A 57,671-nucleotide genomic window follows, 5' to 3' on the forward strand; every position below is an offset into this window, starting at 1 on the left:
TGACTGACTAATTGTACAATCTCAAAGGTGTTTTGGTTTTTAACTCCGTTTAATGAATGCGAGAAAAACAGCACCGGATATTGGGATTCCTTATCGGATATTTCTGCGTTTTCAATAGCATGGGGTTTGACCAATCCCAGGTTTGTAAACAATATTTTAGGTAAATGAAGAGCTCTGCTGTATCCCTCTGCAAAAATATCCGGGTTAGACACATAGGGTGCTGTTTTTCCCTTTGCTGTTGAACTCGCCGGATACCAAATCTGCACCATCAATTCACGTTTATCGTCGGGGTCCGGTGTATAGCTCTCCTCTCGCTGCTCGTCTTTCCAGCTATAGGACACGGTCCCTATCTTGTATGGGTCTGTCGGCTTCTCAAAAGTGAATACCGGAAGCAGGAGCGGCAGTGTCACCGCTATAGAAGCATAAAGTACTGCCAGCGCATGCCTTCGACGAGCCCCTGTATGAGCACTACTATGGCGGAAATGCCAAACCCAATGAGTAGCCCTCGCCGCGACTTATTCCTAGCGAATATTAACCAACCAAGCAATAGGATATTAAAGACGGTAGATAACATTTCAAAAGACCTCATATGACTAAAAACCTCCTCATTTTATGTTCTTGCTGTTTTCTTGTCCAAAGCATACAACCTCCAGTGGCTGGAGATTCAATACCCAAAAAGCCTCATTGGCTTTTCCCGGACTTTAACATCCGGTAGCGCAACGAGGCTGATAAAATCTAAGATTCTTTTTGAACGCTTCATAATCAAACGGAACACTTACGGAATTAGGCAGAGGGTCCGGTGGGTGAACCCGTACGGATCATAAGCGGTAACAAAACAGAAATGACGACAGTAGCGAGTGCAATCCCTGTAGTGGGTCTAGTCCTGCCGCGGTCGGCCAACCGTCCAGCCACAGGCGCAGCTACTGCACCCGAGACTCCGGCAAGCGCGAACAACGCAATGGCTTCCTGAGAAAAATGAAAGATCGGGGTTGTTCGCAGCAAGTGCCAAAACAATAATAGCTATGGGCCAACGGATACGGTCTTCACGAATTCCGTTAACCTCAATCTTCCGCTGTGTGAAATTCCCTGCTTTATCCTGATATATAATTTCAACAGTTTGACCAATGTGCATTTGCATTTGATCCATTTGCATTTGATCCATTTGCATTTGATCGCCTCCAAAAAATAAATGGATACCGTATTTTCTTAATGGGACCAGACAACTATGAAATTGAACTGATTGCGGTTCTGGACATGCGTTTTATAAGGGAATATAGTTGATGCTAATCTCAAATTCCCCTTATAAGGAGTGTAAGCATGATTAGACAAGCAAAGACTGATGATTGGAAGGCGATTTCTGATTTAATGAACCAGTTAGACTATCCTAATACCGAGTCCTTTATTAAAGGAAATATAGAAAGGTTACTTGCTCATCCTGATGAAGAATTAATGGTTTATGTAGACGAAGGAAATGTTGTTGCTTGTATTTCGTTACACTATATTCCCCAACTAGCTCTCCCAGGGGACATTGCCTGTATAAGTTATCTTGTCGTTGATTCAACAATTAGAAATAAAGGAATTGGGCATAAAATTGAAGAGTATGCAAGCAAGGCTGCTAAAAAAAGAAACTGCGACAGAATTCAGGTTCATTGCCATTCTCGAAGAAATGACGCACATCGATTTTATAATCGACAAGGTTTTTCTGAGTCTCCGAAATATTTTACAAAGTTGCTATAACGATTGGCTACCCTACGGAATTGAACTTAGAAATGGTTAGGCTATAACTATGAGGAGTCAATATAAATACAGCAAGCAACGAACTCCCGTGTTTGAACAATTCGTTTTTTGATTATTATTAAGACATCCTTATATGGAGGTTGATCATATGTGCGGACGCTTTACAATTACGGTTACCCTGGACGAATTGATGACACGGTATCTAATATAAATTTGTCATTCTACAGACTCTTGGGAGGTGTTAAAGTTGAATGAACCCGGATTAGAAAAAGCTATGACTGCCTTGGAATATTTAAGTCAGGATGTGGAGGCACGACGCTTGTATGAGATGCGACAAAAACACTTGCATGACGAAGCCTCCATGATTGAAGGAGCCCAAGAAGAAACCAAGCTTGAGGTTGCTAAAAACCTCTTGCGGATGGGAATGGATCTTTCATCTATAGCCAAAGCAACTGGATTACCTGAAGATGACATAAAAAAGCTTAAACCCATGCATTGAGGGCACCGTCAATCCAATGAGAAAATCCCCGATAATTCTTAGAGTTATCAGGGATTTTCCAGTTTATAAATGCTTTTTAATCTGAGCAATCATTTCAATATATTCTTCGTCATTTAAATAAGTATCGCCCGGGTTCATTTGGAAGGTGGAGCCCCAATCCTTTTGATCTGCATATTTAGGAACAATGTGCATGTGAAGGTGATGCAGCTTGTCTCCGTAAGCCCCGTAGTTCAATTTATCTAGCCCTAAAGCCTGATCCATAGCTGCGGCCACTTTTTGCACATCCCTCATGAATGCCGATAATTCTTCTGCTGTAAGATGAAATAACTCTTTTACGTGATCTTTATAAACCACATTACATCTGCCTTTATACGTTTGCTCTTTGAACAGAAACACGGTCGAAACTTCCAACTGAGCCACCTCAATCATAAGGTTGTCCCTTCTTTCATCCTCCATACAATACATGCAGTCCTTATTTTTCTCCATGTCCTACATCCTTTCTCCCTGTGATTATGTACAGCTCTATCCTGCTCCAAAAATTTGCTGTCTACAATTAAAAGAGTTACACCCCTACACACTAAAATACGGCCCTTTCGGACCGTATCGGATAAGTGCATGATTCATTTTCCACTAATTTAGTTGACCGATTTATCATACTGTAAATAAACTACATGGGTCTGGAGATATTCGTTCAAACCATGTTTGCCGTCTGCACCGCCGATGCCGGATTTTCTCCAGCCTGCATGGAAGCCTTGCATTGCTTCAAAGTTCTCGCGGTTAATATAGGTTTCCCCGTATTTGAGACGTTTGATGACTTTCATCGCGACGTTCAGATTCCGGGTATACAGGGAAGAGGTCAGTCCAAACTCACTGTCATTGGCGAGCGCAATCGCTTCATCCAGGTTAGCAAAAGAAATGATCGGGATAACCGGTCCGAAGATTTCCTCTTGTACAATTTCCATATCATTGGTGGCACCGGTAATGACCGTCGGCTCAAAAAAGCTGCCTGCTCCCTCTACCTTTTTACCGCCGAAGGCGATTTTGGCGCCCTCTTGTACTGCACGGTTTACCTTCTGCTGCACGGATTCCTGCGCCGCCTTGTTAATCAGCGGGCCCATATGAATATCCTTGTCTTTCAGCGGATCGCCGTACTTCACCGCCTTCATCGCCTCAACCAGACGGGTGGTGAATTCGTCCTTGATCTTTTCATGCACATAGACCCGCTCCGCACAGTTGCAGACCTGCCCTGTATTGATCACCCGGGAATCCACGATTGCCTTGATAGCCAAATCCAGATCCGCATCATCCATAACAATGGCAGGCGCCTTGCCGCCAAGCTCCAGACTGACCTTGATGATATTTTCAGCAGCCGCCTTCATCACTTGTTGTCCTGCCGGCACACTGCCTGTTAGACTGACCATACCGACTTTAGGGTTACTGGCCAATTCATTGCCGACCTCTCCGCCTTTACCGGTAACCAGGTTGAACACGCCCTTAGGAAGGCCAGCTTTATCAACAATTTTGCTAAAAGCCACCGCGTTGTTTGGAGATTCGGCACTAGGCTTGACTACAATCGTATTTCCGGTGATCAGGGCCGGTGCCATTTTTCTGGCGATCAGAAAGAACGGGAAGTTCCATGGCAGAATGCCTGTGGTGACCCCAATCGCCCGTTTAAACACAAAAATATTCTCATTATCACGATCACTCTGAACGATTTCCCCTTCATAACGTCGTGCCCATTCTGCCATATAATCCATATAGTCTGCTGTAAAGTTAACCTCTACCGTGGACAATTCCAAGGTCTTACCTACTTCTTCGGAGATCAGTCTGGCAAGGATATCAACCTCTGCCCGAATCCCATCGGCAATGGCATGAAGGTACTTTCCTCTTTCAACCGCAGGTGTTTCCTCCCAGGCTGACTGGGCTTCTTCCGCTGCGTTAATGGCACGCACCACATCATTCCTTGTAGCTTTGGGAACCTGTGAAATGACTTCATCTGTTGATGGATTGGTTACATTCATCCACTCGTTGCCTTCTGATTCCGTAAACTGGCCGTTGATATACATCAAATGCTTTTCCACTGTCTCTCCCCCTCAAGGTAGATTATTCCATTCGATCCTTCCTTAGTGTAAACGTTATCATTATTTTTTGTCAACAACATTCACATTTTTTATTTGTTTTTGTGTTGTTTTTCATTGACTTTTTGAGTTAAGCTATTCTTATCAAGGTTGCATTGGGAGGGATCGAAATGAAAGTCAGTATTTTTTCGACTTGTTTAGTAGACCTAATGACCCCGAATGTCGGAATTGCTATGGTCCAAGTTCTCGAAAGGCTCGGCTGTGAACTCGACTTTCCGGCTTCGCAGGTGTGCTGCGGTCAACCTACTTATAACAGCGGTTATCTTGAAGATTCCAAGCTTGCGATGAAAAACATGATGCTTGCCTTTGAACGCTCCGATTATGTCGTGGGTCCGTCCGGCTCCTGTATCGCTATGTTTCATGAATATCCGAAAATTTTCAAAGGAGATCCACATTGGGAATTGAAAGCGATTGCATTAAAAGAGAAATCATATGAGTTCACACAATTCATCGTAAGGGTGCTTGGCATTCCCGATGTTGGCGCAAGGCTTGAAGGCACCGCCACCTACCACCGTTCCTGCCACATGACAAGACTGCTGGGAGAAAAGGAAACCCCCTTCCAATTGCTTGAACAGGTACAGGGACTCCAACTGGAGCCGCTCAAAAACAGTGATAATTGCTGCGGCTTTGGTGGAACCTTTTCCGTGAAAATGCCTGAAATCTCCGAGCAAATGGTCGATGAAAAATGCGGTTGTGTCGTTGAAACCGGAGCGGACATCCTGATCAGCGCAGATATGGGATGCCTGCTTAACATCGGCGGCCGCTTGTCCCGCAAGGGCGAACCTGTGAAAATAATGCATATTGCAGAAGTGCTAAACCATCACAATGCTGCTGTTGCCAAGGAGGGAGCCAGACATGAGCCTGCAAACGGATAAACGGGATTTCAGCGAACGGACTACAGATGGCCTCGGTAATCCCTTCATGAGAAGCGCCGTAAGCTCAGCCCAGGACAGCCTGAAGACCAGGCGCCTTTCCGCCGCGGCCTCTCTTGGGGATTGGGAGCAGTGGCGTACCATCGGCCAGCAAATCCGCCAGCATACGCTGAAACATCTGGATTATTACTTAGAGCAGCTGGCAGATAACATTGAGAAAAAGGGCGGGCACATCTATTTTGCAAAAACCAAAGAGGAAGCAAGCAGCTATATCCGGGACATCATCGTACAAAAAAAGGCTAAAAAAATCGTCAAATCCAAATCAATGGTCACCGAGGAAATTGAGCTGAATCATGTCCTGATGGAAGCAGGCTGCGAGCTGATCGAGACCGATCTTGGGGAATATATCCTTCAAATGGATGATTGGGACCCGCCTTCACATATTGTAGCCCCTGCGCTGCATAAAGACCGGACGCAAATCCATAAAGTGTTCACTGAGAAGCTTGGATATGCAGGCGATGAAAGTCCCGAGAACCTCGCCCGTTTTGCCCGGACGGTGCTGCGGCAAAAGTTTCTGGAAGCGGATGTCGGGATTACGGGCTGCAACTTTGCCATCGCTAACCTTGGAGCCATTAATCTGGTGACCAATGAAGGCAACGGTGATCTTACAGCCGCCATACCGAAAACGCATATCGCTGTGATGGGGATGGAACGAATCGTCCCGACGCTTGAGGAGATGGAGGTTTTGGATAATCTGCTCTGCCGAAGTGCTGTGGGGCAAAAATTGACCAGTTATATTACCGTAATGGGCCCCTCGGCAGCCGGGGAGACGGATGGTCCGGAAGAGTTCCATTTAGTCGTAGTGGACAACGGCCGTTCCGAGATTCTGGGCAGCGAATTCAACGAAGCCCTGCAGTGCATCCGCTGCGGTGCCTGTCTTAACGTCTGCCCGATCTACCGCCATATTGGCGGGCATGCTTACGGGTCCATTTATCCGGGTCCGATTGGAGCTGTAATCACCCCACTTCTGGGCGGATACGATGACTACAAAGAGCTTCCTTTTGCCTCCAGCCTGTGTGCAGCCTGTACGGATGTCTGTCCGGTTAAAATTCCGCTTCACGAGCAGCTTATCTTGCACCGGCAGAAAATCGTGGAACAAAACAGAACCGGTGTAGGGGATAGACTCCAGATGAAGGCGGCCAGCCGTCTCCTGTCTTCCCAAGCTTTGTTCGGCAAAGCACTGCGGTTTGCGAACCCGGCCAGCCAGCTGATCAGCAGACATGGACGAATTGTTAGAGGACCGGGCCTAGTCCGCGGCTGGATCAACGCTCGTGATCTTAGCCAGCCGGTCAAGCAGCAAGACAGCTTCCGGGCGTGGTTTGACAAACGTAAAGGAGGGGCAGGCCAATGACGGTATCGGGCAAGGAGTCTTTTCTAAACACAATCGCCTCCAAGCTGGGGCGAGAACGTGTATATGATGTTCAGCGACCCGACCTGAAAGAGTGGATCCCAGATAGCTATGGCGATTTAACAACCGACGAGCTGATAGAGATTCTTAAAGAGCAGTGCTTTTTTATCCAGACTCAGTTGATTGAGTCGAATCCCGAGATTGTGCAGAGAACATTGGATGATCTGATCCAAGCGAATGGCGGAGGCGCTGTAATCACTTCCGGAGATACCCGGTTTACCGATTATGTGATAAACTTCCCGGATTCGTACGTCTGGGAGGAAGCTGCAGGAAGAGAGCAGAATATTCTCCGCTCCGAATCGGCCAATACCGCGATTGTCTTCGCCGACTACGCACTAGCCGAGTCAGGAACAATTGTCGTAGAAAGCCGCCCGGATCAAGGCCGCTCGCTCCACTTTCTGCCTGCCCATTATATTGCGATTATTGAAAAAAAGAGGCTTGTGCTTCGCTCCACTCAGGCCGCAGCCGATCTAAACCGGCGAATTCAAGCAGGTGAACCCTTGGGCTCCTCCATCAACTTCATCTCCGGTCCTTCGAATTCGGCCGATATTGAAATGCAGCTCGTGGTCGGGGTTCATGGGCCCTTGAGAGCAACTTATGTACTAATTTAGTTTCTATGATTAACACAAAAAGAGGCCGTTCCATGCAGAGCGGCCAACGTATTACTTCCATATGATTCTCTATGTAACTGGTTGAAGTTTATTCGCCAAACCGGATATTTTTTACCGTTCTATTAATCAATGAAAAATTATGAAAAATCCGTTCCCCGCCTTGGCCTATCGGTGCCTGCGCTACAAGACCAACCTTAAGGGTCTGATCCACCGGTAAAGTGAAGAACCGCATCATGTCGAACTTGATCCCATCCAGCGAATAGTGGAAAGAGAATGCATTATCTACTCTAGCAACCTGCAGCCATACAATATTTCCGTTAATATTGCAGCCGTTGGCGTCGTCTGAAGTATGATTGGTTACAACGCTAACTACAGCATGGGTATCAAAGTCTGTCTTTTCAAAGCAGGCTTTGGCCCATACTTGAAAATCCTGCATCACCATAATCGTCGCCGAATCATAAGTATCCTTGAAATCATGCGAAACCTGAACCCGCATCACAAAATCTCCGGTTACCTCTTTGTAGTAAAAGGGGGCATTTAAGAGGCTTTCCGGGGTAATTCCAGTTTCCGAAATGGCACCATTATTACAGAAGAAATCCGTTTCAGCCGGTGCTTCAATAATCAGTTTGTCGTCTACATAGCTCGCCTTGCTTTGGTTGATCCACTCAAAATCATCAAAGATTGATTGTTCCATTCGAAATTCTCCTTTGATTGTTTTTCATACCATTGTAAGCAGTATCTTTTGGGGGGACGCTGGTACTCTAAGAAAGCATAAGTTATCCTATTTCAACGGTCAAGCACCCTTATTTGGGGACTTATTAATATAAACTATTGATTTTTTGGATATGAGCGCCTTCTGCGGCAAGACCGCCCTCCTTAACTCGTCTCTTCTCGCAGATCATGCTCCATGAAGAGGATATCGCGTTTCATTTCTTTCATGCCCTGTCTGGAGAGACGCCCTGTCTCGAACATGGATTGGATATGATCTCTCTCCAGCTGAATTCCGACCCGGGCCAGCTCCTGCATCGACATGTCGAACTCTTTTCGGGTGCCAGTGTCCGATTCGCTTCTTGTCAGGCGCAGCAGCATCCGTTCATATTGCAGAACTATCGAGTTGACTGTCTCCATATCCGGCGTTCCTTCTGTAAGCAGAGTCTTTAGCTGCTTAATAACATAAGTAATATTTTGAATTCTGAGGCTGTTCAATTCGGCGCGTCTTTCGCGGATGCTTAACCGGGCTTGCTGCAGCACCCCGACCACCTCGTCCCAATGCTTAACGGGGAACAGCTCTCTTTTATACTGGGGATTCCGTGTGTGCATAAACAGCAACCGGTTAATTCTGTTCAGATAACGGTACGCTGTATATGGATTCACTTCTTTTTTCTCCAGCGCAAGCAGCGTGTTCTCTCTTTCCCATTGCAGGACAGCCAGGCCCAAGGACTGCTGTACCTTATCCTTCTTCTCATCTTTCCTGAGCATTCGGATTCTGGAGGTATACGTATTGATGATCTGGGCAGTAGCCAGCCGGTTCTGGTCCGTGGTCAGGTCGTTTAATCCGCTAACAACATTCCTCAGAATCTCAATTTTCGCCTGAATCTCCTCCTCTTCCTGTTCTGTTTGCGTTTCTTTCCCCAATAAAAGCGGCAGCAGATAGTTGGAGGCCAGCAGGGTCCACAATATAACTCCAGCCGCCAGGAAAATGATCAGATCTCTGGCCGGAAATGCTGTGCCATCATCAAGAAAAAACGGCAGCGACAACGTACTCGCCAGTGTGATCGTTCCCCGGACTCCTGACAGACTAAGGATAAGCGCCTTCTTGAACCTCAGCTGCCATGGGCCGCGCGGTTCGGTCCCTTCGGGAATATCCATCAGAAGCGCCCAGACAAGGCGCAACCCGAGTACAGCCGCAGTCAATAGCAGCGTGTACATAATCACTTTAAAATTCCCTATTTCCGGGCTGTTCCAAATCGTCTGAATAATCTCCGGCAGCTGGGTGCCAAGCAGCAGGAAGACCAGCCCGTTCAGTACAAAAATAATGACCGACCAGGTGCTTTTGGAGACTATGCTCAGCTTGGCTACTTCGGGATTCATTTTCTTGTAACCGAAAGAATGGGCAATTCCTGCGGCGACGACAGCAAGGATGCCGTTGACCCCCAGTTCCTCGGCCGCCATAAAGATCAAAAAGGGAGTCAGGATCTCAATCAGCATGTGAAGCGTGACATTCTCCATTCCCAGTCTCCGCAGCCATTTCACCACTCCATATTTCACTAGTGTGAGCAGAAGACCCAGCACCACACCGCCTAGTGAAATGGAAATGAAGCTAAGCCCGGCGGATTTGAAGGAGAACACACCAGTGACCATAGCGGCCACGGCAAACTGAAAGGAAACCAGACCCGATGCGTCATTTATTAAAGATTCTCCCTCAAGGATTTGCATCGTCCGGTGGGGGATTTTGACTTTCTGCTCCAGTGCGCCCACGGCCACGGCATCGGTAGGCGCTAATGCAGCCGCCAGCGCAAAGGACGCCGCCAGCGGGATGACCGGAAGCAGCCAATTAAGGAAATATCCCATGACCCCTACCGTTACAAAGACCAGACCCAGCGCCAGCAAAAGAATGGGCTTCTTCAGCTTCCAAAGGGCTTCTTTATCGGCATGTCTGCCGTCATTGAACAGCAACGGGGCAATGAACAGCAACAAGAACAGCTCCGGATTTAGTTTCAGTTCATAGTGCACGGGCAGCCAAGTAATCACCATCCCCAGCACGATTTGAATAATAGGCACGGAGACCGAAGGGATAAATCGGTTCACTAAATTGGATAAAGAGACTGCCGCCAGCATCAGCAAAATATATTCAAACAATTCCAAAAGATCTTACCTCCATATGCGAGAATTCATTTTAATGTAAGATAAATGTTTAAACTGAATGTAAATCATCTTGGCACTTATATAAGTTGAACTTTAGACTTACCAAACCGGCATAGAACGCAACTGCGGTGAATGTTTGGACTTCCGGCCGCTGTTGTCTCCCGATTTCTTGATTTATACCGCTATTTGCGGTTGAAATCCGGAGACAAAGGCGGTCGCTATCGCTCCTACAGTTCCAAAATCCCCCTCCCTCTGTATTAATGGTTTTTCTTACAAATGCTCGCTCATTCGCAGGATATCTCCCTGTTATTTAGATGAGAAAGATAGAAGGACTGGCGGGGAGCTTTCCCCCTGCCTAATTAGAGGCATGCAGGAATAAGAGATAAGCAATATCCCGAAGTTCATTTTATACAGGAGCATCACTCCACTCATTTCCTGGGGATTTACCCTCCCATGACTCGACGGGTCTACGCCCTTTCATTCCTTCGTTATATCTATCCAGGGAGTGGAGACCGGTTGTGCTACAGCTTACGGGTCAGAGCCCTTTGGGAATTTTATCCCGGCTTCAATACGCTCCATTGTGGTAGCGATCCTGCAAATGAGCCAATCCTTGCAATGTCTCTCTACGCAGCCCGCAGGGTAGAGACAGCGACGGTTGGGTCAAACGTACTTTCTTGACGGACCAGACCTACAATAATGCGACATAGCTTTCCAATTAGCTTAAAGATCGAGGCCATCGGCTTCATGTTCTTTTCTTTTACATTATACTCATGCCATATTTTAAAGGCGGGATTTTGGGAGACCAGTGACACTACACCCAGGTAAAGGTGTTTGCGTAATTGCGGCCTTCCTCGTTTCGTGATTTTGACTTGTCCCTGGTATTTCCCTGAGCTCTTCTCCGCCAAGTTCAATCCTGCTTGAGAAAGGATCTGGTTGCCATGCGCATAGGTCCGCAGGTCCCCTGTCCCTGCCAATAGAGCCGCAATACAGATCGTCCCGAGTCCTTGAATCGAACGCAGGCGCTCCGTCAATTCAGGGATCTCCGCCAGCAGTCGGGTGAGTTCTTGGTGCATCGCCTCCACTCGCTGCGCCAGATGAAGGTAATCGGCGATTAGATTCAAGAGATGACGGCGCTCTTCATCCTGACATATTGTACGTCCTACTGAGCGACGGGCAGCGGCCAGCAGTTCTGCAGCCTTCTGTAACCCCTGGGAACCGCCCACTCGCTTCATGTATGGTTTCCACCCTGCCATAATCTTCTCGACGTCCAGGTGCTTAATGTCCCCGGGTAGGGGAAAGGCTTGCAGGGTGGCTAGCGAACGGGGCACAGTCCAATCTTTAAATACGGTTCTATACTCCGGAAAGCTTACATCCATCCAGCGTGTAATGCGGTTTTTGAGGGCGACCAAATCTTTCATGTAGGTTTCCCGGTAATTCATGGACACGCGTAATCGCTGGAAGATGGCCGGTGTACGAGGCAAATCGGTATAATAGCCCCAAGAAACCACATCGGCAATGACTAGGGCATCTTTCACATCACTTTTGGAGGGAGAATTATCCCGATTTTCTTTATTGCGTTTGGTTGTTGCCGGATTGACTAATACCACGTCAATGGATTCTGCAACAAGCCAATCTGCCAGATGAAACCAGTAGTGTCCTGTGGGCTCCATTCCTACGACAACACCTGTTAATCGTTGTGTGGTTTGAAGCTGCTGAGGCCAGCGCTGGAATCGAATAAAGCCTTCTTGAGAATCAGAAAACTTTAGAGGTTTCCCAATTTCGATTCCACGATAATTGACGGCCCGGGCTACATGAATATCTTTTGCAATATCTACGCCAATGACCAGGTGTTTGGGTGTAATTCTCTCGATCTGTTGATTTTGTTTATTTCTTTGTTTACACTTCATAGTGAGCGTCCTCCTAAGATGAATTTTGTTAGTCACTGCCCGTGACATGATTCCATCTTACAGAGGCGCTCATTCTTTTGGCAAACGTCATTTCTTAGCACCAACAGGAATGCTCCGCTGCTTTAGCCTCTAGGTAGTTCTTTAGTTCAACTTGTATAGGTATTTTTATCGGGAATCGCCAGCTACTTCATTAATACAGCCTGCTCCATTTATTCAACTCTTTAAGATTTCAGATTCTTGCTGCTGAACAGCGTCTAAAGTGAAATCTGAGGAATAGGTATCTATATACGGGAAACTGGAGACCAGCAAAATCCGTTATAGCAAAGGGGGATTTGTCATGCATCCGGCTGCAACCTACGCCGCAACCGTCTCTCCCCATACCTGTACCACATTTCGCGCTCTTGTTGAAGCAATAATCCCGAATACTGCGACTGGCTATGCATGCGGGGACGTGCAGACTGCAGGTGCTGTTAATTTATGTGTTCACGAGTATATGATCTGGGAGCTGGACCACTCTCTTTCGCTTGTGCAAGGTTTTTATTTGACAGTTGTACCGCTATCTTCTCCTGTCGCCGGGTTGCTCAATTGCGGTGCCGTTCAATTCGTCGCCTCCGGACAGATGCAGGATGTTATTGATTATTCCGTTTGGGCGGCAAGTCCGTTCGCCTCCCTTCGCCCTGCAGACCGGATTCGGGTGCTTGCCATGCTGGAGCATGCGGACCTCGATCTTGGAACTGTACCGCCCCCCTTCCGGAATGATGCAGGTCTTATACGGTATATCATAGATTTCCTCAACAGACAGACCATGTTTGGGAACTACTCGGAATGGCCGGCATATGGAAAGACCCGGCTCAGTGTTCCGACGAAGCGGAGACTGGAAGGGTTTCCGGTGGGATGGATACAAGCGGAATACCCGGGAATTGTCCCTGGTTATCGAGCCCTGCTTGGTAATGTGTTGACCATTGAGCGACAAGGAGGGGGATCATCCATTGTGTGCAGCTGAGACCATGTTCGATGCTGATGTAATTGTTATCGGGTCCGGCGGCGGAGGTGCCGTTGCGGCTAAAGAGCTTGGAGAAGCCGGGCTGAAAGTACTGGTACTGGAAGCAGGGGCCTGGTACGGAAACAAGCAATGGGTGAATCCGAACAGTGAACACGGCGGAGAATGGAGCGCTGATTACAAGGATTTGGATATCGGGATTTACAAGAAGGTCTTCAATGCGTATGAGAACAATATGAATGATGTAGTATCCGGTGTATTCCGCTTTGGGCCTGCTGACCGGCGCCGTACCCCATGGCACCGTATTATGCGGCAGAAGGGCGATATTTGGCAGGCTTCCGGAGTCGGCGGAACGACGCAGCATTACTGGGCACAATCGCCGCGGGCATTTCCCCTGGCCGTTGACCAGGTGTGGCCACTCAGCTACCGGGAGCTGATTCCTTATTACGAGAAAGCCGAAGCCACGCTGCCCGTTCAATTTTCGCCTACGACACCTAAAGAAGAGCTTTTTTATTATGGTGCAAAGAAAGCCGGATGGCAGCTGAACCCTACGCTGAACGTAACCACTCCGGGATACCGGCCGAATCCCAATGCCATTTTGCCGCCCAACGAGCATCTGATGGATACCGGGTATTCACTTGATCAATTATCCAATATGGAAGGATGTACACTGAGAGGGAATTGCGTCAATGGATGCGCGTCGGGCCCTTCTGTTGACAAAATAGCCAAACGAAGTACGCTGGTCAGTTATGTCCCGCTCGCTCTGAAAACCGGCAATGTTGCGATCCGGCCCAATTCCTTCGTCATCAAAATTCTTACTTCGCACGACCCCAAGGAAGGAATCCGCGCGAGCGGTGTTCAGTTCCGGGATACGTGGACGGGAGAAATCGGCGAACTGACAGCCAGAATAGTCATTATGGCAGCCGGCTGCATCGAATCACCCCGTCTGTGGCTGAATTCGGATCTCCCCCGTAACGAATGGGTGGGAAGAGGCTTGACCAATCATTGCTTTGATTGGGTTGGCGGCGTGTTTGATGAGAAGGATCTTATGAGCATTATGGGTCTTCCGGCAGTCTATCCGTATGTGGGTCATACTTCGGGAGCCAGGGTAGACATTCCGGGAACTGGGGTCTTCCAGATTTCTTGCCTAAGCCCCGGATTAATGTCCTTTTTGACTTATGGCTTCAGTGAAGCAGGATATGACGCACTGAACCCGCCGGAGCCTGGAGCACCATGGAATATTCGCGGCAGGGTCGTCGGTCCGCAACTGAAGGAATTGATGATGAACTATAGCCGGACTATGACCATGCTGCTGCTGACGGATGATGAAACGCTCTACCGCAACAGGGTTGAGGTTGACCCTCTGCTGAAAGACGAACATGGCCCGATCCCGATCATTTATTACACCCCCAGTGTGAAGACACTCAAGAGGCGTGATCAACTGGCAAGATACGCTTCAGAAACATTGCGGCAAGCCGGTGCCAGGCAGATTATCCGTTCGGATACCGCTTTCGGATTTATGCTCCATCTGGAAAGTACGATGCGGATGGGCTATGTCACCGATACGAACTGTGAAGCGCTGCAAGTGAAACGCTTATTCATTGCAGATAACAGTGTGCACTTCAACGGAATCGGCGGGCCTAATCCGACACTTACGACCCAGGCGCTGGCCACACGGACAGCGGAGAAGATCGTAACAAAGTATTTTAGCTAATCCCCCATTGCGGTGGAATAATACAGCAATGCTCCCGATAAGGCAATAATCAACAAGAAGGCCATAGCCTTTCCAAGAACCTTCATTCTCCTTCACCCCTTTCCGCAACCATCCTGTTGTTCTGGATGAAGTATGTACAGCGGCAGGGAAAATATACCCAAGTAGAACCGGCTATCTCTCAAGGTCTGAACTAACCTTGCGGATAGCCTTTTTCTTATGTGATTGGATAATCCGGTAATAGATGGAGAATGTTATCTGAAAAGGGGGCAGGCAGATGAAACTAAAAAAAAAGGCAACGAATCCTTTTTCACAAAAACTGAAGACGCTTGAGCCTGAAATTGACTTGAACATCTCTGAGCGGCTGGACGACAATGAAACGGCCATTACTCAAGTATTTGCGAATTGCTCCGACCTTGTCGTGCGGAGGCTCCTTATGTTCGGATCCATGCCCGCCATGGTGGTTTATCTTGATGTTCTAATCGACAAGCAGCTTTGGGATGACGGCTTCCTGGAGCCTTTGATGCAACAGGAGACACCTCCGGTCGACAGTTCCTCTCAGCTCAAGGAGCAGCTTGAATTTAGATTTTCTTCCATTGTGCAGCCCGCGGTTGTCTTGACAATGAAAGAAACCGCTGGACGTATTGTCAGCGGGGAGACCGTCCTGTTCGTTGAATCCTCCCCTCAGGCATTTGCCTTTGCACTCAAAGATAAACTGAACCGGCCGCTGGATGAACCCTCAACGGAAGCGGTTATCCGCGGACCACGGTACGGGTTCATCGAGAAAATGGATATTAATCTTGCTCTTATTCGTCATCGGCTCCGCACCCCCCGGCTGAAGACGGAAAAGCTTAGTGCCGGTAGTCTCTCCCGTACCGATATTACCATTGTCTACATCGAGGGTATTGCCAAGAAGAGTGTGGTTGAGGAAGTGAAAAGACGGATAGCGGGAATTGACATGGACAGCGTGCTCGAATCCGGCTATATCGAGGAATTGATCTGCGACCATCCTTATTCGCCCTTCCCTGTCATCCAGGCGACCCAGCGTCCTGATATGGCTTCAGGTTCTTTGATTGAAGGCAAGGTTGCCGTTCTCACCGACGGCTCGCCAATGGTCCTTATCCTACCCGTTACCTTCTGGTTCGGGTTTCAGTCCGCAGAGGACTATTATATGAAATTCATGTTTGCCACGATGCTGCGCTGGCTGAGATATTTGTTCGCCTTTTTTGCCATGGCACTACCTTCCATATTTATTGCAGTTACTACGTTCCACCAAGAGATGATTCCGACAAGTTTAACTTTAAGTCTTGCTGCAGCCCGTGAGGTTGTTCCTTTCCCGGCAATCGTGGAGGCGCTGATCATGGAAATCACGTTCGAGGCCTTGCGCGAGGCTGGAATTCGCCTTCCCCGTCCTGTAGGCCAGACGATCAGCATTGTAGGTGCGCTTGTTATAGGACAGGCTGCAGTTCAGGCAGGCATCATTTCGGCCACGATCATTATTGTCGTTTCCATAACAGGAATCTCTTCTTTTCTGATACCTAATCCGGGGATGAGCCAGGCAATCAGCATGATCCGCTTTCCACTCATGCTGCTCGCTGCAGCATTCGGCCTTTATGGACTGGGTATCGGCTTACTCGCTGTGCTGGTGCACCTGGTAAATTTGCGTTCCTTCGGCGTGCCTTATATGACTCCCCTTGCACCTGTAAATTTCAACGGACTGGGTGATACATTGTTGAGGGCCCCGTGGCAAATCATGAGGAAACGCCATAAACATACGAGGCGTTAATTGGAGTGGGATAGAACATGAACAGAGTGGCAATTGCATGTAGATGTGTGGTTCTCCTGATCATCCTCAGTATGACGACCGGCTGCTGGGACCGCAGAGAAATGGATGATCTCGCATTGATTATGGGCAGTGGGATCGACCTTACAGATAACGGACTGATTGAGGTAACTTATCAAATTGCGCTGCCCACGGGAATACCGAGTGCTGTGAAATCAGGAGGAAGCCAGAAAAAGGTAGTAGTCATCTCGGCTAAGGGTAATGATTTTCAGGAAGCCGTTGGCCGAATACAGGAGCAAATGTCCAGATACATTTATTTAGGGCACCGGGAGGTATTCTTAATTGGCGAGAACTGCGCACGGCATGGCCTCAACCAAATTCAGGATCTGTTTACACGATTCCCCGAGACCCGTTACAACAGCTACGTATTAACAACTTATGGAGCAACAGCCAAAGAAATTTTGAGCTCACCCTATCCAATGGAGCTTATTCCGGCACTCGCAATCAGCAAAATTCAAAGCAGCAGGCTCAGCTTCTCCGTGAAGTTCGATAAATTTCTGGAGGACTTATCCTCGCCAGGAACATCGCCGGTAACTGCAACAATCCGGGTCGTCCATAAAGGTACCGATAAAGAATCAATTGCAATCGACAGGGCTGCAGTCTACCTTGGCAATAAATTGAGCGGATTTATTCCCCCCGATGAACTTGAGCTGCTGCGCTGGTGGATAGGAGACCCCTATCGCCTGGGATTTACCATTCAAGCTGAGCCGGAAGACAAGGACTACAAAGGAACCATCAGTGTCAAGTCTTCGAAGAGCAGTGTAAAGGTTAAGACGTTGATAAAAAATGAGCACCCCGAGGCCAAAGTTTCCTTCCGCACTTTAGTCCGGGTGGTCTCTAACAATTCGAGGCTTGATTTGAACAGTGCCCGGGATAGAAAAATTGTAGAAAAACAATTCTCCAAGCAATTGCACACCAGGATTGAGCGCATGCTGACACATGTTCAAAAAGACATGAAGTCGGATATCTTGGGTATTAGTGAGGAAATCCATATCGAACATCCTTATTACTGGAAAAAAATACAGGACTCCTGGATTGACATCTTCCCCGGAATGCCAGTGACCATAGAGGTTGACATCCAAATTGAACAAATAGGAAAAACGCAAGGCCGTGCTTATTTGAAAAAATAGCAAATCCAAAATATGAAGAGGATGCTCACAATGAATCTGAAAATCTCAGGCATGCAGGTATTCTGGCTCATCTTCAGTATGAACCTCGGCATGACACTGGTCATGACGATTACACCAAGCCTGCAGGCTGCCAAGCAGGATGCATGGATTTCGATTGTCTTGGCAGGCTGCATCGCATTGCTGGTTGCCGTACTGGTAACACAAGTCGCCCGGCTGTTCCCTGGTAAAAGTCTGATTGAATACAGTGAATTGCTTCTCGGAACATGGATAGGCAAACTGGTAATTATGATCTATCTTGTTCAGTGGTATACGATTCTCCCGATTGTACTTCGCCAGTTTACCGACCTCGTTAATATAATGCTGCTTCCGGAAACGCCTAAAGAATCAATTATTCTGCTGATGGTCCTGTTAATTACTTATGCGACCTATGCGGGAGGGATCGAAGGGATTGCCCGCTGCAGCGAATTCCTGGGACCGATCATTATGATCATGGTCCTGCTTGTCCTGCTCGCCAACGGTAACAATATTCACTGGAAACACATCCTTCCTGTCTATGCGGATAGCGGAGTAAAGGAGATTATGCGCGGATCACTGGCCCCTGCTTCTTATCTTGGCCATTCTGTCGAGTACCTTATGTTTGCTTCATTTCTGCGGCAGCCCCGTAAGGAGGGGCGTTATGCGGTCTGGGCGGTATTGGTTGCAAACTTCATGGTACTAATCACCACCATAATGACCATTGTCATCCTTGGTGTCAATCTTAGCCCTAACATGTGGTATCCGTTTTTCGCGATGACTCAAAAAATATCGTTGTTTGGTTTCGTAGATAACTTCGACGCGGTTCCTGTCGTGATCTGGATTTCAAGTGTATTCATTAAGCTGGCCGTCTATCTCTTCTTAGTAAGCTATGGAACCGCCCAATTTCTGAAGGTACGCAACTGGAAGCTGATGATTTGGTTCATTGCTCCGGTAATGTTCGCCTTTGCGCTGATTCCGCAAAATGTAACGGAGGCCACAACGAATTATATGCAGCGCTACTGGGTGCCTGTTGCGTTGCCTGTGAACATGCTGGGCCTCCCAATGCTTTTATTACTTGTTGGATTATGGCGGAAGGTGAAGGGCACTCCCTCTCTGGAGGGTAATTAATTCTGCCTTCAGATATTTTGATCGACGAAGTGTTGAAACAAAAAACATACGAAAGATTTCTTTCGCATGCTTGCACCCGATCTTACATTTCCATAATCCCCCGCTCCAGCGCAACGGCAACCGCCTGCGAACGTGAATCCACTCCAAGCTTATTGTAAATGGTCGTTAAATGCGCTTTTACGGTACGCTCGGAGATTCCCATATCAAAGGCTATTACTTTGCTTTTGAACCCCTTGGCGACAGATTGCAGGATGAATATTTCTTTGTCAGTCAAGCGATTGGCTTCATTTTTCAGAGGGATTGGATCTTTCTGCTGCGACTTGACTGCAATCACCCGTTCCATAATATCTGCGGAGAGCAAGGTTTCTCCACGTACTGCCGACTCAATGTTTCTGAACAGATTCTCACGGCTGGTATCTTTCAACAAATACCCTTTCGCCCCCATGGCCAGGCCGCCGATCATTAAATCGTCCTCGTTATAGGTTGTGAGAATTATTACCGGAATCGTGCATCCTTGGTTCCTTAACTCCTTCATCGTATCCAGGCCGCCCATGACTGGCATATTCAAGTCCATTAGAATGACGTCTGGCTGCAGCTCCTTAATCAATTGCAGAGCCTCTGATCCGTTCCCGGCTTCACCAACCATTTGAAACTGCTCACTTGTCTCCAGAATCAGCTTTAATCCTTCCCGGACAACAAAGTGATCGTCTACAATCAGAATTTTGTATACATTCATGTAAGTTCTCCTTCAATGAAAGGTGTCTCCAGCTTAATGCGGGTTCCTTCTGAGTTACTGTCCACGTTAATCTCTCCTCCAATTAGTCTTACCCGCTCTTTAATTCCCAGCAACCCATAGTGTCCGACATCCTTGCCAATATCGTCCGTTTTAAATCCAATACCATTATCCCTAATCTCAATAATCAGCCTGTCGTTTTGCGTGGAAACCACAACCCATACTTTATCAGCCTTTGCATGGCGGGCAATATTGGTCAGACATTCTTTAATGATATGCAGGCTGTGTTCCATCAGCAATCTGGACAACTGCTTGTTCAAATGATATTCCGTGGATACAAGGATCCCGGTGGCATCATTAAAATGTTCAATTTCATCGCCAATGGCCTCCTTGAAATCAACCTCGGGTGCTGATTTCAAGCGCAGATTGTCAATCGCTCTCCGGGCTTCAGCCAATGTCCGGCGGGCATGCTGCATCGACTGCCTGATAATTTCCTGCGCCCGCTCCGCATGATTCTGTGACATATGAGCATCTGCGGCTTCGAGCTGCATAATGAGTCCGGCAACCCCTTGTGCCAGTGTATCATGCAAATCCCGGGCCATACGCTGGCGTTCATTCGCAAGGGTTAACTCCTCCACCTTCTCATGGGCTTCTCTCAGATCCTCCAGAAAGCTCTGAATTCTGAGCCGCTCTTGGACCTGCTTGAAGAACAATATTGCATAAGCCAGCACAATAATCAGCATCAGGACAAATACAGGTAGAAATAAGATAAGTTCACCGGTATCTCCAACAGTCAAAGCGGAATCAAAAAAAACGATAATACTGATAAGTGAAATGTACACTGCTCTCTTCACCCGGAAGGAAAAACTGAGGCTCTGGGCTATCAGTATAGGCAGCAGTCCGATTAAAACCGCCTGATAACCATCTCGCATTAAAATCGCACACAAATAAATTAGAGCCGCTTGAACTGAGAAATACAGCCAAAATTTATTGTGTGTGACTCTGTAGGAATTCCAGTGCAATAATACATGAACTGTAAACAAACCTGTAAATACAGCTCCCTCTAAAATTAAAGGCTCCTTTATAAATTGCAATATTATCGTTCCCGCATAAACGATGGATACCCAAATCAAAGTCGGCAGCCTAGAAGCGAATAATTCACTAATATTCTGCAGTCCGTTTTTTTTATTGTTCAATGGTCCTCCCCCTGATCGTTCTCTCCTGATCCTTAAGTTTTATTTTAACCACTAGTTGTCAGAATTCCCCCACTTCTAAAGTGGTGGGAGGAATGTCAACGGTCTTCTTTCATTGAATAATCCAACCTAAAACGCCAGAATAGAAGTATTCAGTCGTATCAAATAAAAGGTTGTGTTATCAATGGAGTTAGACTCAAATAACCATTCAGTATTTTCACTTCATTATCATCTTATTCTAGTCGTAAAGTATCGCCGAAAAGTAATAGGTGATGAAATATCGGATAGACTGAAAGAGATATTCGAGTCTATTCAGTCCAATTACAATATCACGCTGCAAGAATGGAATCATGACAAGGATCATGTTCACGTTCTTATGAAGGCTCATCCCAATAGCGAAATTCCCAAATTCCTCAACGCTTATAAAAGTGCTTCCTCTCGACTGATCAAGAAAGAATACCCTATTATTCGTAAACAACTGTGGAAGGAATATTTCTGGTCGAGAAGCTATTGCCTTATAACGACTGGTGGAGCGCCTATGGGTGTCATCCGAAAGTATATTGAAACTCAAGGTCAGAAATGAGGTGAAACGGTGTTAATGGCTTATAAATATCGAATCTATCCAAATCATGAACAACAACAGTATTTGGCTAGAGTGTTTGGTTGTGTTCGCTTCGTCTACAACAAAATGCTTGCGGATAAAATCGAATATTATAAACAAACAGAAAAGATGCTTGTGAACACTCCTGCTCAATATAAGAAAGAATTCGTGTGGCTAAAAGAAGTGGATAGCCTGGCACTAGCGAACGCTGGGCTACACTTGGATAAAGCCTATAAAAATTTCTTTCGGGAAAAGAACAGGGGATTTCCTAAGTTCAAAAGTAAAAAAACGAATAGGCATAGCTTCACAACGAACAATCAGAATGGAACGATCTCTATCCATGATGGACATATCAAGATTCCTAAACTAAAGACTAAGATAAGAATCAAGTTGCACCGTCCATTCACTGGACTCATCAAAGCCTGCACCATCTCCAAGACGCCATCGGGTACATACTTTGCTTCCGTTTTGGTTGAAACAGAACGAACGGCTTTGCCGAAAGCTGAAAAGAAGATAGGCGTGGATCTAGGACTGAAAGACTTTGCGATTACTTCGGGTGGTGAGGTGTTCGCCAATCCTAGACATCTTCGTAAATCTGAAAAACGATTAGCCAAGGTGCAAAAAGAGTTGTCGAGAAAGAAGAAAGGGAGCAATAACCGATATAAAGCAAGGCTCCAGGTTGCGAAACTTCATGAAAAAATATCGAATCAGCGTAAAGATTTCTTGCACAAAACGTCAACCCAAATGATACGCGATAACCAAGTAATCGTTATGGAAGACTTGCGTGTAAAGAACATGCTTCAGAATCACAAATTAGCAAAAGCCATATCAGAAGTATCTTGGAGCATGTTTCGTTCGATGCTCGAATATAAGGCTAACTGGTACGGCAGACAATTGATTATAGCACCAAAAAACTTTGCAAGTAGTCAATTATGTTCCTGCTGTGGCTACAAAAACGCAGAAGTGAAAAACCTTGCTGTACGTGAATGGACTTGTCCAGAATGTAGTGCACAACACGACAGAGATGTAAACGCAGCTAAAAACCTACTAAAATTAGCAATATAATATTGCAACGATTGGGCTAGGAACTAGCCTATAAGCTTGGGTAAACTTGGAGCAGTAGCTCTATTGACCAAGAAGCACCCACCTCTTAGGTGGTGTGTAGTTCACTACATGTAAAAGCATCCCTAACTTTATAATTTTCCACTTCTTTTAATTCTATAATGTTGTAAGACTTTCCACACCGTCCAAAAGGGCAAATGATATCTGCCCTTTTGGGCAGTGTGGCTGAACTCCTCATAACACACAAAGAGACATTGCATGGAAATCTCCATCAATGCCTCTTAACCTTTTTGCTTACGAATATTCATTGAACGTGCCTATGGGTTAATACGCCGTCCAGCCTCCATCCGCTGCAATCACGGTTCCGTTGACAAACTTGGAATCTTCGGAGGCAAGGAAAAGAGCAACGGTCGCAATTTCTATAGGCTCAACCGCTTCACTGCGCTGAGTTCCGGCACCTTCCCGGAAAACCTGCATACCGTCCATATCGATTTGTCCCAGAGTATTAGCTATATTGGTGCGGACACCGCCGGGTGCAATGGCATTGCAGCGGATGCCGGATTTAGCATACATGTAGCCAACATTCTTGGTCAGACCTACCAGACCATGCTTGGCAGACGTATAGGCGACGCCACCCTTGCCCACGGAAATGCCAGCTGTTGAGGCGATATTGATGATCACACCTGCGCCTTTCTTGAGCATCAGCGGCACCGCTTTGCGGATCGTTCGCATCGGGCCGGTCAAATTGACCGCAAGAACCCGTTCCCACAGGTCATCCTCCAACGTTTCGATCAGCCGGAAGCCGTCCATAATCCCTGCATTATTCACGAGAATATCCACGCTGCCGAAGGTGATAACCGCTTTCTCCAGCATCGCTTGCACTTCCTCTTCCTTCGTCACATTAGCAACGATGCCCACGGCTGTCCCTCCGGCCAGATTGATCCCGTACACAACCTCAGAAACTGCATCCCCATTAAGATCGGCAACTACAACCATGGCACCTTCCTTGGCATACAACTCTGCTATCGCCCGGCCTACCCCTGACGCTGCACCTGTAACAACCGCTACTTTATTGTGTAATTTCATCTTAATTTCCTCCATTAACATGGTACATAATCCCTCTCTTTTTGAGCCAGCCGATGACCATGGCATCCATGAAACCTGTACACCCCTCCTTCAAAATCCCATATTTAGATACGCCGTGTTTCCTTCTTTGATGGGTTACCGTGACTTCAAGGACAGAGAATCCATTCATCTTTGCGAGTGTCGGCAGAAAACGGTGCATTCCATTGTATAAATGAAAGCTGTCTGCCACCTCCCGGGTGAAGAGTTTCATAGGGCAACCTGTATCATAAATCGAATCTCCGGTGATCCAATTGCGAATTCCATTTCCGATACGCGAAGATATTTTCTTCAGCATGGTATCTTTACGATTCATCCGTTTCCCGTTTACGAAATCGATCCTCTCAATGAATGGCATGAGTCTAAAGATATCTCTGGGATCTGTCTGCAGGTCTGCATCCATAAGGGCGATTAACTCCCCTGTAGAGTTCTTGATTCCGGCCCAGATCGCAGCCGTTTGCCCGTAGTTTTTCTCAAAATGAATGACCTTTACCGCCTCATCCATCTGGGCGATTTCATTCAGCAGTACAGCACTTCGATCTCTGCTGCCATCATTCACCAGCACTATTTCATAGCTTTCCACTTTCTCTTTCAACGCGTTCGTGATGCTTAAGTAAAGATCGTAAATATTACCCTCTTCGTTATAGACAGGTGCGACCACTGAAAGGCGGGTCATGGAGCAACACCTCTTTGCCAATAAATTACTGCACCGTACACCAACCCCACGTACCCCGCCCCAATAACGCCTATCCTCACTGCAACCTCCCCCAGTTTCTTAACGATTTATGGATAACAATGCGGCAGTCATTGAATATTGTACTAATCAATGACTGCCGCTTCTTAAGCCAACTTATTCTAAGGGTTCAGGCAAGAATCTGATATTAGATTCCTTCACAAATTTCCGCTGTTTCTTCTCCACTTCCTTCATAACTTCCTCACCCTCCACATCCAGGTTGGGAAGCAGCCGGTCCAGCCACTTTGGAAAATACCAGGCCGACTTCCCCAGCAAGGTCATAAGACCAGGAACAATGAGCATCCGGACTACAAAGGCATCAAACAGAACACCAAAGGCGAGTGCCAGTCCCATGACCTTGACCATAGGCTCCTCTGCCAGAATAAATCCGGTAAAGACCACAACCATGATAAGTCCGGCTGCTGATACGACTCCGCCACTATGGTGCATACCGGCAAGAACGGACTTTTTGGCATTTCCGCTCTTCTTGAACTCCTCACGCATCCGGCTGACCAGAAACACTTCGTAGTCCATCGCCAGGCCGAACAGAACACCAACTACAATGATCGGCAGGAAATTGAACACCGGCGCTTCCGCATAGAATCCAAACAGCTTCTGGAAATGACCGTCCTGAACGACAAAGGTGACAAATCCCAAGGTCGCACCGAGCGACAGAATGAAGCCGAGAACTGCCTTGATCGGAACCAGAATTGAACGGAACACCAGCATTAGAAGTACAAAGGCCAAGCCAACAATGATCAGGCAAAATTTAGGCAAGGCCTGATTCAACTTCTGGGTGATATCAATATTGACAGCAGTACTGCCGGTTACCCCAATTTTGACATGATCCTGCTGCTCTATTTCCGAAGCCTTATCACGAATCAGATGGACAAGGTCCAAGGTTTCTGAATCATTGGGTCCCGTTGCCGGCATGACGGTAATCAGCGACACTTTTCCGGATGGTCCAGTCACCGGCGGATTTACCCTAACGACGTTGGGGTAGGTCTTTACCTCTTCAATCACTTTATTAAGATTGGCTGCAGCCGCTTCCCCGCCATCCGTTTCTGCCAATATTACTAACGGTCCATGATACCCTTCACCGTAGGCTTCACTTAGGAGGTCGTAGGCCCGGCGCTCAGTTTTATCCGGCGATTTATGCCCGTCACTCCCAAGGCCCGTCTCCATGTGGAAGAATGGCAGAGCAATGATTGCCAGCAGCGCTACACCCAGCACTACAGCCACTAAAGGCTGCCCGGTAACAAATCTTCCCCACAAATTCCCGCGGCCTGCCGACTTCTGCTTGCTTTCTGAGCCCTTGGAACGCTTGACTGGTGCTTTGATTTTACCTCCCATCAATTCTAGTATTGCCGGCACCACAAATATCGTCATCAATATAGCAGTGAATACACATAGCGCGCCTGCCATGCCCATAGCACTAAGGAACGGTACGCCCACAAAGGAAAAGCCGAGCAGAGCAATAATAACTGTTACTCCCGCAAACACAACTGCACTCCCGGCTGTTCCGTTTGCGATGGCAATCGCTTCCCGTCTTTCATAGCTTGCTGCCAGCTGCTGGCGGTATCTGGCGATAATGAATAATGCATAATCGATGCCGACAGCCAGTCCAAGCATACCGGCCAGCGATAAAGCAAACGACGGAATGTCCAATATACTCGTTCCGATGATAATCAGCATAATGCCAAAGCCAAGGCCTAAAGCCGCCGTCAAGATCGGTAAGGCGCCGGAAAGGATAGAACCAAGAGCAACCGCAAGAATTACCAAGGCCACCAATACCCCGAGTGCTTCGGCCGGACTGCTGGTTGCCATTTTTACGTAGCCGTCGCCGATCAACTCGGCCTGCCAGCCGGCATCCCGCAGGCCTTCTGCAATCTCAGTAACTGAATCTTTCGATGCCTCTGTAACTTCATCACCTGGCACTTTATAAGTGATTGTGGCATAGCCAATGCTCTTGTCCGCATTCAATGAATGGTTATCATACGGACTTACAACCGAAGCTACCTCCTGATCCGTTGCCACTTCCTTGAGCTTCTCCGCAATTAGCTGCTGCGCTGCTTCAGAGGATAACGTTTCATTGTCGGGAGCCTTCAGCACCAATTGGGTTTTCCCGAGGTCACCCTGCGGGTTTGGAAATTCCTTTTCCATAACCTCCAGTGTTTTTTGCGAGGCAAGTCCGGGAATGGAAGTCTCCTCACCAAAATGGATACCCATCGACAGTGCCACAATAGCTGCTGCCACCAAAAGTGTGATGCTTCCCAGTAGGACTTTAATCCGGTTCTTCGCCGACCAAAACCCCAGCCGGTATAATAATTTTGCCATTTCAGTATCGTCTCCTCTGTGCTAAATGTTTTTCTCTATGTCTTTATCTTATAGACCGGGAGATCTTCTGCCATCGTCCAAAGGGGCACACAGGCTCTGCCCTTTTGGGCAGCCCTTTAGACAAAAAAACATGCGAAAGTTATCTTTCGCATGCTTTTTTCATTATAGTTTCAAGAAGTTCACAATCCGCAAATAATTGCCCATTGTGCAATTTTGCTCTTTAGGCAATAATATAAAAATAGTAAATAGAGAGCAGAGCATCCTCTGTACTCAAGAAAGGAGGTCGCATGGAACTTGAACCCCAAGCCGACACTGCGCGATAAAAAGAAGGAAGCCACGGCCTATGCCTTAGCCCAATCTGCCTTCGAGCTTGCGCTTGAACTGGGTATGGACGGCTTCATTGTCGATGATGTTGTCCAGAAGGCCGGCTACTCCCGGCGGACCTTTGCCAATTACTTCTCGTGCAAAGAGGAGGCGGTAGCAGAGTATTTTATGGGCAACATTTCAAAAGAGGACAAGAACATACTGTTAACAGGCTTGCCTCCGGATGCAACACCGCTGGAGGCCTTGTACAACTTGCTCAAGCTGCAGTTTACTTCCGAGTTTCTGTATCAATTACGCCAGTTCGTATCACTTGCGAATCAGTATCCGTCGCTGGAGCCTTATATCCTCAGCGTATTCCGCCGTTTGCAGATCGCTGCACAGCAGACGCTCGAGCAGTTCTCTCATGGACGTTACGCCGACGGATATACCCATCTTCTTGCCGGTGCTGTCTACGGAGCGTTCGTGCCGATTCTGGACGGACGGCTCAACGTAATGCTGCCGGGAGAAGCACAGGATGAACACTCCGGTGCTATGTCGTTTGATCAATATTTGAATTCCATGTTTGCTTATTTACGCAACGGCTTCTAAACCAGAGATAAAAAGGAGAAACCATTACATGTCAACATTTCTGTACCGATTGGGAAAATCGGCTTATTCCAAACCATGGTATTTCCTTACAGCCTGGATTCTTATTCTCGGTGTTGTAGGCGCCCTGCTAGGCGTCAATGGCATCCAGTCCAGCTCCGAAATGAAAATTGAAGGCACAGAATCGCAAAAAGTGCTGGATATGCTGGCTGAAGAGCTTCCTGCTGCTGCCGGCGGCCAAGCGAGCGTTGCCTTCACCGCACCTGACGGAGAACGGCTGGACACGCCGGAACGGACAGCGCTGATTCTGAAGGCTATCAATGATGTCTACAGCATGGACTATATCATCAACCCGGCCGAGCTGGCCGCCCAAGCCGCTGCTGCTGCGGGACAAGCTACAGGAGCAGACCCATCAGCCGCTGCGGGTCAGACTGATGCTGCGGGCCAAGCCGCTGTCGGTGGACAATCTGCCACTACAGACCCTTCGGTCGAAGCGGGTCAAGCGGCTGCTGCAGCTCAGGCAGCTCCTTACGGACCGCTGTTGGCTGACGGTGTTCCGGTTCCCGGCGTCATGCTGTCCGCCGACGGCAGCATCGCCCTGTTCCAATTTCAATTCACTGTTCAGCAGACGTCGCTGCCATCTTCCGTACCGGATAACATCATCAACACCGTGACCGAAGTCGAGCAGGCAGGCTCTGGCATCACAGCCATTCCGAGCGATTCGCTGAAGAGCATTCCGTCCATCGGATCGACGGAAGCGGTAGGCGTTGTCGTTGCAGCGATTGTGCTGTTTATTACGCTTGGCTCGGTCGTTGCCGCAGGGTTGCCGCTGATCACCGCACTCCTTGGCGTCGGAATCAGCGTCGGCGGAGCGTTTGCCCTCTCGAGCATCATCCAGATGAACGACATCACGCCGATTCTCGCCGTAATGATCGGTCTGGCTGTCGGCATCGACTACTCGCTGTTCATCGTAAACCGGCAGCGACGGTTGATTCTCGATGAGAAATTAAGCGCCGGCGAAGCAGCAAGCCGGGCATTAGGAACCGCCGGCAGCGCCGTATTTTTCGCCGGACTGACCGTCATCATCGCCCTATGCGGTATGCTGGTCATCGGCATTGGCTTCCTGTCGACCATGGCTCTGGTAGCCGCAGTCAGCGTTCTGATCAACGTCCTGCTGGCGCTGACCCTGCTGCCTGCGCTGCTGGGTCTGGTCGGTGAACGGATCTGTACCGCCAAGGCCCGCTCCAAGAACGTTGCTTCCGTTAACAAAGCCCGCCACGGGTTCTCACACCGCTGGGCGAACGCTACCGTGAAATACCGCTGGGTCATCATTATTCTGGTGGTTCTGGGTCTTGGAACAGCGGCGATTCCGGTAACAAAAATGGAGCTGGGCATTCCGTCCGGTGCCTCGGCAAACCTGGACACCCCGGCACGCCAGAGCTATGACATTATCTCCAAGGGCTTCGGCGAAGGCTTCAACGGACCGCTGCTGCTGGTGGCCCAGCCGAACAACCCGTCCGACAAGATTTCTATGCAGACACTGGGTAAGCTGGTTCAGGAGTTGCAAATGCATGATAACGTCACGCTGGTGTCCCCAATGGGTGTCAATGCGACCGGAGATATCGCCATTATCAGTCTAATTCCAAAAACCGGCCCGACAGATACAGCGACAAGAGATCTGGTGCAGGATCTGCGCGATCCCGCTTCCGGCCTCGCATCCGGGAATGATGTTAAGCTTGGCGTGACTGGCTTCACCGCCATTAATATTGATATGTCCTCCAAGCTTTCCGATGCTTTCCCAATATATATTGGCATCATCGTAATTCTGTCGCTAATCATCCTGCTGCTCGTTTTCAGGTCGGTCATCGTTCCGATCAAAGCGACAGTTGGCTTCATTCTCAGCGTCCTCGCCACCTTCGGCCTTACCACAGCCGTGTACCAGTGGGGATGGCTGCACTCCCTGTTCGGTTTTGACACCGGAGGTCCGCTGCTCAGCTTCATGCCGATTCTGGTCACCGGCATTCTGTACGGGCTGGCGATGGACTATCAGGTGTTCCTGGTTAGCTCCATGCGCGAGGCTTACGTACACGGACGCCGTGGCAACGACAGCGTCGTTCACGGCTATGATCTCGCCAGCCGCGTCGTGCTTGCAGCGGGCATAATCATGGTTTCCGTCTTCGCCGGCTTTATCTTCGCACCTGACGCGATGATTAAGCAGATCGGCTTCGCGCTGGCCTTCGGTATCCTGATCGATGCCTTCATCATCCGCATGACGCTCGTTCCGGCCGTAATGGCAGTCTTCGGAGACAAAGCCTGGTGGCTTCCGAAATGGCTGGACCGTCTGCTTCCGAACCTCGATGTCGAGGGCGATAAGCTGATCGCCAAGCTCCATAGCGAGAATGGAGACAACAAATAAAAAACGGACAGCAGCCCAGCCGTCCGTCCAACCCTTCAAGAGTAGAGCCTGCGGACAATGTCTGCCGGCTCTACTCTTTGTATTACAGCCCAATAAATTCATCGGGCGCAATCTCCCGTTCTTTTCTATTTCATAAGGAGTCTTATTAACAAAACTACGACACTCCCACTCGTATCTATATAAGTTGAACTAGATATATTCAGTAAGTTGGTCGTCTTCCAAACGAACACAAAGAGGATCCAGCTTGTAATTTCCGCTAGCCAGATAACAGCGTCCTAGGTAATAACAAGCCAGGAAACTACCCAATGCTGAAGGCCCTCGAATGCCAATCCCGCCTGATTGCCGATCATGCGAGCGTCCGTGAACAGATTGTCATCAGTATGGATAATATCACCAAATCCGTCAACACCTATCAATAAAGCGGCTGCGTCTCCTTTACCGGAAAGCGCAGCCGCTTGTGAATAACTCTGCTTCTTGTTTCAGATGCTTGCTGTCTTTTTGCACAATTGCATAGAACCAGATGTTCTGCGGAACATCCAGACTTTTCCGAGTTCCATATCGATCAGTTCAATATCAAACTTCGCACCCCAGTTGGTATTGCCGGTGAATTCGCAATTTCGCTTGGGTTCTTTTTCTCGTAGATGAACTTCAAGTATCCGCCCACTGCCGGTGCGGCCAATAGAGCGTTGCGTCCTCACGTGTTACCGCCGCTGCGATGGAGGACACAGAATCGCTACTGTCCGTTGGAGCCGATATTACGGAAGGCACGGCCAACGCGCCTACCGCCAGCTTTTCCTGTGTTGCCCTGCCGTTCATAAACGCCACGAACTGCTTGCCAAATCCGCAAAGAGCTAGGCTGGTCCGTCGTGCTCTGAAAACCTGACGGAAGCTGGCTGACGGATTCGATATTTTGAACGAAGGCCGTCAGTAATTACTAAAAAACACAAAGTGGATAAAACAAATAACAGGACCGGCCCCAATGGCTGGTCCTGTTATCATTCTTTATGCTGGAGACTATCTATAGGACAGCTTATTGATTAGCTCTATCCACCCTATTCTTGAACTCCTCTCGCTGTCCGCACTCTCAGTTGCCCGCTTCCCCGGATTTCTCCGTCAGTCCGGCAACGATCTGATTGATCGGATTCGTGAACAGAGCATACAGAATTGCAGCATTCTCCTTTTTGCTCAGCGCATCTCTGGACTTGAAATCAACAGCCCCCTCGGAATCAGCCTTGATGTCAGGTCCGTACAGTCCCAAAGCCACGGCCATCCTCACTGCCGGAACCGCCCATTTATCCGTGTTGCCGGCCAGCTTCACATCTTTGAACAGCTCATCCGGGTACTGTGCGCTGAGCAGTTTCCACACCATTACCGCCGCCTCCTGGCGGGAAATGACCCGGTCAGGCTGGAACTCTCCGCCTGGCGTTCCTTGAACCATTCCGAGTTCAACGGCCATCTGTACATAAGCGGCATCAGGATGACCCTGCAGATCAGGGAATGCCAGCTTCTCTGTCTTGCTCTCTTTTATATTGCTGCTCTCCAGCATCAACCGCACATACTCGGCACGCGTAGTTCCCGCCTCAGGCTGAAAGCTGAGCGCCGCATCATTCGGCAGATAGCCCAGCGACTGCAGCATCATAACCGGGGTCGCATACGGATGGCTCGCGGTGACATCGGAATAACCGACACCATCCGGCCCTTTTTGCTCGTAGCTGTAAGGATTGAGGTACGGTTCTTTCAGATAGGCGCCTTGTCTGCCCGAAGTCAATTCAAAGCCAGTAAATTTCTTGGTAAGCTCATCAATGAACAAATTATCGTCCACTTGACGTAGCTGGCGGGTGCCCAGCAATGCATCGCTAATGCTAAGCGCACCATCTTTTACAGCAACCGTGGAGACCAAGCTCTTGAGACGGAGATCTGCATAGTAACCGGTGAACGCATCCAGGGCTTCGGCGCTCAGCGGCTGGAAGGTTCCCAGCTTCGCTGGTGCGGCATATTGCGGGAAAAACGCCTGGATAAACGCCGGGTAAAACAGCTCCCGCAGCACGCTTTGCTGATTATAGGCAATAAAAACCCCGGTATTCTGTTCCGGAATCAGGAACATATAAGAGCTGAAGCCGATTAAATCGCCTGCCTTGGTGATAATCTTGGAGCTGCTGCCGGCACCGGGAAGCTGCATGGGCGCTTCGAAGCCGTAGGTGGTATTCGGCAACAACGGGTGGATGGAGGAGCGATATTCCTTCATGGAATCTACTGTACTTTCAGCCAGAATGCGCTTATTTCCCGCCACGCCCCCATTCAGAAAAGCAGTCATGAACTTGCCGATATCATCGGCGGTGGACAGCATGCCTCCATGGGGCATGACGGTTGGAGTTACTGTATACAAGTCAAGCGCCTTGCCTCCGGCATCATAGGCCGTAGCGAGATCTTCCTTCAGCTTGCCTTCCAGCAGGAAGCCGCTTTTATCCATATTCAGCGGTGCAAATACATGCTTCTCCATATAATCCTCATAGGGCTCGCGGCTGGCCTTTTCCACTACCAGACCGAGCAACAGTGAAGCGAAGTTGTCATACATGTAAGAAGTGCCCGGCTCTCGGACAACCGGCGGCATGTGCTGCAGCACATAATCCTCAATCGATACCTTTGTCCCGAAATCATCATTGATATCTTCCGGCTGGGGGTCCTGAATCCGGAACCCAGTGGTATGGGTCAGCAGATCCTCCACCGTTACCGGAACCCCGAAGGGATTCTCGAATTCAATCGGTCCTGTATAGGTCTGAAAATCCGCTTTCAGATCAATTTTCCCTTGCTCTACCAGCTGCATAGCGGCAGCGGCGGTGAAGGTTTTGGATACCGAGGCCATGCGGAAGACCGTTTCATCAGGGTCTACCTCCGTTTTACCGGCCTTGTCCGCATAGCCGAAACCTTCTTCAATCACCGTCTTGCCATCCTTGACCACGATGACAACCGCACCGGCAAGCTGCGCTTTCACTTCTTTCATACTGAAGAATTGCTTGAGGAACGCCGCAGCATTCTCTGTCGTCAGCGGCTTGGCTTGCCCGGTAGCAGATGCCGGAGGAGGAGACGCGGAGGAAACGGCAGACGCATGCACCATCGGGGCCATCGTAGTCAGAATCAGGGTAGCGGCAAGCACTGCCCTCGTCCAAAAAGCGGGACCGCTACGCAACATTGACAAATTCATTCACTTCACTCCATTTCCATTAAAATAATAGGTATAGCGGTTATTACGGAATTTTATGGATTCGGACTCATTAATTTCATTTATACGCCTTGGCCACCTCACGGTAATAGACCGTTTGCTGCACCAGCAGAATGATGCCCAGGACGACAATGGGCAGCGGGGTGAAGCCGAACAGCAGGGAGTACAGCGTAAACAGCACGATGCCTGCGATTAACATCACGTTGGTAATCTGATAAGCTGAATAGGCAGACCGGTATACCGTCCACTGCTCTCCCTCGTCCATTTTGGCAAACAGCTCACGTGCCGCTTCTTTCCCGCTGTTGGATTTCAGATTCAGCGTCCGATCCGGATAGACCTCGTTGTAGATCACAAGCGTGCGGTGCTGGAGAAAAATGGCCATAAACATCGTGACGCAGCCGCTGATCATGTTCACCATCATGTAAGTTTGCATGGTCTCCCTCGGACTGCCCGCTCCCAGGGCATGGGCAAAAGCAAGCACCAGCCATAGCAGGGTGACAATGGTGTTATACGAGCTGACCTTGAGGATTGTACCAAGCAGCTTCTCCTTCGGACTCATCGGCTCATCTGAATGCTGGTCTTCATCGTTCATGGCGTTCAACTGGCTGAGGCCAATCACATTCCAGACCAGCAGAACAAGCACAATCAGCGCCAACAAGGCGAACATAAGATCATATTCGTAAACAAGCGAAAAGCTGAAGTCGGCATTCTCCGGAACAGTAATTGCACCCGAGGCAAAGATGTAGCCGATCATCCCTCCAATAAATGCCCATAGAATCAGCCACAATGCTTTTTTGGTTTTGAGTGGTTTGTTTGTGCTGTCCATCATTGCTCACGCTCCTCTTCTTGAATGGAAAAGATATCCTCAACCTGCACTTTAAAGGCTGCAGCAATCTTCAGAGCCAGCACCACCGAGGGAGAATAATCGCCCCTTTCGATCAATGCGATCGTCTGGCGGGAGGCTCCGATTCGCTGTGCTAGCTCTTGCTGGGACAATCTGTCCCTGGCCCGCAGTTCACGGACGCGGTTAACCAGTTCACTCAAGTGCTTCATCTCCTTGATTTGATTGTATATGATGTAATTCATTTTGTAAATTATAATATACAAATTGTATCTGATTATATACATTAATGTTGTTACTATTTAGCTATTATTCATAAATAAAGAGGCCCTTGTCGCTGACATAGGCCTCTCACAGATCCTGAACAAACATTGTGATGTGGTGAAACAGACAGGATTTATACGATAAGTATAAAGAAGAATAACGAGAATTAGCCACTTGAAGCCCGTGAATTAATTTATGGCAGGCTTCAGTTTATTCAAATCCCCTACCAGAATCAAGCTTTAATAACGTTCCATTCAGGACAGGTTGCCCAGTTATAAGGTTTTGGGGGCCAGCACTTCTTCCATTTTCTTTAGCTTTCTGTAAATAACCGATCTGTCCACACTTAATTTCTTGGCCGCTTCTGTTCCGTTCCCATAACAATCTTTCAGTACTTTTTTTATATAACGCCCCTCTGCTACTGCAGTGAAGTCTTTCAGTGTAGACAGCTGATGTTTATTTTTTTCTATGAAGTGGTCTATTGAATACCAATCCGCAACATTATCCTCTTCCTGTTGGCTAATTCCCATGTATTCCGTAACCACAAGTCTTTCGATATAATTCCTTAACTCTCTCGCATTCCCATGCCAAGGCTGACTAAGCATCTTATCAAACTCTTCAGCACTTAAGACATATTTCTTACCGTACATTTGATTGAAGCTGGCTATAAAACTGGAGATTAATCCTACAAGGTCTAGTTTGCGGTTGCGAAGCGGAGGAATATGAATCGGGATCACATTAATCCGATAATATAAATCTTCCCGGAACAGCCCTTTCTTTACCATACTCCACAGATCCCGACTAGTAGCTGATATAACACGACAATTGATCGGTATATTAGTAATGCCGCCGACTCGTCTCACTTCCTGATTCTCAAGAACCCGCAATAATTTGGCTTGCATCTCGAGTGGCAAATCCGCAATTTCATCCAGAAATAGAACCCCGTCATTGGCAATTTCGATCATTCCCGTCTTCACTTCCGCCTGCCCTTCAAAGACTCCTTTTTCGTATCCAAACAATTCATATTCAAATCCAGCCGGAGCAATAGCTGCGCAGTTAATCGCAATGAAGGGACCCTTCCACTTTTCACTCTTTAGATGAATATATTTCGCTATAACCTCTTTACCCGTTCCGGATTCACCATATATTAACACTTTACTGTCGTAGGATGCTATTTGGTTGCAGACTTTAATAATTTGTTTCATTGCCAAACTTTCGGCAACAATACCTTTCCCTTTCCCCGCTGCAGCTTCTCCTAATTGCTTGTTGATTTGCTGGGTTACAGGTACATTAGCTTCATAATAGGTGTGTTCCTGTTTGAATTCATTTGAAGTGGTGACTACCAGCTGCACCTCCCCGTCCTTATCCAAAATAGGAATAGCTGTCGAGAATATATGAAACCCTCTTGACGTAATGATATTTTTAGATACTTTTTGTTTACTTTGAATGGCTTCCATCGTAATGGAATGACCATAATAGCCTGCCTTCACCAAATCCTGGACATTGGCCTTTAGCAGATCTTCTAATTGAACTCCAATGGTTAAAGCGGTAAAATCATTGGAAATTAATATATTTCCGTTTGGATCGGTGACAAATAAAGTAGAAGGCAATTCTCCAATAATTTCGTCTATCGTACGTTTACCTGATTTTTTATTTCTTTTAGTCAAATTTATCAGTCCTATACAGTTGTATTAACGCTTACTTCATATTTGGAAAAAAAGCCAAGTGGTATCATTACGTAAATGATACCACTTGGCTAATATATATTACACTTTAATTACGCACCAACAACTGATAATTTCCCCAGCTTCTCAAGGATTTCTTGCGCCTCTTCAAACATAGTGGTAATCATCTCTTCAACCGTGGTAATCTCATTAACCATCCCACAAATTTGTCCTGCCATTACAGAGCCAGTATCCGTATCTCCTTCGAATACGGCTCTACGCAAAGATCCCAAACTTAATTTCTCTAACTCTTCACGAGAAGCCTTTTCATTTTCAAGTCTAAGGAATTCAGCAATCATACTATTCTTAATACTTCTAACAGGACCACCCAGGCTGCGGCCAGTAACCGTTGTGCTCGTATCATCTGCGGTAATTACTGCTTGTTTGAAGTTCTCGTGAGTAGGGCATTCCACTGTAGCCAGGAACCGGGTTCCAACCTGAACGCCCTGTGCTCCGAGCGCAAATGCAGCTGCGACCCCACGGCCATCCGCAATCCCGCCGGCTCCAATAACCGGAATGGAAACCGCACTAACTACTTGAGGCAGCAGAGCCATCGTCGTTGTTTCACCAACATGTCCGCCTGCTTCTGTTCCCTCAGCAACAATCGCATCAACACCTAATGCTTCCATTTTCTTAGCGATTTTTACAGAAGGTACTACCGGAATTACGATAATGCCATTTTCTTTGAGAGTCTTCATGTATGGAGCAGGCGTGCCTGCACCCGTGGTAACAATTTTCACGTCTTCTTCTATAATGACTTGAATAAGTTCAGGGATATTGTTCATCATCAACATCAAATTTACAGCGAAGGGTTTATGGGTGCTTTCTTTTGCCTTACGAATCTCGTCACGAAGACGATCAGCAGTAAATCCGCCTGAACCGATAATGCCTAGCCCTCCCGCATTAGAAACAGCACCTACTAGAGGAGAAACGGCGATTTGAGCCATACCACCTTGAAAAATTGGATATTTAATACCTAATAATTTTGTAATCGACATTCTTAAAAACCTCCATTTTTTTGATCGTTTTTGATCGTTAATGTAACTAAGTTTCTTAAGCAGCTTTAGTGGCTTCTGGTTTTGGCTGTTGTTTTTCCATTGCTTTGAAAACAAAGGTTAAGGCAAAACCAACCAAGGAGATAACCAGAGCGATGTAAAAAGCATTCGTGAACATTCCGTCATTAGCTGCTGCAACCTTACCGGCAATTCTCGGTCCGAAGAATGCTGCTCCTGAATAACCGATAAAAGTTACACCATAGTTCACACCGTAATATTTCATACCAAATTTCTCGCCAACAATAGAAGGGAATATTCCCATGGTTCCGCCAAAGCATAAGCCAATTCCTACGATGGCTACCGCAAATCCGGCTATTGTTGTAGATAATGCTATAGTCAACATCATGCCCGCAATGACCAGATAGATAATGAGCAGACATTTTACCCGCCCAATTTTATCGGACACAGCGCCCCAGAATACACGACCAATGCAGTTACTGAGAGAGTATAAACTTACATATAATGCTGCGGCTGCGGCTGAAAGTCCAAACATCTTCTGACCGATTACAGAAGCATTAGCTGTTACCATCATTCCTGACAAGGCACCGATTAAGAACAGGCAGGCAATCACATAGAATAATGGCTTCTTTATCATTTCGTGCCACTCTACATTAACTCCACCCTTAGAAGCTGCAGTAGCCGGAGGCGTCCAGCCCTCAGGGATATAACCGGCCGGGGATGCTTTAACGAGTAGAGCAAGGCCTAAAATGACTACTAAGAAGGCGACCCCGAGCATTATCAGTGCTGGCTGGACACCATTGTCGCTAATTAACGCGTTAGCTATAGGTGCTATAACGATGGATCCACCGCCATATCCCGCTGTAACAATTCCGGCAGCTAATCCTCTTTTATCCGGGAACAACTTAACGCTGTTCCCAATTGTAGCTGAATACACAATTCCCTGACCTATTCCGGTAATTACACCGTATGTGATATACAGCATCCAAGGAGCGGTTGCCAATCCGGAAAGAATAAATCCAAGCCCAAACATTGCTCCGCCAATGAATATAGCCTTCTTGGCTCCCCCTTTATCCACCAATTTCCCTCCCAGGATCATTGGAATTGGAGATATAGCCGCGTTAATAGTAAAAGCCATCATAATATCCGGCATCGTAACATTAAATACTTTGGTTAATGGCAGTGCAAAAATACTGAATGCGTATATTGCACCTACACAGATATTAATGATCGTTGATGCAATCAATATCCTCCAACGATTCAACTTTACATTCATGACATCATCCCCTTTTATGGTTTATTAAATCAATAAATAATCACTATACTTCCAATAAAACCCGATTTTTTCCGGCAATAATAGACTTCAATTTTCCCCAGTTTTCCTGGAACATGGCTTGATCCATTTCCTTAAGATTTGGTGAGATCGCCGGTTCAAATTCCATTTGATCCAGAATATGAGTTTGCAAGTCAATACCTGGTGCTATTTCAGTTAATGTAACTTTTCCATCCTGCAGTTCGAATACTGCGCGCTCAGTAACATATACAACGGGTTGCCCAACTTTGGCGGCATATGAACCGCTGAACGTGATTTGTTGCACCTTCTTAATGAACTTTTTTACTTTTCCCTCTTGGAGTATTTGCAATTTTCCATCTTCAGCCTTGATCTCTAGCCCGCCAGCAGTAAATGTACCTGCGAACACAAGCTTTTTGGCAGCTTGAGAGATATTAATAAACCCACCGCATCCAGTTACACGAGTTCCAAATTTGCTGACATTTACGTTCCCGAACTCGTCTGTTTGAGCCAAGCCAAGGACAGATAAATCGATTCCACCACCATCATAGAAATCGAACTGCGAGTCATGATCTACAATAGCCTCAGAGTTATAAGCATGACCGAAGTCTTTCAGACCTGCGGGAACACCACCAATCGAACCCGCCTCTGTTGTCAAAATCAGTTGGTCGCTTACTCCCTCTTCTGCTGCTATGTTTGCAACATTAACCGGAATTCCAACCCCAAGATTCAAGATCGTATTCGGTTGAAGCTCTACTGCAGTTCGGCGGGAGATGATTTTGCGCTCATCCAGCGGTAGGGATTCAATAGACTCTGTAGGTACTTTTACATGACCGGAGAATGCCGGATTATAATGAGTGTTTTCTGTCTGGTAATGATTTTCCGGTTTAGAAACAACAATATAATCTACTAAAATCCCTGGCACTTTAACATCTTTAGGATTAAGAGTGCCACACTTTGCGACCGTCTCTACCTGGGCGATAACTATGCCTCCCGAGTTGCGGACAGCCTGAGCGATAGGCAGAACCTCCATATGCAGGCCTTCTTTTTCAAGAGTCAAATTGCCATTCTCATCAGCCACGGTTCCGCGGATCAAGCCGATATTAATAGGGAAAGATTTATAGAATAACCACTCTTCGCCTTCTAATTCAATAACCTTCACTATGTCTTCCTTCGTAGATGGGGACATTTTTCCGCCTTCGACCCGAGGATCTACGAACGTCTCTATGCCTACTTTGGTAATCACACCAGGACGCTTAGCTGCAATTTCCCGGTATAGCTGAGTAATTACACCTTGGGGCAAATTGTACGCTTCACATTTGTCTTCTTCGATGAGCTTTGCCATCCCAGGAGAAGCAATTGCAATTCCACCAATCCATCGTTTAATTAATCCCTCATGGCCTAAGTGGCTCATTCCTTTGTCGCGGCGGTTGCCGACTGCACTCGCGTGCATTACAGTCAAATTCTTCGGTTGTCCTGTTTGCACGAAGCGATCTTCAATGGCTATTCCCATCTCTTCTGCCCAGCATGATAATCCAAACCCGCTGGCTGCAACTGTATCACCATCTTTAATTAGTTCCGCTGCTTTTGCGGCTGAAATTACTTTTGTCATTTAATCTGCTCCCTCATATGTGAATATTTTCACTTTTTTGATTAAAAAATAAAACTATTGCTTCGCATGCCTCAAATCTCTTGTGAAATATTTCGCAATGTCATCGTATTACAGAAAAAAGAACGGGTCAACAGGCCCGAAATAGCTCTAAATCAAGGTTTTTTCTGTAGATTTTTTGCGACTCACTCTTTTGAACACTCTCTTTTTAAGCGCATTTTTTCTTTAATGATTAATAAGCGTGTTGGAATAGACAGGTGAAATTCAACTCTATTTTTTTCTTATTCGGATTGGATGTAACAGTCGCAAAATAACCACACTATTTCATTCATCTTGTTTAAAGGTTATAAAAACAACCTGGAGGTGACCTTTCATATTAGCGAATTATTCAAATTCGTGCAGATTGCATTTTAAGATATTTTATAAATATCAAGAAAAAAATAAAATATTTTTCCCATGTTGCGTAAATTGCATTTTTGCAACACCTGAATCTCTTGAAAAAGACAGAGCTGTAGTTCAATTTATCCCCATTGCCAACAGAAAGGCGGCACAGGCAAGACAACCACCGCCTACAATCTGGCGTTCGCCTTGTCCCATGAAGACCTGGTTAACAATCCTTCCTGCTTTCCTCTTGAAACGGCCGAACCTGAAGTCCACTTACCAGAATCAGCATGATTACGTTAGAATACATAACACATAAAATCGAAAACACGCTCTAAAAGTGCATAAATATTAAAATTATTAAATTTTATGTTATTATTATTGACATTTATGTTGTGACTATTTATATTGACAATATAAGATTTCAACGACACAACATTGTGTCAACGAAGGACGCAACGGTTTCTCCCCACAATGCTGTGGCTCGGATGACTTGTTGCACCGGTATTCTTACATCTACTTATAAAGTCAGTCACGATGACGTGGCTGCAATTGGCAATGGGGCCGATTAACAAAATCCGCAGTGCGGGTTCTGTCAGTCGGCCCTTTTTTGTCAATTCACTTACTTGGGGTTCATAAAAAGGAGGATGTCAGCAATGGAAGCCAAAGGTTTTCGCAAGGCGGGTCATGCCCCGAGTTTGTTCTCAGCTTTTTTGTATTTTGACGTAAGCTTTATGATTTGGGTACTGTGTGGAGCTCTATCGCTCTACATTACCAAGGACTTCGGATTATCGGATACTCAAAAAGCAGCTATGGTCGCCATCCCTATCCTCGGCGGCTCGATATTCCGGATTCCGATGGGCATACTGGCTGACCGCATTGGCAGTAAAAAAGCGGGCCTAATCGGGATGTTCCTTACCATTATCCCTCTTCTGTGGGGCTGGCTTGGCGGAACCAGCCTGCTTCAGGTCCATATGATCGGATTCCTGCTCGGTTTTGCAGGTGCAAGCTTTGCCGTATCGCTTTCCCTTGCAAGCCGCTGGTACCCTCCGCAATATCAGGGGCTGGCGATGGGCATTGCCGGCGCAGGGAACAGCGGAACCGCGCTGGCCACTTTTTTCGGACCGCAGATCGCCCAGGCTTACGGATGGCACAGTGTGTTTGGGATTGCGCTGATTCCTCTGGCGATCGTTATGATTGCTTTTGCCATATTGGCTAAAGACGCCCCGAATGCCCCTGCGCCCAAGCCGCTCAAAGACTACCTCAGCGTCTTCAGGCATGCAGATACCTGGTGGTTCTCGATGTTCTACGCCATTACCTTCGGCGGCTTTGTCGGGTTCGCCAACTATGCGAGCATTTTCTTCTATGATGTGTATGGTGACGGCGTACACTCCGGAGGTCTAACCAAAGTTCAGGTGGGATACCTGGTTACCATCACAGTCATTGCGGGCAGTTTCTTCCGGCCTTTAGGCGGCTGGATCGCGGACCGGATTGGCGGCATGCGCCTCCTTCTTGTTTTATACAGTGTAATTTCGGTATGTGCGTTTGCCATTGCGTCAATGCCTGGTTCATTCCTGTTGATGCTGCTCTATACCAGCGTAATGATGGCCTGCCTCGGGATGGGTAACGGCTCGGTCTTTCAGATCATCCCCCAGCGTTTCTCTAGTGAGATCGGAGTCATTACCGGAATTGTAGGTGCTGCAGGAGGTCTTGGCGGATATTTGCTGCCGACCTATGTCCTGGGCCCGCTGAAGCAGTCCACAGGCTCACAGGTCACCGGATTTCTGGTGGTCGGTTCCATCGTGCTCCTTACCACCCTTATCTTTTACGCGGTAACAAGATCCTGGAGAAAATCCTGGGCAAAGGCAGAATCCGGGGTTAATTTCTAACCAGCTTGTACAGAAAACTTCGAGGCGGTGAGCTCACATGACAACTGGCAAAATCAAAAGCGTCTGTCCTTACTGCGGGGTTGGCTGCGGGATCGTACTCGAAGTATCGGATAACCGCGTGGTCAAAATCACCGGAGATAAGGAGCATCCGGCCAATTTCGGCCGGCTGTGCACCAAAGGCAGCACTGCTGCAGCCGCGATCACGGAATCCGGCCGGATGGAGTATGCATACAGCCGCCCGTCCCGGGGGACTGAACCTGCCAAAATGGAAATAAATTCAGCCATCCGCGATACCGCGCAGCGGCTGCGCAGCATTCTGGAGGAACACGGCCCGGAAGCCCTCTCCATCTATGTATCGGGCCAGATGTCTCTGGAGGCCCAGTACCTGATTAATAAACTGGCCAAGGGCTTTATCCGGACGCCAAATATTGAGTCCAATTCACGTCTGTGTATGGCAGGTGCCGGCAATGGCTACAAGCTCTCTCTGGGAGCAGACGGGCCTCCGGGTTCTTATCAGGATATGGATCAAACGGATTTATTCTTCGTTATTGGCGCCAATATGGCCGACTGTCATCCGATTCTGTTCCTCCGGCTGATGGACCGGGTGAAGAGCGGAGCCAAGCTGATTGTCGTTGACCCCCGGCGGACGGCAACCGCGGAGAAAGCTGATTTGTTCATGCAGATCAGACCCGGAACGGATCTCGCCCTGCTCAACGGACTGCTGCATCTGCTTGTAAAAAGCGGCCATACGGACCCGGCCTTTATCGGCCGCTTCACCTCAGGCTTTGAGAGCATGGAGGAATTTTTGGAGGATTATCCGCCGGATAAAGTCTCCGAAATAACCGGCATCCCGGAAGCGGATATCCGGCAGGCAGCCAAGTGGATCGGTGAAGCGCCGGAGTGGCTGTCCTGCTGGACCATGGGTCTCAACCAGAGCATCCACGGCACCTGGCACACGAATGCCATCTGCAACCTGCACCTTGCTACAGGAGCCATCTGCCGTCCGGGGAGCGGCCCCTTCTCACTCACCGGACAGCCCAATGCCATGGGCGGCCGGGAGATGGGCTACATGGGTCCAGGCTTGCCCGGTCAGCGTTCTCTGTTGTCGGAAACCGACCGAAGCTTTATAGAAAAGCTGTGGGAGATCCCCCAGGGAACGCTTCGAACCGATGCCAGCGGCGGCACCATTTCCATGTTCGAAAGCATGATCTCAGGCAAAATCAAAGCCTGCTGGATCATCTGCACCAATCCGGTGGCTACCGTTCCCAACCGCAAGAAGGTCATCGCTGCCCTGGAAGCGGCTGAACTGGTCATCACCCAGGACAGCTTCCTGGATACGGAGACCAACCGGTATGCGGATATCCTGCTGCCCGGAGCCTTATGGGCTGAAGGTGAAGGGGTGATGATTAATTCGGAGCGCAACCTGACCCTGATGCAGCAAGCCGTCGAGCCGCCTGGAGAGGCCATGCCGGACTGGCTGCTTATCGCCCGGGTAGCCGCTGAAATGGGTTATGCTGAAGCTTTTTCCTACTCTTCTTCGGCAGAGGTATATGCGGAAATCCAGCAAGCCTGGAATCCGAAAACAGGGTACGACCTGCGCGGGGCCACCTATGCACGGCTGCGTGAAACGCCTGTACAGTGGCCTAGTGCGCCGGATCAGCCTAACGACCGAAATCCGATCCGTTATTTGAACCGTCAAGGCGGCACTGCACTAAGTGAGCTTCCAGATGACAGTTCTCTGGATATCGTGTTCCCGACAGAAAGCGGGAAAGCTGTATTCTGGGCACGTCCGTACATGCCGCCTGCAGAGATGCCGGACAGCGATTATCCCTTTGTGCTGAATTCCGGCCGCTTGCAGCACCAATGGCATACGTTGACCAAAACAGGCAAAGTTCCCAAGCTCAACAAATTGAACCCGGGCCCCTTTGTGGAAATTCACCCGGAAGATGCTGAGGTGCTAGGAATTAAAGACCGAGATCCGGTGGAACTTCGTTCGCGGCGGGGGCTGGTAATTCTCCCGGCGGTCCTTTCAGACCGTGTGCGCCCCGGCAACTGCTTTGCCCCCTTTCACTGGAATGATATCTTTGGATCACAACTGGCTGTCAATGAAGTTACCAATGATACCGTCGACCCCCTGTCCTTACAGCCCGAGTTGAAATTTTGTTCTGTGTCACTGGTCAAGGCTGCAGGCCAGCCTTCCAGGGAACCTCATGCGCCGGTTATCGACAGTATTCCGGCTTCAACTCCAGCCAGCGCTGAGACCGCCCGTCCGAAGGAGGCCGTAATTATGAAGCAACTCGACACGCTCGCGGGCATGCTTGGGATTGAAGCCCCCACAGCCATGATTCTGGATAGCCACGAACAGGCTTATCTGTCCGGCTTCATCACTAGCCTGCGCACCGAGGCTGGCCGGTCCGCTTCCGGCATTCCGGTGCTGCCGCCCGCTGCGCCTTTTGAACCATCAACCCGCTTCTTTGTAGATGGCCTGCTGGCGGGCATGTTCTCCCGCACTCCCCTTCCCGGGGCGGAAGCTGACTCAAGACCCGAACCGTCATCGGATCCGGCCCCTTCGGAGGCTGCCCCGTTCCCGGAGAGCACCACGACAACCAACCTTCCAATAACCATCCTATGGGCCTCGCAGACCGGAAATGCGGAGGGTGCAGCCATTGACTGTGCCAAGAAGTTACAGCAAGCCGGTTATGATGTGCAGCTAGTAAATATGAATCAATATTCCGTGAGCGATCTGGCAAAGAACCGGTCTGTCCTGTTTATCGCCAGCACCTTCGGAGCCGGCTATCCTCCCGACAATGGAGAAAGCTTCTTTCAATCCCTCAGGGCAGAGAATGCCCCACAGCTCCAGGATCTGCGTTATGCCGTGCTCGCTTTCGGGGATTCCAATTACGATCTCTTTTGCGGCTTCGGGCGGAATCTGGATACCCGTCTGGAGGAGCTTGGTGCACAGCGGCTGCTTGACTGTGCCCATTGCGATACGGACTTTCAGGAGCAGACGGATGCATGGACGAATGATGTCTCTGCACTGTTGGGCGGATTTACAGGCAGCCCGAAGCACGCTACACCCGCCGCAGCAAGCGGTATCTCATCCACTCCGGTTGCCGTATCCATCCCGGTTGCCCCAAGTTCGGAACCACGCGGATATCACCGGAACCACCCGGTACCTTCACGGCTGGTGTTCAAGCAGAATCTGAACAAGGCCGGATCTGAAAAGGAAACCCGCCACTACGCCTTCGACCTTACACCTGCCGGAGTGCAGTTCGAAGCAGGCGATGCTCTGGGGGTGTGGCCTGCCAATTGCCCTGATTTAGTGGGCAATCTGCTGCATACGCTGGGCATTGAACCTACTACCCCGGTAATGGTCAAAGGCCAGGGAGAACTACCGGTGACTGAAGCACTGCTCCGTCATTTTGAGATTGCCCGGGTTACTCCAGACATGCTCCGCTTCATCCGGGACCGCGCTCAGGATGTCGGGTTAAGCAAGCTCCTAGAAAGTGAGAATCTGGCGGACCTCAAGCAATGGCTGTGGGGTCGTCAACTGATCGATGTGCTGCAGGAATTTCCGGTTCCCCTCAGCGCACAGGAACTTTTGGAACAGCTCAATCCCTTGCAGCCTCGCCTCTATTCGATTTCTTCCAGTCCGAAAGCATATCCGAACGAGGTTCATATAACTGTTTCCACTGTTCGCTACGAGAACAACGGCAGCGCCCGCAAGGGAGTATGCTCCACATTTCTCGCCGACCTCGCTACAGAGGATACGGACATTCCCATTTTCATTCAAAAGAATGCCCATTTCCGTCCACCGGCAAATCCTGATGCCCCGATGATTATGGTCGGTCCGGGTACAGGCATTGCTCCGTTCCGGGGCTTCCTGCAAGAGCGTAAAGCATCCGGAGCCAAAGGAAGAAATTGGCTGATCTTCGGGGAACAGCGGAAAGACAGTGATTTTTATTTCTACGATGAGCTTGAAGTTCTTCAGACAGAAGGCTTCCTGCATCGGCTGGATACAGCCTTTTCGCGCGATCAGGCTGACAAAATCTATGTACAACACCGCATCCTTGAGCATGGAGCCGAGGTATGGGCCTGGCTTCAGGAAGGCGCGCACTTCTATGTATGCGGAGATGCCCAGCAAATGGCCAAAGAAGTAGATGCCGCACTGAAGAGGGTAATCCAGCAGCACGGCGGTATGACTGCGGATGAAGCGATTAACTATGTAAAAGAAATGTCGTTATCCAAGCGGTATGCGCGGGATGTCTATTAAGAAGACTATTGAACATCACATCAATTTTGTTTTGAGTGAAGAGGGGCGGAGTATACGTCTTTTTCAATGTTATAAGGCAAAACGATGCATAAAATCGTCCGGTTAGAAGCAATGATTCACATCAAACAAGGCCCCGCCAGTATAATCACTGACGAAGCCTTGTTTTATTTATATTCTTGTCCTCTGATTATATTCCCTCTAGCAAACGTTCAATCGTTGATGATGTCCACCCGGTTAGAGCGTATCTTCAAACTGGAAGAGCTCTGGGGAAGCAGGTATTTAGTATTGAAAGTAGGGTCCCTACAAGCCTGCAGCGGGTTCGTTTACTCGGACTCAGGAGACGCTATGGAGAGTGAAATCCCTGCTTATTCTTTTTTTCGGACCCAGACGACCTTATCTGCTCTGCATTCTATCTAAAAGCGGCCATCAGGGAGAATTAACTGCGCTGGAGTCCGTTTCCCTACTGTAACAGGCTAAAAGCCTCAAATAAGTGCAACTCGGTCCGTTCATGCTTAGGAGCCAGGAATACACTTTCCGGACGCACACACGTCTTCGTAAGAAGAACGAAGTCTCTGAAACACCGAAACGTAAGCCTCCACCAAAAAACTACCTTGTGGTGAAACGCCTTTCTCCGCGTGTGATCAGAAAATGCTACATAGCCGTTATAGTTACCGGGGAGCAGATTAAGACTTTCTATGGTATCAAAACCCTCTGGCCACTCTCCATCCCCCGCTATTAGGTTCAGAACACGCATTCCGTAGCAATCAACGGACGCTTAAGCAATTCCCATCCGGTCTTAGCGGATATAAAAGAGGCCAGCTCCCATCCCATCCGGTAATGCGTCTGATAGCCGGGATGGTAACGGCCGCCCCATCCTTCCACCTCTGGATGAATCAGCCCTAAATCAACCAATAATATCTTTCCGTTTCCAATTTGATTAAAATGGGCCACGACCTTATTCACACTGGCAAGATAGTTGTTGTTCATGGTTCCAACACAGCAAAAGACATAGGGATCGTTGTATTGATCCAGGATAACCTGAATGAATTTTATATAAGCGGCAATATACTCCTTATCATCAATTGGTGTAGAATAATCGTTTTGACCCAAATTAATGACAATTCCATCAGGAATATATCGGGAAAAGTCCCATGGCGCCGTCTCTTTGCCAAGGGTCCCGAAAAAATGCTCCGGCAATCCATGCCTGTTCCCTACGGCATCCTGCCAAACGCCAATGCCGCAAATGGCCATCGTATGATATTCCGCGTTCAACATTCTGGCGCTGATCCCGACGTAGGACATGTAGCCGTCGTCAAGATGCGGGGCTTCAGCGAGCACATGCGGATGGCCATTCCCTGCTCCATCTGTGATGGAATCCCCAAAGTATTCAAGCCGGATAGGTCCGGCCGCAGGCGGGGCAAGGAAGCTCCCGCCGTCAGGAAGAGCAAAATGATGAAATGCGATATTTCCGGTCAAAATCCCCGTTCGCTTGTGGATTTCCAAAGTGTGTTCACCATCCGGGAGTCCCTGTTCGATTATGTATGCATGAACCCCCTTCTTCAGATTAATCCAATTACGGGCGATCCCGTCCAATACGATTTCAACGTAATCCTGGCCGCCGGAACCCTCTGCTGTCATAGAGATGGCCGTACCCCGGAAGGCAAGATGAACAGCACTATTAACCCATCCGCATTTCGGATTCCCCTTCTCAGTCAGATCAAATCTCCCCATCAGCCTGGTGTACTTAGTAAAGTCAAAATCCAAAGTAACTCCTCCCATAAATTTCTGCATAGACCACCCAATTCCCATCCGGCACAGGCCGCTATCATACCCTGCATAAAGGACCCCTCCGGAATAACTACAGTTCTTCCGGAAGGGTCCTTATTCAGTTAGCACATCTGATCTGGCACTCTATTGACCGGTCTTTCCTTGAACCGGAGTAAGTCCTAGCTTCGGATTCGCCAGATCGAGTTTATACATGACTTGATTGTAGTTATACCGTGGTGTTGCGACATGATTCGTGAACGTATTCGTAAAAGTCCCCTCGAAGTAGATCACCCGGCCGCCATCCTTATTGAAGTTTTTGTGCTGGGCAACGTTGTAAAAAGTATAATTATTGTGCGTTACGATCTTTTTGGCATTAGTCCACGGACCTTGAGGCGCCGGAGCTTCCGCGTACCAGATTTCTCCGAGCACCGATGTCTTTCCCTGCAGCTGCTGCCCGATCATCACGTAACGCTGCCGGTAATCGTTCCATTCGACGGCGCTTGAGGAGATTTGAACCTCTTCGCCGGTATCGGCATCTTTTAATTGATAATAATGCAGGTCGGCCGCTTGGATCACGCCTAAATGGATCAGCTCCTTCTCTTGATCCTGCTTCAGCGGTGGAGTATTCTTTTTCCAACCCCATACAAGCTTGCCGTTTGCGTCGCGTTCCAACGACGTTTGAGCCCCGTTATACGCCGTTCCCGGGGTCAAACATGTGAACGATTCGTATTGAGTATAGTCGATGATGGCGTCATAGCTTGCGGAAACGCGTAAATTGGGCATCCGGTGTTCGGTAAAGAGCCAATAGCCCACCCCATTCTCCTTATAATAGGTCGCTTGGCCGCCCGGATGGCGCCAATCGTCTTTGGAAGGGAACTGGACGACTTGCTCGAACTCCTTAATATTGTCATTAAAGGCAAGAATGCCGAAGGCGCTGAGTCCGGGATTATGGGTACTGTAGCCGGCGAGCAGCCGCTCCCGTCCGGCACTGTCCTTGGCGGTCATCAAACCGAACACCCAAGCTATTCCGGCACCGTCAGGCAGCTGCGGCACCAAGCTTTTGACGAAACCGTCCCCTTGGGTAAAATAGTTCAGATTCACGCCGGCGTCCGGATCCAATCCACCGTTTTGCGGCATCTTAGAAGTCGCTCCCGTCACACGGAAGTTCCCCAGCGGATACGCCGGTCTGTCGGTATCACCCCAGAACCAGTACAGCTTATCGTTGTACGTGATCGTCTGCACGGAATCCTGTCCCATGACCAGACCGTTTATCAGCGGCTCCTGAATCGGAGCCCCCAAACCAAGGAGCATACTGTCGCGATAAATGCCTTGGCCAGTAATCCGGTACAGCCGTTCAGCGATGTTGACCCGGTTCATCTCGATTGTAATCATGCCCCCGGGGGTAATCTGTACAGCCTGCCCGCGATTGCCAAACATATCGGCAGGGATATCATAACCGTGGCTCGACAGATGGAAGAAGACCGACCGATCCATCAATCCGGGTTCGCTAAACGCCACTACACCGGCACTATCCGTGTAATACAGAACGTTATTCGTCGTCTTCAGCTCAACAAGAGGAATGCCCCGGCCCGTCTCGGCATCCACGATCTTAATCTTGAACGGCTCCTGGCCCCCTTTCTTTGCGCTGCTCAGATTCTGCCCGGCGCTGCTTTCCGCCGCCTGCGCTGCAATCGCCCCGCCCGGCGCCGTCATAATCATCAGCACAAGGCAAGTCCATATCCCCGCACTTTTCCACTGTTTCATTTTCATTTTGTTGACCTCCCGCCCTTAGTAGATTTGATAGAATGAAATCGTTGCGCTGCAAAACGCCATCTGTTCAAACCACTGATGATGTACTCTCTCTCACAACCCCCCCTGCATATTCATATCGCTCCTTGCGGAGCGCCAATCGAATGGTCTTCACCTCGAATGGACGGAATTGGAGCATTACATCTCCGCCTTCGTGCGGCACTTCTGCAATCTTCTCCTCCAGCATATTTGCGTCACTAACCGCCGCAACGGACAGCCCGATGTGAAGCTTGCAGACTACCGAGGCCCCTTTACTCTCGTACAGACGCACAACCCAATCGCCCGATCCGTCTTCGGCAAGCTTGACCGTCTCCGCAATCACATTGGCTTGATCGATGCAGAGTAAGGACTGTGCCCCACACCCTCCACCAGGCAGAAGGCTGACAGGATAGTTCAACTCATAAGCTTCGCGCACGACAGGACTGTCGAGAAATGCGCCGTTCCAGAATGTAAATCCATAAGTAAAATGATGCACCCCTTGATCGGACGTTTCATCCGGCCAAGTCGGAGCCCGAAGCAGCGTTAGGCTCATCGTGTTATCGTTGACGGAGATGCCGTATTTGCAGTCGTTCAGCAGTGCGAAGCCGCGGTTTGCCTCTGCAAGGGCGGACCACTTATGCTGAACCACTTCGTAACGGTCCGCATCATGCGGACGCGAAGCATGATTCGGCCTCTTGACGTGACCGAACTGAATTTCCTGCAGGGACTCGTTCGTATGAATGCGAACCGGAAAATCGACTTTCAGCAGCTTATTCTTCTCGCGCCACTGAATCGTTGTATGGAATTCCACTCGGCGGCTGCCGGCACGCAACCGGATATCTTGAATCATGGTCGAATGATTCAATTCCCGCTCCACCCGAAGATTTCCGAAGAGCGGTCCATTCGCAGTAACGGATACCCGGGCGTTTGCGTTCAGCTCAATGGGTGCCAAGCGGTAGCGCCGGTCAATCTCCCAGGCATCGAAATCTGAATTTTGATCCCGGTACATCCGCATGACATTGCAGCGGTCTGCTGCCCATTCCGTGCCGGTCTCCTTATCGAAAATCCGTGTGATCTCACCCTTTTCGTTAATTCCAAGCGCAATCCATTCATTCTCCATATGCGATTCACTTGCAGAGACTGTCGACAGAACAGGGACGACCGGCACTTCCAGTTCAGTCTTGTAGGTCGACCAGCCCATGGAAGGAGCCTCCAGCTGGGCATAGCTAACACCTTCGTGCAATTGCACCGGCAGAACTGCTCCATTCACATTCGTAATCCCGTGAACGCCATTAGGTAATGCTACCAGTTCCTGTCTTATCCAGGACAGCGAGTTAAATACGGTAACACTGGAGGACTCGCCGTCCGTGATTGCATCTCTTGCTTCGGAAGCCATGTCGCACACGTTCTTATTCAATTCCATCAGTTCAAGCTGCGCCTCTTCATGAACGCGGTGGATAGATGAGCCCGGCAGAATATCGTGGAATTGGTGCAGCAGCAAAACCTTCCACAGACGGTCCAGCTCCCCGTAAGGATAGGTCCGGTTATTTAAATGCTCCGCTGCAGCCCCCCATAACTCCGCCTCACGGAAGCCAATTTCCGCCTTCCGGTTCAGCTTTTTGATGACTGCTTGTGTTGTATAAGTCCCGCGGTGAGCGGGATAATAGAGCTCTCCTACGTACTTGACATCAGGAATGCCTTTTTCGATCTGATCCCGGAAAAATTCGATGGGCGAGCCGTGCTTCGTCTTGGGGACACCCTCCAAATTGCCGAGCCTGCGCATAAACTCAAGATCGTCCCGGTTGGAGCCTCCGCCTCCGTCGCCATGCCCGAACTGCGTGAGCCGCGTAGAAATCCCATCAAGCTGGACGCGGTCCTTCCACTGATTGATTAAGAACGACGGACTGATCCGAATCGGGTAGTAGTCTCCATAGTTGAGCAGATGCGATAAGATTTGCGAACCGTCGATCCCTTCCCACAGAAACGTATTATGCGGGAACGGATCTGCTACATTATCATAAGTACCGAACAATTTAACGGAACCGAAATACTTAATCCCGCAACCCTTCATGATTTGCGGCAGGTTCCCGGAATAGCCGAACACGTCAGGCAGCCACAGCATTTCGTTGTCTACGCCGAATTCTTCCTTGAAGAAGCGCTTGCCGTGCATCGCCTGGCGGATCAGGCTTTCGCCGCTAGTGAGGTTCGTATCCGGCTCTACCCACATGGAGCCTTCGGGAATGATTCTGCCTTCCTTCACCGCTTGTTTGATGCGCGTATACAGCTCAGGGTACAGTGTCTTGACCAACTGGAACAAATAAGGCTGGCTCTGCGTGTAAGTATATTCCGGATATTCGTCCATGAGCGCAAGCTGATTGGACATGGTCCGGGCAATCTTACGCTTCGTCTCCCCAATCGGCCACAGCCAGGCCACATCCAGGTGGGACTGTCCCATAAGGTACAGGGTAGGCAGCGTTGAACCGTTCACACAGGATAAAAGCGGTTTCATGATCTCTCTGCACTGTTTTACGTTCTCTCCCAACAATTCCTGACGCAGGGTCAGGTCGACCGTCGCAAATACCTGAGTCAGACAACGATCAATCTCCGCAACGCGGAGAGATTTGACATCGAGATGATTGCGAAGATCGTACAGGCATTCCAAATCAATAAAAAACTGGTACACTTCTTCTTCAAAAATACAGAGTTGCGACTCTCCGAACATCGGCTGAGAATCGGAATGGCCGGCGTACGCCTCTGCGACAATCTCGAATTGCTCGCCGCTTTTCGCCGAACGGGTTAATGTTACGTAATCATGATTAAGGTCCTTTGCACCACTCACGATGCCGTCGACATACACGGTCGCTTCGGATCCAAAATCAAGCATAGCCACCAACCGTTTGCCTTCGCCCTCCTTAGGAACGATGATTGTTGAGCGAAACCAGCCGTACCCCCATTTCTCCCCCCACTGTTGTCCCCTGGTTATGCTCTGAAACGGTTGTTCATCCATTTCATGAATGAACAGCTGTTCCTTTGTCGTAAAACCTGAAAACTCCATGGGAGAAACCTTTGTAATCATAAATTGATTTCTTTTATTCAGTAGCTTTTCGACATGGAATAAAATCTCTTTTTTCTCGTTCAAAGCTCTTCTCACATCCTATGGTTTCGTTATCTTACATCCTATCGCTTTGCGATATATTGCCGCCCCGAAGCAATCAGCAACGGAGGGACAATCTCTATTAGTTTGCTGTTACTCTTTGCGCAGCATCGTTATAAATTTTCAGTGCTTCATCAATGGCGCCCATTTTTTGGACCTTATCAATGAATACCTGCCAATCATCGAAGCTGCTCTTGCTTGCCACGAATTTGGCCTGTTCTTCCGTAACAAACGTTTTAACAGGGTTCATAATCTCCGAGATCCGCTGGTTTTCATCGCCTGTGAGTTGAATCGAAGGTTCGCTCAGCCAGGAAGGAACATATTCGTTCTCAGGCATGGGTAAGCTCGTCAGGAATTGTGACTTCTCAATCGGTACCTCTTCATATTTGCCGTTAAATACGGTATAGTCTGTCGCGGCAAAATCTACAAACGCTCTTGCGTCACTAACCATCTGCAGGCCAGGGTTATGATTCCGGCTTGCCCGCATGCCGTATTTATCGCCTTCCAGCCACGGATCTTTGGCATTTTTCAACGAGTCCACAAAGGTCGGAATACCCTTCTCCCCAATCGTATAGGTTGTGCCCTCAATCCCCCAGGTGATGAGTCTGATCATTTCATCCGAATATTGATAATCGATGAATTTGATCAATTCTTCGGGGTTTTTCACTTTTGAACTTAGGCCGTAAGCTCCCCAGCCCAAATCAGGAGTATTGCCATTCACCACTTCCTGCCAGGCTTTCCCGTATTTCGGATTGTCAGGATACAGGGAAACTGCAAAAATCTTGCCATCGTTGGCCGTTCTTGTGTACTCAGCCGGAGTGGTAAACCACTGCGTCAGCCACATGAGGTTGTCGCCATTCAGCGCTTTTCTTTTCAGCGTATCATCTGTATCAATCGTATACTCCGGATCTAACAGCTTATCCGCATACAGCTTATTTGCAAATTGGAGCGCATCTTTAAACCCTTCTTCCAGAACCCCATATACATATTTCTCGCCGTTCCAGAAGATTTCGTCCTTGATATGGTTCGCAGAGAACAGCGATCTCAGGCTGTTCCATTTGGTTGCGACGGGATATTTGTCGGGATAGAGTTTTTTAAGGCTTTTGGCAGCCTCATAAAATTCATCAAGCGTTTCCGGAATTTCAATATTATTCGCTTTGAACACGTCATAGCGGTAAGAGGACGTATTCTGAATGAGCATGCCGCGATCCTCAGGGAACCTTGGAGTGGAAGTTTCCATAAAGGTATACATCTCACCGCCTGCATTCGTTACCCGCTTCATTCCATTTTTCACCTTGCTAATGTAGTTCATATAATTCGGCATTAAATCTTTATATTGGGCTAATTCGAGAAGCTGGCCCTGACCGGCCATTTCACTCGTATCATAAAATAACGGCGTCACGAAGAAGTCCGTCAGATCGTCGCTTGCAATCATGAGCTTGACTTTCTCGTCATACTCGGAAGACGGAATATAGTTATATTCAATTTCCACCTTTTTACCCATGTATGCTTCCATGCGTTTGTGCCATTCCTTGCCTACGAGACTATTCGGATTATCCACGCCATACGTAGGCAGAGTCACCGAGAAGCGCATCACTTCCTGATTCTCTCCGTTGGCGGCAGAATTCTTGGAATCATTCGAACATCCTGAAAAAATCATCAGCGCGGCCAACCCGAGGATAAGTATTTTCGCCAGCTTGTTCATTTCATTTCCCCCTAATTTGTACGATAAACCGTTTTTTTAAATCTCATCATTAACAATGAACCGTCCGGGCACTCCCCACTTTATACCGGCACATCCGCAGCTCAGCCTTTGACGGAACCTACAAATAATCCCTTGGTGAAATGCTTCTGAAAGAAGGGATAGATGCACATAATCGGAAACATGGTAATAATAATGACGCTCATTCGTACCGCCTTCGGATCAAGCGTTTCTCCCGGGGCATTGACAGCAACAGCACCGCCTCCTACCCTGCCTTGAATCGCAGTCGTATCCAAAGTGAACAGATAGTTTCTTAACACCATCTGCAAAGGGTACTTATCCTGATCCCGCAAGTAAATCAAAGCTTCGAACCAGCTGTTCCAGCTTCCAACCAGACCGAACAGAGCAAAGGTTGCAAAAAGCGCTTTCGACAACGGCAGTATGATTTTGAATAGGACCACTAAATCATTCGCCCCGTCGATATAAGCGGAGTCCTTCAGCTCAGAAGGAATATTAAGAAAAAAGGTACGAAATAAAAATACATTATAAGCGCTGATTGCGCCCGGGAGAATCATGACCCATACCGTGTCTAACAGGTTCAGACTGCGCATAAGCAGATAGGTCGGAATTAATCCGCCACCGAAAAACATCGTTATCATAAGGAAGAAGGTTAAAAATTTCTTACCCGCAAATCCAGGGATCGTGAGCGGATACGCCATCATTGCCGTAAAAAGCAGCATGATGCCCGTTGAGCCTGTCGCATAAATAATCGAGTTCAGATACCCTTTAAAAATGTATGGATCATGAAATACCGTCGTGTACGCTTCCAGATTAAATCCCTTAGGCCAAATCGTTACGCTCCCGGAAGAGATGTAACTTGCACCGCTTAGCGATGTCGCGACAATGTGCAGAATCGGATACAGCACAACAACCAGGATTAACAGCATGATCACAACATTTATAGCATCGAAAGCTCTGGAACCTAAGCTAACCCTTTTCAACCTCTCACCACCTAGAACAAACTTGTCTCTGATACTTTCCGGCTAATCCAATTGGTCAAGTAAAGAATAATAAAGGAAATAAGCGACATGAACATTCCGATTGCTGTTGTGTACTCGTATTGCGCACCCAGTATACCTTGACGATAAACATAGGACCCAATGACATCCGCTACTTCGTAAGTCTCAGGTGAATAGAGCAGAATGATCTTCTGAAAATCATTTCCAAGAACTCCCCCTACGGCGAAAATCAGCAATATGATTGTGGTCGGCTTGAGCGAAGGCCATGTAATGTGCACAACCTTCTTCCATCGCCCTGCGCCGTCTACTTCAGCCACATCATAAAGCGTTGGATCTATTCCGCTTAATGCGGCAAGGTAGATGATCGTGCCGAACCCGACGCCTTGCCATATACCGGAAGAGATGAAGATGGACCGGAAAAAATCCGACTCCAGAAGAAACATAACCGGTTCGCCGCCGAAAAAGGCGACAATATTGTTAAACAAGCCGTCTCTTGCCGTAAATTCTTTAAGCATTCCCGCAACAATGACGACCGAAATGAAGTGCGGGAAGTAAGATACCGTCTGAACAATTTTCTTAAATCTTTTGTTCCTCAGTTCATTGAACAGCAGTGCCAATATAATCGGCGCCGGAAATGACCAGAATAAAGTATACAAACCGAGAAGCAATGTATTCTTCAAAACCCTAAACGCCATGGGATCATTAAAAAAAGAAATAAAATACTTGAATCCCACCCACTCGCTTCCCCATATCCCCTTGGAAGCATTAAAATCCTTGAAAGCGATTAAAATTCCGTACATCGGAAAATAGTGAAAAACCAACAGCGTCAGGAAGCCGGGAAGCACCATAAGGTAGAGATAGCGATGCCTGATAATTCTGGCTATGAACCTGTTATTACTCGTCTTCACAGAAACACCTCCTGACTGTCAACATGTTGTAGTCTGATACGGCTGGCACTAGGCTCACAGGCGCGTGAACTCCGCGATTCAGCTGCTTGAAAGCGCATTCATTTTCACCTCCAGATTGGATCCCAACGTCGTCGAAACCGAGTTGCTTCTGCTTTCCGTGTTATACAGATTAGTCCATCATGATGCCGAAAGTTATTATGCTAGGTAAAAAATAGCACATACCATTTACTGCGTCAATATATAAAATTCAAACACAAATTAGATTTATTTCGTATACTATTTATGAATATTCCCGAATTGGCGGTATCGATGGGGCGTCAGGTTGTGTCTCCGCTTAAACAAGTCATAGAAGTAGCTAACATTCTCAAGTCCGATCTCCAAACTGATATCCACGATTTCCATATCCGTGTTCAGCAGCAAATTCTCGGCGTAGGAAATCCTCAATTCATTGATATACTGGGTCGGAGACATCCCAAGATGCTCTCTGAACATTCTGCATACGTAGGCATGCGATTTGCCTGACAGTTGGACAAGCGCGGCCGCTCCCCGCGTAAATTGTTCTTTCTTTTTCACCTCTCTGCATAGAGCCTTTAACCATTCCGGCTGTCCTGCCGGTTCGAACGGCTCCGCTTCGGCCTTGATGTAGCGGGAGAACAGGTCGGTCAAGATGGCTCTTACCTCTGCTTTGATAACCAGTTTCTTCTCCTGCGGGATCAGACTGAGCTGCTCCAGCCGATAGCGCACATATTCTTTCTCCGTTTTGGACAGCAAAGTCGACGGCGGCATGGCCGGCTCAAGAAG

General features: G+C 48.3%; 40 protein-coding genes and 3 pseudogenes (1 of these 43 running past the window's edge). 16 read left to right on the plus strand and 27 right to left on the minus strand.

What is annotated here, in order from left to right; translation table 11 throughout:
- Positions 1 to 341, minus strand: a pseudogene (locus ACQ76X_RS05410) (acetylhydrolase); the annotation flags it as partial.
- A gap of 454 nt (positions 342 to 795) precedes the next feature.
- A pseudogene (locus ACQ76X_RS05415) lies at positions 796 to 1,014 on the minus strand (MFS transporter); the annotation flags it as partial.
- Positions 1,015 to 1,317: 303 nt separating this feature from the next.
- On the opposite strand from ACQ76X_RS05415, the gene ACQ76X_RS05420 reads away from it, so the two are divergent.
- Together ACQ76X_RS05420 and ACQ76X_RS05425 are read left to right on the plus strand one after the other, a co-directional pair.
- Positions 1,318 to 1,737: a GNAT family N-acetyltransferase gene (locus ACQ76X_RS05420; RefSeq protein WP_438492123.1), complete on the plus strand. Its 420-nt coding sequence runs from the start codon at positions 1,318 to 1,320 to the stop codon at positions 1,735 to 1,737.
- 232 nt (positions 1,738 to 1,969) lie between these two features.
- Positions 1,970 to 2,236 (plus strand): annotated as a pseudogene (locus ACQ76X_RS05425) (Rpn family recombination-promoting nuclease/putative transposase); the annotation flags it as partial.
- A gap of 63 nt (positions 2,237 to 2,299) precedes the next feature.
- Here the strand turns inward: ACQ76X_RS05425 and ACQ76X_RS05430 are convergent.
- Together ACQ76X_RS05430 and aldA are read right to left on the minus strand one after the other, a co-directional pair.
- Complete coding sequence (locus ACQ76X_RS05430) at positions 2,300 to 2,722, minus strand: HIT family protein (protein WP_438492125.1); 423 nt, start codon at positions 2,720 to 2,722, stop codon at positions 2,300 to 2,302.
- Between the two features lie 149 nt (positions 2,723 to 2,871).
- The gene (gene aldA / locus ACQ76X_RS05435) at positions 2,872 to 4,317 is read right to left on the minus strand and encodes an aldehyde dehydrogenase (RefSeq protein ID WP_438492127.1); all 1,446 of its coding nucleotides are present in this window, start codon (positions 4,315 to 4,317) and stop codon (positions 2,872 to 2,874) included.
- 167 nt (positions 4,318 to 4,484) lie between these two features.
- Between aldA and ACQ76X_RS05440 the strand changes: the two genes are divergently transcribed.
- The 3 genes from ACQ76X_RS05440 to ACQ76X_RS05450 are packed head-to-tail and all read left to right on the plus strand — an operon-like array spanning position 4,485 to position 7,325.
- Complete coding sequence (locus tag ACQ76X_RS05440) at positions 4,485 to 5,249, plus strand: (Fe-S)-binding protein (protein ID WP_438492128.1); 765 nt, start codon at positions 4,485 to 4,487, stop codon at positions 5,247 to 5,249.
- Positions 5,230 to 6,657, plus strand: coding sequence for a LutB/LldF family L-lactate oxidation iron-sulfur protein (locus ACQ76X_RS05445; RefSeq protein ID WP_438492130.1), 1,428 nt, complete (start codon positions 5,230 to 5,232; stop codon positions 6,655 to 6,657). Before ACQ76X_RS05440 ends, ACQ76X_RS05445 begins: the two co-directional genes overlap by 20 nt.
- On the plus strand, positions 6,654 to 7,325 hold the full coding sequence (locus tag ACQ76X_RS05450; protein ID WP_438492132.1) for a LutC/YkgG family protein: 672 nt from the start codon (positions 6,654 to 6,656) through the stop codon (positions 7,323 to 7,325). The genes ACQ76X_RS05445 and ACQ76X_RS05450 overlap by 4 nt, the downstream gene beginning before the upstream one ends.
- Before the next feature lie 88 nt (positions 7,326 to 7,413).
- On the opposite strand, the gene ACQ76X_RS05455 is transcribed toward ACQ76X_RS05450, so the two are convergent.
- From ACQ76X_RS05455 to ACQ76X_RS05465, 3 genes are all read right to left on the minus strand, one after another.
- Positions 7,414 to 8,019: a DUF1349 domain-containing protein gene (locus ACQ76X_RS05455; RefSeq protein ID WP_076109899.1), complete on the minus strand. Its 606-nt coding sequence runs from the start codon at positions 8,017 to 8,019 to the stop codon at positions 7,414 to 7,416.
- Positions 8,020 to 8,201: 182 nt separating this feature from the next.
- Positions 8,202 to 10,190: a Na+/H+ antiporter gene (locus ACQ76X_RS05460; protein WP_438492133.1), complete on the minus strand. Its 1,989-nt coding sequence runs from the start codon at positions 10,188 to 10,190 to the stop codon at positions 8,202 to 8,204.
- Between the two features lie 623 nt (positions 10,191 to 10,813).
- Positions 10,814 to 12,097: an IS110 family transposase gene (locus ACQ76X_RS05465; protein WP_438492135.1), complete on the minus strand. Its 1,284-nt coding sequence runs from the start codon at positions 12,095 to 12,097 to the stop codon at positions 10,814 to 10,816.
- A 337-nt stretch (positions 12,098 to 12,434) separates the two neighbouring features.
- On the opposite strand from ACQ76X_RS05465, the gene ACQ76X_RS05470 reads away from it, so the two are divergent.
- The 5 genes from ACQ76X_RS05470 (at position 12,435) to ACQ76X_RS05490 (ending at position 18,924) form a co-directional block, all read left to right on the plus strand.
- Positions 12,435 to 13,100 (plus strand): hypothetical protein, encoded by a 666-nt coding sequence (locus tag ACQ76X_RS05470; RefSeq protein WP_438492136.1) that lies wholly within the window; start codon positions 12,435 to 12,437, stop codon positions 13,098 to 13,100.
- Positions 13,101 to 13,104: 4 nt separating this feature from the next.
- The gene (locus ACQ76X_RS05475; RefSeq protein ID WP_438492471.1) at positions 13,105 to 14,811 is read left to right on the plus strand and encodes a GMC family oxidoreductase N-terminal domain-containing protein; all 1,707 of its coding nucleotides are present in this window, start codon (positions 13,105 to 13,107) and stop codon (positions 14,809 to 14,811) included.
- Positions 14,812 to 15,085: 274 nt separating this feature from the next.
- Positions 15,086 to 16,594, plus strand: coding sequence for a spore germination protein (locus tag ACQ76X_RS05480; RefSeq protein WP_438492137.1), 1,509 nt, complete (start codon positions 15,086 to 15,088; stop codon positions 16,592 to 16,594).
- 17 nt (positions 16,595 to 16,611) lie between these two features.
- Positions 16,612 to 17,781, plus strand: coding sequence for a Ger(x)C family spore germination protein (locus tag ACQ76X_RS05485; protein WP_438492138.1), 1,170 nt, complete (start codon positions 16,612 to 16,614; stop codon positions 17,779 to 17,781).
- A gap of 30 nt (positions 17,782 to 17,811) precedes the next feature.
- Entirely contained in the window at positions 17,812 to 18,924 is a 1,113-nt protein-coding gene (locus tag ACQ76X_RS05490; protein WP_438492139.1) for a GerAB/ArcD/ProY family transporter, read from the plus strand.
- Between the two features lie 82 nt (positions 18,925 to 19,006).
- On the opposite strand, the gene ACQ76X_RS05495 is transcribed toward ACQ76X_RS05490, so the two are convergent.
- Both ACQ76X_RS05495 and ACQ76X_RS05500 read right to left on the minus strand, forming a co-directional pair.
- Positions 19,007 to 19,660 (minus strand): response regulator, encoded by a 654-nt coding sequence (locus ACQ76X_RS05495; RefSeq protein ID WP_438492141.1) that lies wholly within the window; start codon positions 19,658 to 19,660, stop codon positions 19,007 to 19,009.
- Positions 19,657 to 20,499 carry a sensor histidine kinase gene (locus tag ACQ76X_RS05500; protein WP_438492143.1) on the minus strand — a complete coding sequence of 281 codons (843 nt, stop codon included), beginning with the start codon at positions 20,497 to 20,499 and terminating at the stop codon, positions 19,657 to 19,659. Before ACQ76X_RS05500 ends, ACQ76X_RS05495 begins: the two co-directional genes overlap by 4 nt.
- 535 nt (positions 20,500 to 21,034) lie before the next feature.
- Here ACQ76X_RS05500 and tnpA point away from each other — a divergent pair.
- Both tnpA and tnpB read left to right on the plus strand, forming a co-directional pair.
- Complete coding sequence (gene tnpA, locus ACQ76X_RS05505) at positions 21,035 to 21,433, plus strand: IS200/IS605 family transposase (protein WP_438492145.1); 399 nt, start codon at positions 21,035 to 21,037, stop codon at positions 21,431 to 21,433.
- 9 nt (positions 21,434 to 21,442) lie between these two features.
- Positions 21,443 to 22,516 (plus strand): IS200/IS605 family element RNA-guided endonuclease TnpB, encoded by a 1,074-nt coding sequence (gene tnpB, locus ACQ76X_RS05510; protein WP_438492147.1) that lies wholly within the window; start codon positions 21,443 to 21,445, stop codon positions 22,514 to 22,516.
- A gap of 321 nt (positions 22,517 to 22,837) precedes the next feature.
- Here tnpB and ACQ76X_RS05515 read toward each other — a convergent pair whose 3' ends face one another.
- The 3 genes from ACQ76X_RS05515 to ACQ76X_RS05525 form a co-directional block, all read right to left on the minus strand.
- The gene (locus ACQ76X_RS05515) at positions 22,838 to 23,599 is read right to left on the minus strand and encodes an SDR family oxidoreductase (RefSeq protein WP_438492148.1); all 762 of its coding nucleotides are present in this window, start codon (positions 23,597 to 23,599) and stop codon (positions 22,838 to 22,840) included.
- 1 nt (position 23,600) lies between these two features.
- Positions 23,601 to 24,311 carry a glycosyltransferase family 2 protein gene (locus ACQ76X_RS05520; protein WP_438492150.1) on the minus strand — a complete coding sequence of 237 codons (711 nt, stop codon included), beginning with the start codon at positions 24,309 to 24,311 and terminating at the stop codon, positions 23,601 to 23,603.
- 174 nt (positions 24,312 to 24,485) lie between these two features.
- Positions 24,486 to 26,705 (minus strand): MMPL family transporter, encoded by a 2,220-nt coding sequence (locus ACQ76X_RS05525; RefSeq protein WP_438492152.1) that lies wholly within the window; start codon positions 26,703 to 26,705, stop codon positions 24,486 to 24,488.
- Positions 26,706 to 26,999: 294 nt separating this feature from the next.
- Between ACQ76X_RS05525 and ACQ76X_RS05530 the strand changes: the two genes are divergently transcribed.
- Both ACQ76X_RS05530 and ACQ76X_RS05535 read left to right on the plus strand, forming a co-directional pair.
- Complete coding sequence (locus tag ACQ76X_RS05530; protein ID WP_438492154.1) at positions 27,000 to 27,617, plus strand: TetR/AcrR family transcriptional regulator; 618 nt, start codon at positions 27,000 to 27,002, stop codon at positions 27,615 to 27,617.
- 28 nt (positions 27,618 to 27,645) lie between these two features.
- The gene (locus tag ACQ76X_RS05535; protein WP_438492155.1) at positions 27,646 to 30,030 is read left to right on the plus strand and encodes an MMPL family transporter; all 2,385 of its coding nucleotides are present in this window, start codon (positions 27,646 to 27,648) and stop codon (positions 30,028 to 30,030) included.
- Positions 30,031 to 30,678: 648 nt separating this feature from the next.
- Here the strand turns inward: ACQ76X_RS05535 and ACQ76X_RS05540 are convergent.
- The 8 genes from ACQ76X_RS05540 to ACQ76X_RS05575 all read right to left on the minus strand — a co-directional run bounded on the left by ACQ76X_RS05540 (position 30,679) and on the right by ACQ76X_RS05575 (position 39,992).
- The gene (locus ACQ76X_RS05540; protein WP_438492157.1) at positions 30,679 to 30,846 is read right to left on the minus strand and encodes a hypothetical protein; all 168 of its coding nucleotides are present in this window, start codon (positions 30,844 to 30,846) and stop codon (positions 30,679 to 30,681) included.
- A gap of 268 nt (positions 30,847 to 31,114) precedes the next feature.
- Positions 31,115 to 33,232: a serine hydrolase gene (locus ACQ76X_RS05545; protein ID WP_438492158.1), complete on the minus strand. Its 2,118-nt coding sequence runs from the start codon at positions 33,230 to 33,232 to the stop codon at positions 31,115 to 31,117.
- 76 nt (positions 33,233 to 33,308) lie between these two features.
- Positions 33,309 to 34,079 (minus strand): DUF3169 family protein, encoded by a 771-nt coding sequence (locus ACQ76X_RS05550; RefSeq protein WP_438492160.1) that lies wholly within the window; start codon positions 34,077 to 34,079, stop codon positions 33,309 to 33,311.
- A complete protein-coding gene (locus tag ACQ76X_RS05555) occupies positions 34,076 to 34,294 on the minus strand; it encodes a helix-turn-helix transcriptional regulator (RefSeq protein WP_438492162.1) in 219 nt (72 codons plus the stop codon). Before ACQ76X_RS05555 ends, ACQ76X_RS05550 begins: the two co-directional genes overlap by 4 nt.
- A 333-nt stretch (positions 34,295 to 34,627) precedes the next feature.
- The gene (locus tag ACQ76X_RS05560; RefSeq protein WP_076109922.1) at positions 34,628 to 36,019 is read right to left on the minus strand and encodes a sigma-54 interaction domain-containing protein; all 1,392 of its coding nucleotides are present in this window, start codon (positions 36,017 to 36,019) and stop codon (positions 34,628 to 34,630) included.
- A gap of 110 nt (positions 36,020 to 36,129) precedes the next feature.
- Entirely contained in the window at positions 36,130 to 37,074 is a 945-nt protein-coding gene (locus ACQ76X_RS05565) for a DUF561 domain-containing protein (protein ID WP_076109923.1), read from the minus strand.
- Between the two features lie 55 nt (positions 37,075 to 37,129).
- Positions 37,130 to 38,365 carry an L-lactate MFS transporter gene (locus ACQ76X_RS05570; protein ID WP_438492165.1) on the minus strand — a complete coding sequence of 412 codons (1,236 nt, stop codon included), beginning with the start codon at positions 38,363 to 38,365 and terminating at the stop codon, positions 37,130 to 37,132.
- Positions 38,366 to 38,408: 43 nt separating this feature from the next.
- Positions 38,409 to 39,992, minus strand: coding sequence for an acyl CoA:acetate/3-ketoacid CoA transferase (locus ACQ76X_RS05575; protein WP_438492167.1), 1,584 nt, complete (start codon positions 39,990 to 39,992; stop codon positions 38,409 to 38,411).
- Positions 39,993 to 41,026: 1,034 nt separating this feature from the next.
- Here ACQ76X_RS05575 and ACQ76X_RS05580 point away from each other — a divergent pair.
- Both ACQ76X_RS05580 and ACQ76X_RS05585 read left to right on the plus strand, forming a co-directional pair.
- Complete coding sequence (locus ACQ76X_RS05580) at positions 41,027 to 42,259, plus strand: nitrate/nitrite transporter (protein WP_438492168.1); 1,233 nt, start codon at positions 41,027 to 41,029, stop codon at positions 42,257 to 42,259.
- 37 nt (positions 42,260 to 42,296) lie between these two features.
- Positions 42,297 to 46,532 carry a sulfite reductase subunit alpha gene (locus tag ACQ76X_RS05585; protein ID WP_438492170.1) on the plus strand — a complete coding sequence of 1,412 codons (4,236 nt, stop codon included), beginning with the start codon at positions 42,297 to 42,299 and terminating at the stop codon, positions 46,530 to 46,532.
- Positions 46,533 to 47,273: 741 nt separating this feature from the next.
- Here the strand turns inward: ACQ76X_RS05585 and ACQ76X_RS05590 are convergent.
- From ACQ76X_RS05590 to ACQ76X_RS05620, 7 genes are all read right to left on the minus strand, one after another.
- Complete coding sequence (locus ACQ76X_RS05590) at positions 47,274 to 48,296, minus strand: SGNH/GDSL hydrolase family protein (RefSeq protein WP_438492171.1); 1,023 nt, start codon at positions 48,294 to 48,296, stop codon at positions 47,274 to 47,276.
- Between the two features lie 147 nt (positions 48,297 to 48,443).
- On the minus strand, positions 48,444 to 50,069 hold the full coding sequence (locus ACQ76X_RS05595; protein ID WP_438492172.1) for a hypothetical protein: 1,626 nt from the start codon (positions 50,067 to 50,069) through the stop codon (positions 48,444 to 48,446).
- Positions 50,070 to 50,136: 67 nt separating this feature from the next.
- Positions 50,137 to 53,226 carry an alpha-mannosidase gene (locus tag ACQ76X_RS05600; RefSeq protein WP_438492174.1) on the minus strand — a complete coding sequence of 1,030 codons (3,090 nt, stop codon included), beginning with the start codon at positions 53,224 to 53,226 and terminating at the stop codon, positions 50,137 to 50,139.
- Positions 53,227 to 53,323: 97 nt separating this feature from the next.
- Positions 53,324 to 54,946 carry an extracellular solute-binding protein gene (locus ACQ76X_RS05605; protein ID WP_438492176.1) on the minus strand — a complete coding sequence of 541 codons (1,623 nt, stop codon included), beginning with the start codon at positions 54,944 to 54,946 and terminating at the stop codon, positions 53,324 to 53,326.
- Between the two features lie 101 nt (positions 54,947 to 55,047).
- Positions 55,048 to 55,944 (minus strand): carbohydrate ABC transporter permease, encoded by an 897-nt coding sequence (locus tag ACQ76X_RS05610; protein WP_076109949.1) that lies wholly within the window; start codon positions 55,942 to 55,944, stop codon positions 55,048 to 55,050.
- Positions 55,945 to 55,955: 11 nt separating this feature from the next.
- Positions 55,956 to 56,870: an ABC transporter permease gene (locus ACQ76X_RS05615; protein ID WP_076109950.1), complete on the minus strand. Its 915-nt coding sequence runs from the start codon at positions 56,868 to 56,870 to the stop codon at positions 55,956 to 55,958.
- Positions 56,871 to 57,146: 276 nt separating this feature from the next.
- Positions 57,147 to 57,671, minus strand: partial view of an AraC family transcriptional regulator gene (locus ACQ76X_RS05620; RefSeq protein ID WP_438492179.1) — the 3' portion only. 324 nt of this gene lie beyond the right edge of the window; 525 of the gene's 849 nt are visible here — the last part of the coding sequence; its start codon lies off the right edge, out of view — the gene reads right to left on this strand; its stop codon occupies positions 57,147 to 57,149.

The sequence above is a fragment of the Paenibacillus sp. IHBB 3054 genome (assembly GCF_051594305.1).
GTDB lineage: Bacteria > Bacillota > Bacilli > Paenibacillales > Paenibacillaceae > Paenibacillus_AQ.

Bases quoted from the DNA above. Each gene is read 5' to 3' on its own strand.
- ACQ76X_RS05420 (WP_438492123.1), top strand. From the start codon at position 1,318: ATGATTAGACAAGCAAAGACTGATGATTGGAAGGCGATTTCTGATTTA.
- ACQ76X_RS05430 (WP_438492125.1), bottom strand. From the start codon at position 2,722: ATGGAGAAAAATAAGGACTGCATGTATTGTATGGAGGATGAAAGAAGG.
- ACQ76X_RS05440 (WP_438492128.1), top strand. From the start codon at position 4,485: ATGAAAGTCAGTATTTTTTCGACTTGTTTAGTAGACCTAATGACCCCG.
- ACQ76X_RS05445 (WP_438492130.1), top strand. From the start codon at position 5,230: ATGAGCCTGCAAACGGATAAACGGGATTTCAGCGAACGGACTACAGAT.
- ACQ76X_RS05450 (WP_438492132.1), top strand. From the start codon at position 6,654: ATGACGGTATCGGGCAAGGAGTCTTTTCTAAACACAATCGCCTCCAAG.
- ACQ76X_RS05455 (WP_076109899.1), bottom strand. From the start codon at position 8,019: ATGGAACAATCAATCTTTGATGATTTTGAGTGGATCAACCAAAGCAAG.
- ACQ76X_RS05465 (WP_438492135.1), bottom strand. From the start codon at position 12,097: ATGAAGTGTAAACAAAGAAATAAACAAAATCAACAGATCGAGAGAATT.
- ACQ76X_RS05470 (WP_438492136.1), top strand. From the start codon at position 12,435: ATGCATCCGGCTGCAACCTACGCCGCAACCGTCTCTCCCCATACCTGT.
- ACQ76X_RS05475 (WP_438492471.1), top strand. From the start codon at position 13,105: ATGTTCGATGCTGATGTAATTGTTATCGGGTCCGGCGGCGGAGGTGCC.
- ACQ76X_RS05480 (WP_438492137.1), top strand. From the start codon at position 15,086: ATGAAACTAAAAAAAAAGGCAACGAATCCTTTTTCACAAAAACTGAAG.
- ACQ76X_RS05485 (WP_438492138.1), top strand. From the start codon at position 16,612: ATGAACAGAGTGGCAATTGCATGTAGATGTGTGGTTCTCCTGATCATC.
- ACQ76X_RS05490 (WP_438492139.1), top strand. From the start codon at position 17,812: ATGAATCTGAAAATCTCAGGCATGCAGGTATTCTGGCTCATCTTCAGT.
- ACQ76X_RS05495 (WP_438492141.1), bottom strand. From the start codon at position 19,660: ATGAATGTATACAAAATTCTGATTGTAGACGATCACTTTGTTGTCCGG.
- tnpA (WP_438492145.1), top strand. From the start codon at position 21,035: ATGGAGTTAGACTCAAATAACCATTCAGTATTTTCACTTCATTATCAT.
- ACQ76X_RS05515 (WP_438492148.1), bottom strand. From the start codon at position 23,599: ATGAAATTACACAATAAAGTAGCGGTTGTTACAGGTGCAGCGTCAGGG.
- ACQ76X_RS05520 (WP_438492150.1), bottom strand. From the start codon at position 24,311: ATGACCCGCCTTTCAGTGGTCGCACCTGTCTATAACGAAGAGGGTAAT.
- ACQ76X_RS05525 (WP_438492152.1), bottom strand. From the start codon at position 26,705: ATGGCAAAATTATTATACCGGCTGGGGTTTTGGTCGGCGAAGAACCGG.
- ACQ76X_RS05535 (WP_438492155.1), top strand. From the start codon at position 27,646: ATGTCAACATTTCTGTACCGATTGGGAAAATCGGCTTATTCCAAACCA.
- ACQ76X_RS05540 (WP_438492157.1), bottom strand. From the start codon at position 30,846: ATGAACGGCAGGGCAACACAGGAAAAGCTGGCGGTAGGCGCGTTGGCC.
- ACQ76X_RS05545 (WP_438492158.1), bottom strand. From the start codon at position 33,232: ATGAATTTGTCAATGTTGCGTAGCGGTCCCGCTTTTTGGACGAGGGCA.
- ACQ76X_RS05550 (WP_438492160.1), bottom strand. From the start codon at position 34,079: ATGATGGACAGCACAAACAAACCACTCAAAACCAAAAAAGCATTGTGG.
- ACQ76X_RS05565 (WP_076109923.1), bottom strand. From the start codon at position 37,074: ATGTCGATTACAAAATTATTAGGTATTAAATATCCAATTTTTCAAGGT.
- ACQ76X_RS05570 (WP_438492165.1), bottom strand. From the start codon at position 38,365: ATGAATGTAAAGTTGAATCGTTGGAGGATATTGATTGCATCAACGATC.
- ACQ76X_RS05575 (WP_438492167.1), bottom strand. From the start codon at position 39,992: ATGACAAAAGTAATTTCAGCCGCAAAAGCAGCGGAACTAATTAAAGAT.
- ACQ76X_RS05580 (WP_438492168.1), top strand. From the start codon at position 41,027: ATGGAAGCCAAAGGTTTTCGCAAGGCGGGTCATGCCCCGAGTTTGTTC.
- ACQ76X_RS05585 (WP_438492170.1), top strand. From the start codon at position 42,297: ATGACAACTGGCAAAATCAAAAGCGTCTGTCCTTACTGCGGGGTTGGC.
- ACQ76X_RS05595 (WP_438492172.1), bottom strand. From the start codon at position 50,069: ATGAAAATGAAACAGTGGAAAAGTGCGGGGATATGGACTTGCCTTGTG.
- ACQ76X_RS05605 (WP_438492176.1), bottom strand. From the start codon at position 54,946: ATGAACAAGCTGGCGAAAATACTTATCCTCGGGTTGGCCGCGCTGATG.